The following is a 43319-nucleotide window of genomic DNA, read 5'->3' as shown; positions in this document are numbered from 1 at the left end:
CCTCACCCCCCGACCCGCCTGATCTGCTCCACTTCCAGAAAGACGCTCCACTTCCAGCACCCTGGAAGCGGAGCAGATCCCCAGAAGTGGAGCAGATTCGCGGAGGTCAGGCCAAAACGTTCGCCAAGGACCGACGCCGGCTCGCCGGGGGTGTCGCGTTGGTGCGGAACAGGCGCAGCACCGTGGTGACCACTTCGCCGTCGGCGAGGCCCAGCACCTGTTTCAATTGCTCTGCCAGCGCCTCGAATTCGTCCACCCGATCCGGCGCGATCTGCGCCAGCTCCTTACGGCCGTCGGCGTAGAGGAAAACAGGGTTCATCGGATGTACCGCGAGGCCCATCATCTCGGCACGAATCCACAGCTCCTGCATCGTCTGGCCACCGCGCACATAGTCCGCGGTGCTGCGACCCTCCTGGGTCACCACCGCCAGCGCCGACGACGTCATGATGCGACCCTGGGCATCGGCGCCCAGTACCGATCCGGCGCCCCACGCGTTAAGGTGAGCCATCACGTCGGGCCTGCGCAGCACCACCATCAGCGGCGCCTGTTGCGGCAGCAAAGCCAGGTCGTCGGCATCGATACCGGTGTCGGAGTGCACATCTGACGGATCGATGATCTCGGCCATCATCTCGGCGTGCAGCGCCGGGGTCAGGTACCGGAGCCGTTCGGCTGATCCGGCGACGGCCGCGAATCCGGCAAGGGCACCACGATCGGTGATCAATCGGACACCCGTACCGGCGGAACCGCCGGAGGACAACGCGGCGACCACACCCGCGTCGAGTTCGCTGCCGTCCCCGAAAGCCCGGTTGGTGCGACGGTCGAGGAGGGGACGAACGCTCGCGCCGGTTTCGGCGATGTCGCCGAAGTCGACCCGCACCTCGACGCCGTCGCCGACGCCGACGATGCCTGCCTTCCCGTACACCCCGACGGCGGCGGCTGCAGCAGTCAGGTTGTGCAGTACGGCACCAAGACTCACGGCCGAAGCCCGGCGTTCGACATCGGCGCTCGACGTCGGTGTCGCGTCGAGCCGCACGGTCACCCCGTCCTCGTCAGAGGAGAATCGCCATGGTTGCGTATTGCCTGCGGACGGTGCGCGCAGTCCGGCGAACAGCACCGCATCACGGGGGCCGAGACCATCGATGATGGCGTGCACATCTGCCGGAACACGTTCGGGCACAGTCTCGTCGACGACCGGCGACTCGAGGTCGTCGAGAATCGAATCGAGGTCCACGCGTACCCGACCTGAGGGCAGGTCTTCGCCTCGGACGATCCGGCGCACCGCGGCAGCGACCGTCGCACCGCCGAGAGCCACGTCTCCGCCCAGCTGCGGCCAGGCAGACAGGGTTCGGCCCATCTCGAGCGCTGACGCTGCCATGCGCGCAGTGAGCCGTGCCCCGTCGAGGATCCTCACCGCGAACGGCGCCTTCTCCTCTGTGGTGAGTCCGGCGAGGGCATCGGCGTCGAAATCTCCGAGCAGACCATGGAACAGCGGTCGGTCGGGTTCGAGATCGAAACGTTCGACGTCGAGCACGCCGCCGTCGCTGGTCTCCATGATCACCGGAATCCCCAGAGCCCTGGCCCGATCCCGTACCAGCACCTTGGCGTCGAAGGAGTCGCACTCTTCGATCACCACATCGAGCCCGTCGAGGAACGCGTCGATCGTCGCGGCTTCGGCGCCGCCCTGGTGCACCTGCACCTCGAGGTAGGGATCGAGTTCGGCGATCCGGCGGGCCGCGACCACGGCCTTGTTCACGCCGATGTCGAACACCGATCCCGGCACCCGGTTGAGGTTGGTGAGTTCGATCTCATCGAAATCGGTGAGTCGCAACTGCCCGCAGAGACCTTCCAGGGCGAGAGTGTGCGCGACCGCGTGTCCGACACTCAGACCCACCACACCGATGCGCAGGGTGGCCGCATGGTCTTGCTCGGCGGCGGACAGCTTGTTTCGGTTCCTATCGAGTCGCAGCCTTCGGTATGAGGCCGGGCCGAGTAGATGCACCGCTTTGCCGCGCCACGGATAGAACACCCAGCGGCTGCCGTCGGCTTCTGGCCAGCCGTCCGGCGGGGGCACCAGCTTCCCTGCCGCCTCGGTCAAATCGGCGGCGAGATCGATGAAGTCAACCGCGCCATCGGCACGGAGTTCCTCCAACTTGGTCATGTCGTTCGAGGATCGCGGATCGAGAATCTCGACAACCGCCCCTCCTGCCGGCGTGTGATCCTGCGCTGGCGCGGGCACGGCACCGCCTCCTCATCGTCTTCTGCGTCGTTTCCTGGCCAGATGGCCAGTTGTAGTGAGACGTTATACCGATGCTGTCATCTCTTCAGAAATGGGGAAACTGAAAATGCGGAGCGTGAGGAAGTTCGCCAATCAAGTGTTGCAGCAAGCGAATACGCAGAATCGAACAAAAGGCAACGAGCGCTTAACGATATCTCATAATTCGCCGGGATATGGCGCCGCCCACAGCGGCGATGACATGTCGATGGTCCGCAAGCGACAATTGACCAGATGAACCTCGCGGTGAACCCGTTTCCTACGCCGAACTAAGTAGCGCCGCAAGCCATCACCCATCAACAATTGTTTTTAGTGAATTGCTGATGTATCAGTGCAAACCCCTCAAAACCAGGAGTCTCAGTGACTACAGACTATGTGAACGCCCACCGTTTCTCGCGCACCGACATCCCCGCGCGTGATATCCAGACGCAGGTCCTGACAGTCAGGGGTACGACGTCGCTGGTCGTCGCGACACCCTCGTCCGCCCCGAGCCTGTGGCTCGATTACCTCGACGGCGCTCGGGCGTCGTATGCGTCGCACGGCGTCTCCATGGCCCTCGAATACGACACCGTCGTGCGCGGTGAGTGCACGTCGTTGTTCTACGCGGCAGTCGACGAAGACGGCGCCGTCATCGGTGGCGTCCGGGCGCAGGGTCCGTACGTCGACCCGCATCAATCACACGCACTACTGGAGTGGGCGGGACAGCCCGGTCTGGAAATGGTCACCGAGGCGATCCGGTCACGGCTGGACGAGGGCATCGTCGAGATGAAGACCGCCTGGGCCGCCGACGGCCCCGCCGCACCGACCGTCGCCGGGATGCTCGCACGCCTGGCCATTCCCACGTTCACACTGATGGGCACGCGGTACATCATGGCGACGGCCGCCGACCACGTTCTGCGCCGGTGGGAGTCCGCGGGCGGTCGCGTGGCCGAGGACATCCCCGCCTCGCCGTACCCCGACAACCGCTACCGCACCAGCCTGATGTGGTGGGACCGGGAAACCCTGGCCGCCGACGCCGACCCGGCGGTGTACGCACAGATGGTGGCCACCTCTGCCCCGCTGACCACCAACCGTCAGAGTCTGTTCTCGCCGTCGCGCGCCGGAGCAGCCTGATCTCTGTCGTTGTACCGACGCATCAGTGCCAACACGCCGACGTTGCGGGTCGTGTCGACGATCCTGACGGTCGGCTCAGATGGTGGCCCTGGGGTCCATTGGATCGCCGGGGCCACCATGGACACCACTCTGTTGCGGCCACCGTTTTTCGCGTAATAGACGCTCTGGTCGGCCATTCGGGTGAGCGTATCGATGACCTTGTCGATATTCGGTGTTCCGTCGGAGGCTTTTCCCAATGGCGCTTGCACGGCGCCGACGCTGATCGTGACAGGACATTGATCAGCAACGGCCACGCGGATTCTTTCGGCAATCTCGAAGAATTCTTCCCGATTGTCGGAGGCGTACATCACGACGAACTCTTCGCCACCGAATCGGCTCAGGAGAGCATAGGGCGGCGCCGCGCTCTCGATTTTCGCGACGGCATCGACCAACACCGCGTCGCCGGCTGCATGGCCGAGGGCATCATTGACGTTCTTGAAGTCATCTATGTCGATCATCATGAAACCGACGCACTTTCCGTGCGCGACGATCCATTCCAGCATTCGACTGCTGCTGTTCAGAAATCCTCGCCGGTTGAGAATTCCGGTGAGCGGATCGGTGTCGCCTAGTTTCGCCACCCGTGACAACGCGAAGTCGAGCGATCGGCGTAGTGCGCCGACCATGAAAACCGGCACCAGAACGGTGGTCACCGAGGCGCCACCGGCGACCATCACCGCGACCCACGACGTGGCGTTGAGTGTCGACAGGAACACGGCGAGCCCCATGGCGAACGCCGCGAACGAGATCGTCACCCGAAGCGACGAGGCCATGGCCGCGATCGCGGGGATAGCCGCCAGCAGAGCGACAATTGCTCGCGAGACGGCCGGATCTGTCACGAGATAGGCAGCCCAGGCGACTCCGACCATTCCGCCGAAACCCAGTACCGCGAATTGGCGATCGGTCAACCGCCCCACATAAAGTGTGATCGCAAATGTTATTGCCGAGAACAGCCAGATCACCGTGAGATATTTGAATCCCCCGGCGACGATGAGTGACGGCGCGATCAAAGCGAAGATCGGCAACCCGATCGCGCCGAACGTGCTGATGAGAACGGCAGTCGAACGCGCGTCGAAGCGTTCGAAATACCTTGAACTCACTGTCGCAGCCTGTCCATTCCCCGGGAAAGTAGCTCGAACCCACCGCACATCCATCGATGCCGGAGACGGGATTACACGATCGTATCCCGCGATGCCTTCACGAAACTCGATAGTGCACCCACAACGGGTCGCACGGCTCCATGCAGTGTAGACAGCCGGTGCGATCGGCGACCAGGTACAGCGAGCGCATTCGTACGTTGGAGGTATTCTCAATACGACCCAGCTCGTGTAAATGGGGGCCCGACCCGGTGTCGGCTCCGCAGGTGGGCAGGAAGGTAGGGCATGCCGCTCCCCCCATCGTCGCCCGGGTCTGCCCGCGACGGGATCACGGAGATCCGCGCGTGCACCGCTCACCTCGACTTCGACTTTCTGGGCGTCTCGGTGGTGTGCCTGGATCCGACCGGCCTCCTCGCCGGTGCGGTCGGTTGGGATCCGTCAGAGAAGATGAGGCCTGCGGCCCACAGCGCGCTGGTCGACATGCTCGGGCGCGCCTGCACCGTGTCGGTGGGACCCTACAACGACCTTCTCACCGTGGGTTTCGACGTCAGGGACATCGCACCGGAAACGGTGGAACGCCTGATCTCGGAGTGTCTGACGCGACAACTCAAGATCGACGGCGGCAGGTACTTCGTCCCGACTTGCCAGGGATTGGCCATCTCCTCGGTGGTCACCACCGCCACCGACGTGGCCGACCTCGTCCAGGCAGCGATCTCCGCGGTCCACTACGCGATCGTCGACGGCGACACGGTGGCGCACGCGACGCCTGACTCGATCGCCCGATTGCAGACCGAGGTCTCGAGGACCACCGAGTTGTCGAACGCGGTCGGAACCGACTTCGAGCTCTACTACCAACCGATCATCGACATCATCACGATGAAGACCGTCGGTTACGAGTCGTTGCTGCGGTGGCGGGTGGCCGACGAGGTCCGCAAACCCCACGACTTCCTCGACGCCGCCGAGGCCACGTCGCTCATCGTCCCGATCGGCCGCTGGGGAGTGCAGGCGGCGCTGGAACAACTCGCGATCTGGCGGAGCACGTCGACGACGCCCGGCCTGTTCGTCTCGGTCAACTTCTCGGCTCGGCAGTTGCAGGACCGGGCACTGACCGAACTCGTCGCCACCACCCTCGAGACCACCGGTGTGCCCGCCGACGCGCTGTGGGTCGAGGTCACCGAGCGGGACCTCATCGAGGTCGGTTCGCCCGCGTCGGCGACCCTCATCGAGCTCGACGCCCTGGGGTGCACCGTCTGCGTCGACGACCTCGGCACCGGGTTCGCGGCGCTGCGGTACATGGTCGAGCAGCCCGTACAGGTGGTCAAGGTCGACCGGTCCCTGGTCACGAAGGTGGGCACCGACGACAACACCATGCACAGCATCGTCAAGGCCGTCTGTGCCCTCTCGAGCTCACTCGGGATGGCGACCGTCGCCGAGGGTGTCGAGGACCCGGGTCAGATCGAGCACCTGCGTGACCTCGGTTTCACCCACGGTCAGGGTTACCTGTTCGGGAAACCGGCGCCGGCCGACGAGATCATGGTCGCAGTCGACTAGCCGCCGACAGCGTCTGAGGCCCCGTCCAGAGCGCCCATACCTTCTGGTGCGAGGCCGAGTGCGTCCAGGCACACCTCGACCACGGTCTCACGGATGAGCCAGTGCATGGCGGGATGGTCCCCGGACTCACACACCCTGACGTTCGGCCGTCGGCCACGACGTCCGAGTGTCTCCAGCGCACGAGGGCCACGATTGAGGGTGAACCTCTCGTAATCCCATGGCGAAAAGATCAGATCCGGTGTGACCCCACGCTTTGCCAGCGCAGACAGCAGAATTTTCGGGGCCTGTACCACGCCGGCGACCCCCAGCAGGTTCACGACCGCGTACGGCATGTGGGCGCGCAGGAGGGGCCCGAACTTCTCACGCAACTTCATCTGCAGCGCTGTCAGCCTGCTGTCGGGCCCCGTGGACTCGACCACCTCGGACACCGAGGGGCCGGCACCGATCGCAGACGCCTTGGTGGTGTCGAATGTTGTTGTTCGCAATCGCCACATCAACGGATTGATCATCACGACTCGGGACTGGGCTCCCCGGGTCCCGAGGTGCGCAGCCAGCCATGACCCTGAACACACGCCGGCGTGGACGACCCGCGACGGCACGCCTACCGTCGCAAACTCGGTGACCGCTCGCGCCTGACCGATAGATTCGGTTGTGTGCAGGGGCGAGAAGTCGTCGACCGGATCGACCGGTGACGTTTCCCCGACCCCGTAACGGTCATAGCGAACGGCCCGACCACCTCGGCGCGCGACCAGTTCGGCGAGGTCGGCCCACAGACGCGCCGGCCCGGTGCGGATGTCGTTGGCGGTCGAATGGGCCACCAGTACCGGGGCATCGGCAGACCGCTCGCTGTCGGGCTCGGTGATCCAGACGATCGTTCCGTCGTCGAGAGTGTGAATGGTCTTCCTGATGGCGGGACCCGCCGAATCGTCGGGTAGTACAACGTGGTTCGAAGGTGCGAAAACCGCACTGCGGGTTTCGGTCCCGACGGCGGCGCCGAGCCACTGCGCGATTCGCTTGATTACGGTGACGGGGAACTCGAAATAGACGGTGTGCGAGGCCACGAACGGCGTTGGATCACCGATAGGGAACACCTCGGCACCCGCAGCTTCCAGCTCGGTCGCGAATCGCCCACGCACGTCGGTGTCGCGCACTCCGCACAGCAACGCCTTGGGTCCCTCGACCAGGGTCTGCGCGGTCAGGTGCATGCGAGCCATTGCGTCGGCTGCACTCTGGGCCAGCGATGTGCCCACCAGATGCACCCGAGGGTCGTCGGCATCGACTGTCCCGATCGACATGTTGTGCAGCGCCGTCTGCCCACGGACGTACTGACGACCCTTGACCACTGGGTCCCACAGGACCAGGGCGTCGAAAGTTTGCAGGAGGCGTTGGTTCTGGCCGCCGAGCAGCGCTCCTGCTCGAAGCCCGATCAGGGATACGCTGTCGGTGTGCTCACGCACGTAACTCACCGCACTGTCGATGCTGTCGAGCCAGCGTTGCGCTGCATCTGGCGATCCTTGCGGGCCGGACGACTCGCCGGTGCAGGCATAGTCGAAGCGGAGAACGAGGAAACCCTTGCGGGCCAACTCTTCGCCGAGATACCTCACGCCCCTGGTCGTGTCGGCCTGCTCTTTGCCCAGCGGCGGGCATATCACCACGCCCCCGCGCACCTGTGCGTCCGCGGGTAGGTGCACGACCCCGAACAGGGGAGCTGATTCGGGACCGAAATAGGTTGGCAGTGAAGTTGTTTCCGACAGTTCGCTCACGCTTTATCCTTCGAGTGCAGCGACGACCCGCGCGGGCCATCGGGCAACGTTCAGACCGTGCGTACGGAGCATCGCCAGCGCGATGCGTTCCATTCCGAAACCCACGCAGGCACTGTGGGCCGGTTCGCCGTCTTCGGTCTGGATGTCAAAGGTGACCCCGAAATGGTCGCGGTGACAGTTGCACGAGACCACCGCGGTCCCCTCGTCGAGGTCGTCGTACAAGCGGACGACGAGTTCGGTTTTGAGGCTCTCCTCGAGTTGGTTGGCAGCCAACATTTTTCCGACCCGACCGAAGAAAGGATCGTTGGCCGCGACCGGTGCGGCAGAGAGCCCAAGGTCTTCGAGGACCTGCAGACCACGTGGCACCCACGAATCCCGGTGCTGCTGAGCCTGTTCGGGCGTTCCGACTCGGACGAACTCGTGCATGCGGAAGGCCTGCATCCGCGCCGGGTCGATCGCCGGCTCGTGCCGGAAGCAGTATCCGTAGATGTCCATGGTCGTGCCGTCCTGCGCCAGAGTGCCCGTCAGACCGGAGTAGCTCGGATGGCACGCGGCCGACACGAGCATTGTGCCTGCTGGAGTGAGGTGGTGGTCCCACCCCAGACCGGCGTCGCGATCGCCGAGCAGTGCACGGTGCTTCTTGTTGTCACCTTCGAATGTCGAGATGGCTCCGGTCAGATTCGGAAACGACGCGATGTAATCGGTCTTCTCGAATGAATCCCGCGGGAACACCGGCGGAAAACGCAGCCGCCGAATGCCGGTGCCGTGTGCCGATGACCCGGCGCGTTGCACCACCCGGTCTATGCCGTCGATGAGGTCCTCGAAGACCGCCCCGCGCCCATAAAGCCCCGCTATGCCCGATGGGACGAGCAGATCCGCCTCGATGAGTTGGTCACGGAATTCGCGACGCGCGTTCTCCAGCGCGATGTGCTGTTCGGATTGGTCGATCGCTGTCATCATCGTCCTTTGTAGGCAAGTACCAGTTGAGCATTGTTCGCGCGGATACGTTCGTTCGAAACCATGAGCTGTGGCCCGAAGGCGTCGCGGAGCAGTCTTCCCATCGACGCCACATGATCCTCTCGGTACGCGTTGATACCGGTCATGGCGAGCGCAGCCGAGACGACGTCGACGACTGCCTGCGAGGCAGTGAGTTTCAGGTTGTTCATCGCGATGGCGAATCCGACGGTGGTCTCCAGCTCCCCGGACGCGAGAAAGTCTTCGTAGCGGCGAATCTCTTGGGCAACAGACGACTCGAAGCGTTGATGGCTGACGAGCAGGTCCGCGAACGCGGCGGTACGGTCCGTGGGTCCCCCGCCGTTACGCCTTGCCGCTGCGCGTACCTGAACCCTTGCCTTCGAGACCGCTGCGTCCGCGATCCCCAGCCAGACAGATGCCCAGAGGGTGTGCGAGGACGGAAGCATGGTGTGTGACGAGATGGTCCCGTAATCGACAGGCAGCACGTTCGAGGGCAGCGTCCTGGCACGCAACATGAACCCGGGGCTACACGTGCCGCGGAACCCGAGCACGTCCCAGGTGCCGGTCTTCTCGAGCTCGATGTCAGACCGCGGACAGACGATGAGCACCTGGTCGCTGGGCGGGCTGTCCGGGCCGCGCCGCGCGGTCGCACAGATGTAGTCCGCGTACTCGCCATAAGAAATGACCGGTGCGTTCTTCTCGAGCACCACCTCGGCTCCGTCCGGTATCACGGCACAACCGGACGACCGGACATCCCCGCCGGTGGAGATCTCTGTGGTCGCGGACGCCAGCAACGCCTCCTCGGCCGCGATCGTCCGAGTCAGTTCGGCGATGTCGCCGTGCGCTCCATGCCACCGCAACGACAGCGCTTGCGTGTGGTGCATGGCAAACACCATTGCCGCCGAACTACAGCCAGTGCCGAGGGCGCGAGCCATGGCCGCCAGGTCGGAGATGCTCGTGGATCGTCCGCCGAGCGCGCTCGGCAGGGAGCAGGAGAGAAGGCCGTTGTCCCGCATGGCCGCAACGGCCTCATGCGGAAAACGAGCGTCACGATCAACTTCGTGCGCGGCTGCGGCCGCAACAGTGACGACTTGCTCGTAGTCGAGCTCGGCACCGGTTAAACCGGCACGAATGGATTCGGTCACGATGTGGTCCTGTCCCATTGTCGGCGCACGTAATCGCCTTGGTACCCGCCAAAACTGCGACAGGTCAAATCCCCCCAGAGATACTGTAATCTACGAGACTCGGGGGTAAGAAGCACGATCAACATCGTCAACTCAATCGTTTTGCGGGGTGCAGATCCTGTCTCACGTGGACGATTCACGAGAGGGACTGCAGTGGAAGAGCGTATTCGCGAAGTTCTTGCGAACCATGGACGGTTGTCGGTCGACCCACAATCGGTCACCGATGAGGCCGATCTGTACGAATTGGGATTGACATCGCACGCCAGCGTCAATGTGATGCTTGCTCTCGAAGACGAGTTCGATGTCGAGTTTCCCGACGAGGACCTCAAAAAGGCCACCTTTTCGTCCGTCCAGAATCTCGCAACGGTGGTGAACAAACTCCTGGACGGTGTTGCGTGAACACCGGTGCCGCGCCTCTGGTCATCTCGGCCGACGGACCCGGCTCACATCCGGTCCATGACGGAGACCGCATCTGGCCGGAGACCAACTGCTACATAGATCTCTGGGTCGAGCTGCTCCACGCCCTCGGCCGTGACCCGGTTCCTGCGTTCGCCTGCGCCCTCTCCACCGACCACGACGGCGGCCAGTGGACCTTTCTGAAGGTGACCCAGGAGGACCTCCGTCGCCTGTACGGCCTGGAGGTCACCGAGGAGAACGTCTGGATGCCTTTGGTGGACACCGTGGAAAGCGGTCTGGCCCGGCAGTTGCTGCACACCGTCGAGGTCGACAGCTGGTGGCTCCCCGACACCGCGGGCACCGATTATCACCGCAATCACGCCAAGACGACCATCGTGCCGGTCCGGTTCGACCGAGAGCAGCGACAGCTGACCTATATCCACAACTCCGGGACCCACTCTCTGGCGGGCGACGACTTCGCGGGCATCTTCGGCCTGGGCGACAGTCCGCGGCCCGGACTGTTGCCCTACGTCGAGCAGATCCGCTGGTTTCCCGATCGGCAGGAGCCCGATGTGTTGTTGCCAGTTGTCCGAGAACACCTCTCACGGCGCGCTCCGGGCAATCCGATCGACCGGCTTGCGGGTGACGTACGCTCCGCGATCGACTGGCTGCCGGGCGCCGGGATGGAGACTTTCCACCTGTGGGCGTTTGCGACGCTTCGACAATGCGGCGCGACCGCCGAGCTCGCCGCTGACCTCAGTTCCCATCTCGGCGTCGAGCTGGCACCGGGAGCGGCAGAGGCAGCACCGTATTTCCTCGACGTCGCCCGAGGAGCGAAAGCCGTTCAGTTCAAGATGGCTCGAGCCGCCCGCGGCCGGACAGTCGAGGTCGACGACCTGCTCACGGCGATGGGCCGGGCCTGGGAGCGTGGTCTCGACACCGTGGCCGAGTCCGTCGCGACATGACCACTGTCGTCGGCTGGCGGCTTGTCGACACCGAGCCTGGCGCTGCGGCGACGCCCGGCGAACTCGGCGCACGGTGGGACGACACGGTACAGATCGGCGAGCCCACCACTGTCGGGGCCATTCGGGGCTCAGCCGAAGCGATCGACGCGCGGGACTGGTGGTTTCAGACTTCTCTCTCGTCGTCGACCCCCAGGACCATCGCGTTCGAAGGCGTGACCGCACCCGCCACGGTGTTCATCGACGGCCAACCCGTAGCCACGGTGGAGTCGATGTTCCTACCAGTGCTGGTCGACGTGCCCGCCGGCCGGCATCAGCTCTCGGTCCTTTTCCCTTCGCTCGACCGAGCTCTCGCGACACGTCGGCCCCGCGGCCGCTGGCGCTCATCGCTCATCGCCGCGCAGGGCATGCGTTGGGTACGCACCTCCCTGATCGGGCGGGCACCCGTCTACCAGGGACCACCAGCCCCGGTCGGGTTCTGGCGCCCAGTGCGCTTCGTACCCGAGTCGGGGCCCCGGGAGGTGGTCGTACGCCCCGCCGCAGCGAGCGGGCGGGTCGACATCGCCGGCGTGGTATCTCCCGACACTCCAGTGACAGTGGCCATCTCGTATCGAGGTCGTGAGGTCACCCGGGCGTCGGTTCACGCCGATGAAACCGGGCGCTACCGCCTCGCGGCGACTGTGCCCGAACCGCACCTATGGTGGCCACGCGGCTACGGCGATCAATCGCTGTACACGGTGACCACCCTGGTAGGCGAGGCCGCCGCCGATCAACGCGTCTTCGGCTTTCGTACCGTCACGGCTACCACCTCCGACGGTGGCTTCGGCATCCGCGTCAACGACGTGGCGATCTTCGCCCGCGGTGCCGTCTGGATGGACCCGGCTCAGGACGCAGCCTCCCCCATGACCGATGCACTGCGCAGGCAACTAGCGCACCTCGCTGCCGCCGGCGCGAACATGATCCGCATCCCAGGAGGTACCACCTACGCCGGTCCTGAGCTGTGGTCGCTGTGCGCCGAACAAGGAATCCTGGTGTGGCAGGACGTGATGCTGGCAACCTTCGATCCGCCAGACGAGGTCGGCGACCTCCTTCGCCGGGAGCTGCAGAGCCTGCTCCGGACGGTGTCGGGGAACCCTGCACTCACTGTCATCAGCGGCGGAAACGAAACGATCCAACAACCAGAGATGCTCGGTCTGGACCCGGCGCAGCGGCGGATCGACCTTTTGCACACCGTCTTGCCGACGGTGGTGTCAGACGAGGCGGACGTACCCTACGTTGCTGCCAGCCCCTCGGCTCCTGCCGGATCCGACGATCTGGCGATCAGGCCGGATTCCGGTGTCAGTCACTGGTTCGGGGTGGGCGGATACCTTCGTCCGTTACCCGACGTGCGACATGCGGGCGTCCGGTTCGCCGCTGAGTGCCTGGCGTTTGCGATCCCGGCTTCGCCGGCTGCCGTCGACCGTCACTTCTCCGGCGCGCAGGTGGCCGGACATGCGCCCGACTGGAAGACCGGGGTACCCAGAGACCGCGGATCGTCCTGGGATTTCGAGGACGTTCGCGACCATTACGTGTCGGAAGTCTTCGCGGTCAATCCTTTTCTGGTTCGCAGGCTCGACCCCGACCGCTATCTCCAGCTCGGTCGTGCGGCGATCGCCGAGGCGATGATCGCCTGCTACTCCTGGTGGCGTCGGGAGGATTCACGCTGCGACGGGGCGTTGGTGCTCTCCGCCCGGGATCTACGCCCGGGACCCGGGTGGGGTCTACTCGACGTGGACGGCGATCCGAAGGCCCCACTCGATGCGCTGTCCAGGGTGTGGGCCCCCATCGCTGTGACCGCGACGTCCGAGGGCCTGTCGGGTGTCCGCATCGACGTCTACAACGACGGCCCGACTCCCTTGGCGGGCACGCTCGCGTTGATCGCGACCAACTCATCGGGACACCGCGTCGCCGACGCCGACACTGCCGTGGTCGTCGAGCCGCACTCGTCGGTCACGTTCCACGACGCTGATCTGACAGGTCGGTTCACCGATCTGTCCCACGCCTACGGCTTCGGGACCGCGGTCGCCGATGCCGTCGAGGTCTCCCTCCTTATGGACGGCGCCGTCGTGGCGCGCGACGTCCTGGTCGTGACTCCGAGGCCGGGGCAGGCCCGCACCGACCTCACCGCCACCGCGCAGCAGGAAGCGGGCGATTGGTATCTGACACTGCAGACATCGGTGTGCCTGCGGTATGTGGAGATCACTCTGGCGGGCTGGCGGCCATCCGACAACTTCTTCCATCTCGCCGGAGGTTCGGCGTACGTCGTCCGACTGATACCACATGATGGTGCCCGCGAGCAGCCCTCGGGCACAGTGACTTCGATCGACCACCACCTACCCATCCGGGTTGTGATGGACAACCGAGAACGTGAGTCGTGATGATCCCCACCGACGCGCACCTGTCGCTCACCCCACCGCCCGGCACCCGCATCGGTTGCGATGTGGTGGCCATTTCCGACATCCGTGACTCCGTCGCGCAGTTCGGTTCACGCTTTCTGCAACGTGTCTTCACCGAGAACGAACTCCAGGACTGCGCCGGCAGCATCGAACGCCTGTCCGCACGGTTCGCGGCGATGGAAGCAGTTGTCAAGACCTTCGCCGACCCCGAGATGGCCACACCCCCGCGCGAGATCGAGGTGATCCTGCGCCGTGGTGTGCCGTTCGTGAACCTGGCGGGTTCTGTAGCGGCGCGAGCCCGGTCGCTGGGCTGGCAGTTCGGGCAATTGTCGTTGTCACACACCGACTGTCACGCGATGGCGGTGATCATCGTCTCGGTGGAGGAGCCTGGTCGGCCCCGAGGTAGTGATCGAACAGCGCCACCAGCTCACCCAGCGTGACAGCCAACTCGAACTCACGCTGAACCAATTCTCTGCCCGCATCCGCCAAGCGGATCACCTCACCACCCCTGGCGATGGTGGCTTCGAGTGCCCGCCGCAAATCGTCGACATCGCCGGGTCGGGCAAGCGCCCCGGTCACCCCGTCCACGATGATCTCCGGGATGCCGGACAACGACGTCGATACCGTCGGCACTCCTGATGCCAACGCTTCCATCAGCGCGACCGGGAGCCCCTCCATCTGGCCGTCCGCGGCCACGACGCTCGGCAGCACGAACACATCGGTGGACGCGAGCTTCTCGGCGACAAAGACTTCGGTGCGGGCACCGAGGAATCGAACCCGTTCCCCGAGACCGAGGTCGCGCGCGAGTTCGGTGAGAGGCGCACGGAGCGGCCCGTCGCCGATCAGGTCGAGTTCGATGCGATCGACACCCGTTCCACCGGCCGCCAGCGCCCGCAGCAGAATCTCGTGCCCCTTGTATTCCTGCAGGGATGCCACGCAGAGAACCCGCACGGGCCCCTCCGCGGCCGGCTCCCGTGGGCGGAACGGGTAATTGGAGGTCTCGATTCCGCAATGCACCACGTGCACAGCGGTTTTTACGTCGTTTCGCAGATTCAGCAACCGGCGGTTGTACTCCGAGATGGTCACCACGAACGTTGCCTCGGCCATCTTGCGAGAGAGCATGGACTGATCGACATACAGATCATGCGCATGGGCGGTGAAGCTGTAAGTGATGCCGATCAATCGGTGGCAGACCCACGCTGCGAGAGCCGGATACGTGGCGTAGTGCGCGTGGATGTGGGCGTTCGGAGTCGTCCGCCCGATATCTCTCGCATGCGCGCATGCCAGGACGACCGTCACCAGAGCTCGCGGAAGCAGCCGCGGAGATCGGCGGTGACCGGCGACGACCAGTGCCAGGACGGTCATCAGCGCCAGCGGATGGCGGACGAGCGCCCAACCGAACGCGAGCAGGGCATCGACACCTGAGGGGCGCCGGACCCGATCTGTCCACCGCCGGGACGCCTCGTGCACTGCGGTGTCCGGAGAGGGAAAGAGCGACCGCAGGGAAATGTCGAAGCGACCCAGGCGCGACAGCCCATCGACCTCGCGAACGATGAAAGTCTCTGAGGTACGCGGAAATCGCGACACCAAGTAGACGATCTGCACCGGGGCCGCGCTCACCGTTTCTTGCCCGCGGCTTCGGCGTACAAGGCGTACAACCTCTCCGCCCACGACGACGCCGAAAACTCCGAGCGCGCCCGGATGACTGCTGCCTCTCCGAGCGTTCGGCAACGCCCCGGATCGGCGAGCAACTCGATGACGGTATCGGCCAATGCCCGTGGATTGTTTGGTTCAAACAGCATCCCGGTCTCACCGTGTACGACGATGTCGGAGATACCGCCGGTGCGAGACGCCGCCACGACCCGGCCCGACGCGGCCGCCTCGATCAGCACGGTCGGCAGGTTTTCGCCATGTATCGACGGCAGCAGCACGATGTCGGCCGCGCGGTAGACCTTCGGCATGTCCGACCGAACACCGGCGAACACCACGTTCTGACCGACCCCGGCGGCGGCGACCTCCGCCCGCAACTCGGCTTCTGCGGATCCACCGCCCACGAGCGAGAGGACTGCGTCCGGGAAGCGCTCGAGGACGAGTGGCCAGGCGCGGATTGCGTTGGGAATACCTTTGAAATCCCGAAATGCAGCGGGCAAGACAACCAGAGGCCCCTCTGTACCGCCCAATTCCGTTCGGACTTCCGCATCTGCCGGCCCCGGTACGAAGTTTCCGATGTCGATCCCGTTGTGCATCACGTCCCAATTGCCCGGCAGGCCTTTCGGACGATAGATCTCCTGGAATGAGTCGCGAGAAGCCTGCGAGACGAACAAAGCCCGGTAGGCGTGGCCTGCAGCGGCCACGGCGAGACGCTCACGCGCGCCCTCGCGGCCGGTCAGCGGACGGGCGACGTGATGGAAAGTGCAGACCGCGGAACGGCCGGCGATGGCGGCAGCGGGAACGGCGAGCGTCGTCGCCATCTCCAGATGGGCGTGCACGACGTCGAAGTCTGCGCGGCGGATCTCCCGCACCACCTTGGGAATCGCGGTGGGATCGAGTAACCGTTTGATGCCCAGCGCCCGTGTCACCACGCCGGCCTCGTTCAGGATCTCGTTCGTCTTCGCGGCGTCTGCCGAGGCGTCGAGCACGCTGACGAACTCCATCTCGACATTGCTGTCCCGGAAGGCCACGGCGAGCGGCGCCAATAATGTCTCGGCGCCGCCCATCCGAAAGGCATCGATCAGCAGCAGTACCCGGAGCGGTCGTGTCATCTGATGACTTGCAACCGTTTCCACGGAATCGCCGACATTCCGTCGTAGTCCCACCTGAATCCTGCCCTTTCGTAGACCTGGCCGATCGATCCTGCCGGGGCCCGGGTGTCGAGTTCGAAACTCATACTGAGCGGCGATCCACCTATGTCGATGACGTAGGCGCCGTACTGTTGCAACGCCCGGGCGACTGTTCGTTCGCCGGGAGTCAGTTGAAGGGTGTTGAGGTTGAGCGTCGGATCCAGGCGGAGGCGCGCACCTTCGGGCAGGCAATCAGCCCGCGTCGAATTGCCGTCCGTCTTGATAGCCGGGCTGCGAAAGATTCGAGCACAGATGTTGTCGCTCTGCACGACGAGGGCGTGCTGGATCGATCCTCGTTCGATCTCTGCGATCCGGACGACACCGCCGAGCCGCGACGCGCCCGAACCGGTGCTCGCGCCACCCCAGCCTGATCCGTTCAGCGGATTGACGGCCCCGAAGGATGCAGTCCACTTTCCGCCGGAGTTGCGGGCCTGCCAGAACTCGTAGATCTTGTTGTCGCCCTGATCGACGACGACCATGGCACCATCGCTGCCACTGTGCGGTCTGGCGCCGTTGGGGATTGGAACCTGCTTACCCGCGAAAGGACATGGACCCCAATACGTGATCGTGCAGTTCACCGTGTAACGCGGTGTCCGTCGGTCTGCGCCGTAGATCGGGATACCGAACTCGAGGGTCGACGCGTACACCCGGCCGTCTCTGGTGGCACGCGCGATCATCGCCTGACTCGCCGGATCGATCTGGGCGTTGCCGGCAATGGTTGTATTGAAAGGACTGTTGGTTGCAAACGGATTGGCGAGAGTTGCTCCGGCAGAAGTGGTTTGACTTCGGAAGATGAAGGCTCCCGTGGCGATGGCCACAGCCGCGACCAGTGTGAGTATCACCGCGATGTGCCATTTGGGATGGAGTCCGAACCACCAGGTCTTCTGCACCGTGTGTTTGCCCATGTCTGCCTCCGGGTTGGTCATGACACCCCCTCCAGTGACAATACGATCCGATCGGCCGCGAGAGACCACGATTCGGTCAAAAATGATCGTCCGGTGCAACCCAGCCGCTCCGCGAGGTCCGGATCGGTGAGCAGTGCGACCATCGCTGCGGCCAGCGCGGCGGCATCGCCCGCAGGTACCAACAGGCCTGTTTCCCCGTCTCGGACGACCTCGGGCAGGTCCCCCACCGCAGATGCGATGACCGGCCTCCCGAAGGTGAATGCGAGATGGGCGACTCCGCTCTGACTCGCCCGGATGTACGGCGTCACCACCACCCGCGCCGAGTGCACGATGCCGGCCACATCGGCTTGTGCGACGTAACCCGCTCGGGCATCGACATTCCCGATCTCCGCGGCCCGCCGCAACAGACTCGCATGATCGATATCGGCACCGACCGCCCCGGCGAGTACGAGTTCGGCGGTGGGCAACTGCGTGCGCACCAGGGCGAACGCGTCGAGCAGGACGTCTATGCCTTTGTATGTCGTCCACGTCCCGAAGAAGAGCGCCACCGGCCCCGTGTCGGACACGGCCACAGTCTCATCGCCGGTCACCAGCAGGCCTTCGTCTCCGTGCGGGATGACGACCACCTCGCCGCCGGGTTCGAAGTGCTCGAGCACCACGTCTCGGGTACGAGGTCCGAGCACGAATGCCACGTCCATGCGCCGCCACGCCGCGGCGAAGGCGGCGTCCACCAGTCGGCCCGACTTGGGTGTACTCGTATCGCGGGCGTCTGATCGCGGAAGCGGTTCGTGCGCAACGATTCCAAAAGTCGACTTACGGACCAGATGGGTGATGAGCACCACGAACATGGGTTCAAAGGTGAATCGCCAATGCGACCAGAGCACCGCGCGCGGGCGAATCCGTATCAACACCGCTGCGAGGACGATCCAGGCCACCATCAGCTGCCCGGCCCGAAGGGCGCGCCTGGCGACTCGCAGCGGTTTCGAAAGCACCTCGGTGTCGGCGGGATGCCACGTCGGCAACGACGACTGGATGGTGAAGCCGGGCTGATTGGAGGTGAACTCGGGCCTCGGACCGGTGAGAAGGATGACGCGCTCACCCCGGCGGGCCAGAGCCTCGCCCAGTTGCACCGCGAATTGGAAGAGACCGCCTGACGGTGAGAACTCGACCAGGACGATGGGTCGGGTCATGGCGCAGTCCCCGCTGTTGTGCGCCGAGGGACGCCCACTGGTCGGCCCGCGAATCTGCGAATCGCCAATCCGACACCGACCGCAGCCGCCGCACCGACCAGCAGTGCGACTGCTGTGGCCGGCCCGGAATGGGTTGGTTCGCTGGTCACCTGGAGACCGACGTCGACGATCGAGTAGTCGCTGTCGGCGTCGACCGCTCGGACCCGTTCGAGTGCGAGGTCCACGTCGGCTTTGAGTTCATCGCGGGCGGCAGCGGCGTCGGGGCCGGTTCGACTGATGGTCACCACCCCACGAACAGGGTCGGCGGTGACCGTCGCCGAACGCTCCGCCGACCTCATGATCGCCGCATAGGTCGGGAGGACAGGTGAGCGCGAACGGATGTCGAGCGCATAGCCATACCCGTCGTCCGTTGAGGTTCCCGGCGGTAGCAACATGAGCTCCTGGGTCGCCGTGGTCTCGGTAATTGTCGTGGACCACAGTACGGCTCCTGCGGCCAGCACACCGGCGACCGCCGTCGTGATCGTCACTGCGACACCGCGAGCAAATCCTCGCGTGGCCTCGGCCGTAAATGGACCCCCGGCCGCGCCCATCGCCCCGGCAAGCGCGAGGACCAGCGCGAACGATCGGAAATAGGCGAGGTGAAGAAAGATGCTCGCCACCGACCATGCGGCAACGGCCGCCACTGCAGCAGCCATCAGAACACGGTCGCGCACCGACGGATTCGAGTAGAGCCGCAGGGCGAGCAGGCCGACGATTCCGATGACCATCACCAGCCATCCGGTCAGCCCGACGATGCCTGATTCCGCAGCGAGCTGGGCATAAAGATTATGGGGGGCGTCGGTGGGGTGAACCACCGCGGTCTGGACGGTCCCCGCGTATTCCGGAACCTGGGTGTAATAGGTACCGGGCCCGAAGCCGTAGATCGGCCGATCGTCGAACATCGCCCACGCGATCTCTTGCGCTGCTTTGCGGCCGAGGATCGAAGGATCGATTCCGTAGTCGACGTTCGCCCCGAAGACATCGTCATAGAGCGCTGTGAGCCGGTTCCCGATGCCGGGGACAAAAAACATCAATCCCATCAGCGGAAATGCGAGCAGACTCCACTTCCGGACGGTCGGGCCGCTCAAGACGATCCAGACGACAAGCCCCGCCGCTGCCGCGACGAAGGTGCCCCGGGACTGGGTGAGATAAATGCCCGCGAGGAGCGCGAGCACAGACGCGCCCCACAGGATGGCCGCACGGGTGTCTCTCGAGCGGACCGACCGGTGGATCAGGGCACAAGCCAGGGGCAGACCCATGACAAGATTCCGGCCCCAGAAGTTCGAATCTGGAAGTGGGCCACCGTATCGGAGCGTGGTGGTCAGTTCGCCCGAGGCTTCAGTGACCGTCGAGAAGCCGAAAAACGATGAGCCCCCGGCGAAGACGAGCTCGTTCACCAGAGCCAGCAGTGATAACACCGCCAGTGGAACGACGATGGCGACCGCAACCGTCCATGGCCGCGCAGTGAACTGCGCCAGCACGAAGACGATCATCAAGAACGCGCAGTCGAGGACGATCCGCCTGATGGTCCAGGTGGACTCCTGCAGGTCCACGCTGCCTATGATTGCGACGGCCTGCGTCGCCAGGTACACGCAGATCAGACCGGCGAAGACGACCGTCCAGCGATTCAGTCGTGCTCGCAAACCGGGATCTCGCAGGGCGAGGGCGATCGTCAACAGCCCCAGCGCCAGCGAGGCGGGGAACACCGGCAACGAGACATGCAGGGCGACAACACCTGCCAGGTTCAACGTCTCCGCGACGACGAGCAGCAGGAGCGTGACAAGTGGGCGGCGCATTGCGTACACACCGAGCGCCACACCCGCGGGCACGATCATCAGCAGCGAGATCCGAGGCCCGAGCTGCGTGATCGCAGCGACAAGGGCCAGTCCGGTTCCGATCAGGAACACGGCGAGGTCGTTGGCCGTGAGAGCCGGCCCGGCTCTCACGCTGGGCTCCTCAGCCGTTCTGATCTTCGTTGTCATTGCCGGTTTCTACTCGGACGTCTTCTGCGACACGTCTTGCCCACCGTCCGGCTCCGGCTTCGACTCCAGATTCGAGTCGGGTTTCGGTTCCACACGCGGATCCGGCTTGGGTGCTGGTTCGACCGGGGGGCCAGCGGGTGCCTGTGACACTGCTGTCCCGACACCGCCGATGCGCGTCAAAAGCAATGCGATCCCGGCCCCCAGAACCAGTCCGGCGATCGCCGCCGCGGGAACCAGTTGCGCGCTCGAGATCCCCGATTTCTCGGCGCTACCCTCGGGAGACGAGATCACCTTCAGCACAAACGGGCCGGAGATCTTCGCAGCGTCGGGAGAAGCAACCTCGATCAGTTTCGTCAGCGACTTCTCCGCCGCGTCGGCTGAACCAGCGCTCATCGTCAGTTCGATCAGAGTGGTGTCGGCGACGGCACCGGTGGTCAGGGTGAGATCGCTCTCGGGAACCCCCGCCGCCTGCGCCGCATCGTCCATCCAATTGTGGTCGGCGAGCACGATGGCGGCCGTGCGCGTGACCTGGCCGCGGCTCAGGATTTCCCAGTAGTAAGACGTCTCCGCCACCGGGACGCCCGGGGCCGGCATCATCACCACGACAGCCTTCGCCTCGTAGTTCGGCGACTGCACGGCCGAGAAAACAAGGGCAGCAACGATCCCGAGCAGCAGGCCGACAAGGGCGCCGAGCGCCACGACCTTCCGGGCCGAGCCGCGAAGGGTTTTCATCATTTATTTCCTCTGGTTTGCGACACGTGGAGGTGCCGACCTCGAGAATCTGACTCGGCCGATGGCCGCAGTTCCCGTGAATTAGACATCAAAGATGGTTGCGGCTGCGAAACGGGCGCGGCCCGATGCCGGCCGCCGCCACCGGTCTTGCCTGCCGGGACCAGGGGGCGGTGATCGGGTCCGGCACGGTGCCGGCCACCTGAGCCATTAACGGTGGCCGTGGCCGGGGATCTCGGCTCCGGGGACGTATGCAGAAAGGTCATCGGTTCCGGATCCACCGGGTACAGGTTGGCGGGCTTCGGGCCTGCGGGGTTCAGGTCTGGGGCGGGCTCACGTCCGAGCTTACGAAGAACCGGCCCCGACACCATCGCGAAAAGCTCTGGGGCGGTGAACCGGACCACGACGATGTAGACAGCAAGTCCGGCAATCGCCAGCACCGCGAGAAGCGCAGGGGCCGGGAGGTTCCGGCAGAGGTGGTTCACACCGAGTAGCACCCCACCCATCACCACCGCGGCGGAGAGTGGACGGGCGATGGTGACCAGCAGCTCCGGCCAGGACAGCGTCAAGACGCGGTGGACGACCCGCATTCGCACCGCGAAGTGCACGAGCTCGACACCGAGCAACACCACCGCGACCATGACCGCGCTGTGGCCCGCCGCCCACCAGATCGGGACGATGAGTGCCGCGAACTTGCCGGCGTTGATCGCCGTCAGGACGCTCGGCCTGCCGATGGCCTTGTAGACATCGCCAGAATGGAAAGAGGCGGAGTAGATCACCGCATACAGAGCGAGCACCGCGAGCATCGGTCCCGCCGCCGAGTAACTGGGGCCGTACATCGTCGCGATCAAAGCGTCGGCCCCGACAGCGAGTCCGATACCGATCGGTGCGGTCAGTGCTACCACCACACCGAGCGTCTGCAGGTAGTGCTTGCCGAGGGAGGGTAGATCGTGTTGCAAACGGGAGAGCGAGCTGAACAGGACCTCACTGATGACGCCGCAGAGACTCAGGACCAGCAATTCCGGGACGCGGTAGGCCAGCGTGTACAGGCCCAGCTCGGCGTCACCGAGCCGCGTTCCGACGGCAAGGTAGTCGATGTTGTAGATCCCGAACGCCAACAGCGTCACGGCGGTGACCGGTAGGCCGAACTTGAGCAGAGCACGTGCCGTCTCGCCGTCATAACCGAACTGGAGCGACGACCCAGCGACCCTCCAGTAGAGCAACATGGTCACCGTCACGCCGAGGAGCTGTCCCCAGATCAGGCTCCACACTCCTAGCCCGCCCACCGCCAGCCCGATGGTGAGCACGGTCTTCAGCAGCGCGCCGACGAACTCAGGAAATATCCGGCCTTTGAAGTCGATCTTGCGTCGCAGCGACGCCATCGGCACCACACTGAGTGCCGAGATGGTCAGGCCGATGGCGAGCACCTGGATCAACGGTTCCAGATCCGGATGCCCGACGAGCCGCGAGGTCAACCCCGCGGAGGCCGCGAGCACACCACCGATCAAGACACCGAAAACAACCGACAGGGTCAGCCCGGTCGGCGCAATACGGGCCCAACTTCGCCGACTCTGGACGAGCGAGGCACCGATACCGAGATCTTTGACGAAATCGAAGAGATTGACCACGAGCAGCGCAAAAGCGAATAAGCCGAACTCCTCGGGATTCAATAGACGTGCCAAAATGATCGTCATGATCAGAGTGGAACTCTTGCTGAGCGCGAAAACGAGGTAATTCCAGGCGGCCTGTTTGCCCGTCGCCGGCGTGGGTTCATCGACACGATCAAAAACGTCGGTGGGTGAATCCCACCGGGGCGACGAGATGTCTATTCGCTCCAGAACGTCGGTCTGCGCCGCCCACAATGACCCTGTGAACCCAGTCAATTCAGGAATCGCGACGGGATCGGGGTCCGGCCTGCTCGGCTCAGAGACGGGCCGGCGACGAAGGGCGTGCATGTGAAGCTTCGCTTTCTTCATTCCCGACGCCGAATGCGCATTCCGGACATTTGCGTTCCATCCCCCGGAGATAGAACAACCCAACTCTAGTCGTAGGATCTCGCCAGAAACCAAAATAGTGACGGATTCAACGAGGCCTGCATTACCTGTTGCGTTCGCGATACAGTCTGAGCGCGTCGACGCTGCGACGATGGAGGGTAAATGACGGAAACAGTCGGGTTGATCAGTGCCGTCCGACCGTATCCGATCGATGCCGGCAAGAAGGTTGTCCTCGCAGGCCTGATCGAATACTTCTCAGAACGATTCGGCGCGGAAAACGTGCACTACCTCCTGATCGGTGGCCACGCTGGTGCTGACTTCCCCGTGCCGCTCCACGCAATTCCGAAACCACGTGCCATCGCGGCCCTGGGCAATGCAGTGCTTGGCGCGGGAACTGGGCGCGCAAGCCTGCAAGAGTCACTGTTGCGGTCGAAGGAGACCGGTAGAGAAATCGCCCGTGTTCTCCAGCAGCTGGATCTCGGCCTCGAGATCTTCGACACCGTCCGCACCGCGCAGTACGCCTCGGAGACCGGCCTCGACAAGCAGATCTGCTATCTCGACGACCTCTTCTCGGAGCGGTATGCCGCAATGCTGCGGGCAGCCGAAGAGTACTCCGACGTAAACATTCAACCCCTCGGCAACTTCGCTGAGCACGTCCCGGCCGCTCTGCGGCCCATCGCCGAGAACAAACAGGGTCAGCGAGCCCTGCTGCGCGCCGAACGCCGCCTCGTCGAGCGCAGTGAAGACCGGGTCGCCCGCCGCTTTCGCAGAAGTCTGCTCGTCAACTCGCACGAGGCGGACCTGTTGCGTCGACGAGCCCGAGTCGGCGAGAACCAAACGCAGTCGATCCCGCCGTTGATCAGCACCCCGACCCAAACGAACCGGGACTATCAGGGTGCACCCGAGTTCGTGTTCCTTGGCCTGCTCTCTCTGCCGCATAACGACGACGGTCTACGCACTTTCATCGATTCGACTTGGCCAAAACTGCTTGCCGAACGCCCCGACGCCACCCTCAAGATATTCGGCCGGGATCCGCTGCCCGGTTTGGTCGCGGCGGCCGCGCAACACCCCCAAACCGTATCCCTGGAGGGATTCGCGCCAGACCTGTCCGCGGCTCTGACCCGCGCCGCAGCGATGATCAATCCCTTACGGTTCGGATCTGGGATCAAACTCAAGGTGATCGAGGCGCTCGGCCGCGGAATCCCGGTGGTATCCACGCCTGTCGGTGCCGACGGTATTTCCTCCGGCCCGCAGCACGGTGTTCTGGTGGCCGACTCGACGAGCGAATTCATGACGCACCTGCTCGACCTCACGTCCCCCGCCTACAACGCCGCCATAGCGGACGCCGCGCGAAACCATTTCGATGCGGAGTATTCTCGCAAGGCGGTCTTTGCGCAGTACGACAAGGCATTCACGTTGCCTTGACTTTCCGTTGAGAAAGCAGCGCGACGGCAGTCATATCCGCAGCGTTCCGAATCACACAGTCCATGAGTCACCCGCCGCCCAGAGATCCTCCAGAGAACCGAGAATGCTGAACCGCCCTGAACATTCCCGCGTAGCCGTGAGAAGGCTGGGCGTCGTCGGCCGTGTCACCGCGAAATACAATCTGAGGCAGCGACGACGGGTCGACACCACGCTCCTGCTGACCGATCTGGTCGCCCTGACCGTCGCGCTCTCTTTCTTCGACCCTCCGTGGACGGCTCTCCTGGTTGCACTGACCGTGGTCCTCCTTGTGGAGTTGTCGGGCGGTTATCGTGCCCAGATCACTCTCTCGGCGCTCAACGATCTTCCACGGCTCGCCGTCACCTGCCTGGCTGCGGTGTCGCTGATATCCCTGGTGGCCGCGATGGACATCCGGCTCAGTCGCGTGCTGGTCGTCTCTTTGGGGGTGCTCGCGGTTCTCTTCGCCATCCGCGTCATCTACTACTTCGTGAAACGGCGCCGGCGAACCCGTTCGCCGGGACAGCGCAGTCGCACCGCCATCGTCGGCGGCGGGAAGGTTGCCGCGAAGCTCACCCAGAGCATTGCCGAACATCCCGAACTCGGGCTCGAGCCGATCGTGGTGATCGACCGGGATCCGTTGTTCGACACCGAGCGCTTTCAGATCCCCGTGGTCCCAGACGCACGCCTGCGAGATGTGGTGCTCGAACACTCCATCGAAACGGTCATCATCGCTTTCCGAAACGCTCCGGATTCGGAGCTGGTCTCCCCGCTCCGCGAATTCGAGCGCCTCGATTGCGAGATCTTCATCGTTCCCCGCTTGTTCGAGTTCATGCACCTGAGCGCCGACATGGACCGGATTCACACAATTCCACTGTTGCGCGTTCGGCGCGATATCTATCGCACCTGGTATTGGCATTGCAAGCGGCTGTTCGACTTTGTGGTGGCCTTGAGCGCCATGACGCTGTTGTCTCCGATTCTGGCCACTACGGCGCTCGCGGTCTTCCTGTCCGACCGTGACGCGCCGATAATCTTCCGCCAGATTCGAGTCGGAAGGAGCGGAACCGAGTTCACCCTCTTCAAGTTCCGCTCGATGCGGCCGGTGACCGAAGATGAATCTGACACCTCCTGGAACCCCGATCGTGCGGTGCGGGTGAACAGGGTCGGCAACTTCATCCGGCGAACATCGATCGACGAACTACCACAACTGTGGAATGTGGTCCGCGGAGAGATGTCCCTGGTCGGGCCACGGCCGGAACGACCACACTTCGTCAATCAGTTCGCCGAATCGATTCCGTCGTACCGCGATCGCCACCGCGTCAACGTCGGCCTGACCGGCTGGGCAGCAATCCACGGTCTTCGTGGCGACACCAGCATCGACGACCGAGCGATCTACGACAACTTCTACATCGAAAACTGGTCCGTCTGGCTGGACATCAAGATCATCATTCTGACGATACGAGCAGTCTTCCGGGGATCAGGTTCCTGAAAAGTCTGACCGCCGAAGGTTTCACGCCCCGATCGACCGAAGCCCGTCGCGTCCGATGGAGTCGAAGTCGACCGTGCGACCGCCTCCGGCCATCTTCGCCGCGTACATCGCTTCGTCGGCGTCACGGATGAGGTCGGCAGCCGACCGGTCATCGTCGCCCGGAACCCGCACCAACCCGACGCTCGCACTGATCACGAACCCTTGCCCGCGGATGTCCACCGGTTCGGCGAGACTCTGGTGGATCGTGCGCGAGATCCACTCCACCTCGTCGCGGTCATCGCTGTCGATCACGGCGATGAACTCATCGCCGCCGAGACGGCCGACGAAACCCGGTGGAGGAGTCAGCGAGTGCAGGCGCCGGGCCACTGCGATCAGCGCCCGGTCTCCGTCGGCGTGGCCCAACGTGTCGTTGACCCGTTTCATGTGGTCGAGGTCGATGAACATGACGGCCAGAGATCGCGGTGGTCCGTCGTCGTGCGGGCGCTCGGTCAGTGCCGCATGCAGCCGGGTGAGCGCCGCGGTGCGATTGAGCAGTCCGGTCATGAGATCGTGGTGGGCGGCGTAGGCCAACCGACGCCATGACGCCTGCTTTTCGGTGATGTCCCTGATCGACACCGCGATGGTCGGATCGTCGTCATCGCTCCCGTCGACGAGCACCGCATTGCACTTCAGGTGCAGACGGCGCCGGCTGGGCAGAATGTAGCCGACGATCATTCCGCTCACGGGCCGTCCGGTCCGGACAACCATCCGATCCGGATACGAGCCCGGGGTGAGGGGTGACCCCTCCGCGTCGGTGAAACTCAGGACGCCGGCAAGACCGCCGCCGAGGTCGAGGTGGCGTGCGTCCAACTCGAGAAGCTCGAGTGCCGCGGGATTGGCGACGCGGATGCCCCGGCGAGCCGAAACCACGACAACCGCTTCGAGCAGAGAACTGATGACGGACGCGTGATCGAGGCCTGCGTCCGGGCCGCCGGGTGCGGGCGTCGAGGCTTTACGGTCCGGTGTGTTCTGTCGCGCAAAAGTTTTCATCTCTTGCGAGTCCCTCTGGTAGTCATGGCCGACTGCATGTGTATCGTCTGCCACCAATCCTGTACGCCTGCTCAACACCCCGCAACATCGGCTTTTCGGGCGGCTAGCCAGAGTTAAACGGGACACCATGATCGCAACGATCATTTGCGAGTCTCAGTTGACGCCCTGCCCGTCACGAGCACGTGACTGGCCCCCAAGACTGGTGTGGTGCGGCCGGTCGACGATGCGCGCCGTCGATACTGCTATGACGCATTTCACTGGCTTGACAAGCGCGCAAATTAACTATCGCAAGCCATTAGCGGTACGTGGCTAACAGCCGGCTCAGACGCCGGTGAGCCGCAGCCGATCGAAGTCGACGGTGTGCCCGCCGCCCTTCATCTTCGCGTGGTACATCGCGGTATCGGCATCGCTGATGATGTCTTCGGCGCTGCGGGTGTCATTGGGCCGCAGCCGGACGAATCCCACACTGGCCCGCATGCGCAGATCGTTGCCGTCGATGTCGGTGGGATCGGTGAGCAGCAGATGGATGAGATCCGAGATGTCCTCGATCCCGTCCTCGTCGAGACCCGTCAGCACGGCCACGAACTCGGCCCCGACCACCCGGCCCACCAGATGCCGCGACGGCAGTGCCGAACGCAGCCGCTCGGCGGTCATCGCCAGCGCCCGGTCACCACGCAGGTGCCCGAGGGAGACGTTCAGTTCCTTGAGCTTGTCGAAATTGATGACCATCACGACCGTCGAGACGTCGGCGTCGGCGCTGCGGGTGGCAGTGAGCAGGTCACCGATTTGACGGAGGACGAACGGCAGATTCGGAAGACCGGTGACGGCGTCGTAGTTGTCGCTCTTGTGTACGCGCTCACGCAGGCAGTGCAGCTCGGTGATGTCGGAGAGCGTCACCACCACCGAAGACTGCGGATCGGACTCGTCCAGCAGAGATACGCTGCAACACAACCACATTCGTTGACCGTCAGGGCGATCGATCTGGATCTCCAGATCCCTGACCGCTTGTCGGTCTCTGACGATGGTGTTGTGGGGTAGCTCCTCGAAAGTGATTTCCTTGCCATCGGCCAGCCACATCGTCTGCGGGCGGGCGATGTCGACACGCGCACCACCGCGACCTTCGAGCACCTCCAACAGCTCGCGCGCGGTGTCGTTGGCGATCTCGATGTCACCCTGTGGCGACAGGATCAGCACCCCGGGCGACAACGTGTCGACCAGCGCCGTGAGCTCCGAGCGCTCCGACGCACGACCAATCAACCGCCTCTGCTTGGCGGCGATCTCGGATTCAGTAAGCATTCCCGACCCCTGGTATCCCTAGACCATCGAAAGTGAGTTTCACGATCACCTTTCGACACAGTATGCAGCATGGTGCAGCAAAAATGCAGGGTCAACCCTGACTTCAGGCCCTCACGAAGCCTTGGATCTCATGTCGTCGCCGTCGGGCGACTCCGGCCGGGCGTCCCTGATGTCGCGCAGGCGTATCGCCCGGCCCACCAGGACGGCGACAACCACGGAGATGGCGACCCACACCACCACCGCGACGGTTATCACAACGGCAAGCACCAGACCATAGTGCCAACAGATCGTCGTTTTGGACACGATTGACCAAGATTCACAGGGAGCTTTCAACCTCGCGCCGTGTCGATCGTTCGTCGTCGACGTCGTTTTTCGCGTCTTCTGGGCGTTACCATTCACGATCGGAACCTGAAACGAAGGAAGTCATGCGGAACGACGTCATCCTGGGAATCTCCATTGATGCCGGAGAAATCCTGTCGGTGCTGATCAATGGCGCCAGTGGCGAGCTGCTGGCCCAGAACCGCATCCCCATCTCGCCGCAGTCCGATCTGGTCGCCACCATCGACCGACTGATCCGATCAGCCCCGGAGACGATCACCTCGGTGGGGATCGCGTGTGCCGACCCCGCCACCCAGATCCTGCTGAATCAGGCCCGCCGGAACTCCGCCGCCCCGCAGACCGACGACGATGACGACGACGCCATCCCCGCGTGGCTGCTGGCCGCGAGTATCACCTCGATCGCCACCGCCCTGGCTGTGGTGGCCGCCCGCCAGTTCGCCGGAATGGGCAAGATCTTGGTGGTCAACGTCGACGGCGCCGGCCACACCGCGGCAGTGCAGCCGATGGTGCTCGTCGACCCCTTGACCGAATCCGTCGTCGACACCGCGACGCTGCCGGCCGGGACACCCCCGGTGCAGGAGATGGCGGGTGCCCGGGCGGTGTCGGATGCGATGACGAAGCTTCCGGGCCGTGGTCGCGACGTCGAGATGATCACCCCGGCAGGCGCCGGCGCGGGAATCCCCGATCTCGCGAGCACGCTGGGTGCCGCCACCGGCCTGGGAGTCCAGACCATCGACCACGGTGAGTTCGCTGTCGCCCACGGTGCGGCCGCACTCACCAAGTCGAAGAAACCGGCGCCCGCCGCAGCAGCCGGCCCGGGCAAGAAGAAGGCCATGCTGCTCGCCGGCGCCGCCGGTCTGGCCGTCTCCGCCGCGTTGATCGGGGGTTCGGCGTATCTGATCAAGAACGGCGGCTCCGAGAGCCCCCGCAAGGCCGATGTGGTCGCGCCCTTCTCGGTCAGCTCGACCACGGCGACCTCCACGAAGACACCCAGCGCGACGACGAAATCCACCACACCGAGCCGAGTGCCGTCGTCGGTCACCTCGGCGACCCTCGAGGTACCCGAGACGACGGTCCCGGTGGAGACCGTCGTTGTAGAAACCACCACCACCCGTCGGCCCGCCCCCAACCCGCGGGTCCCGACCACAACCGCAGACCGGCCGGCCTACACGCCGCCGACGCGGCCGTCGGTGACTAGCTCAACGACGACGGTGCCAACGACGACCACTCCCCAGACTTCGTCCACAGGGCCGGCCATCCCCAACTAGCTCCACCACATTCAGTCCCCTGAGCGACCACCGAGGGCTATCTACCCTCGGCCACGCCTATGCGGACCGAATTCGGTGGCGATCGGAGTCGGTGATGGCTCGGATGTCGGCCATCACCTCATCCCAGCCGTAGACGACGTCGTCGTAGGTGAGCCGCATGGTCAACCACCTGCCCACCAGGGCGTTGCGATCTCTGCGGCGGTCGTTGCGGTAGTTCTCCAGACTCGTGTGGTGACTGATGCTGTCGCACTCGATCACCAGACGGCCGATGCGCAGATCCACGTAACCGACCCTGTGGATCGATGGTTGAACATGAACCGTGAAACCTGCTGCCCGCAACCGCAGTCGCGCAAGCGATTCGGTCCCCGGCTGGGAGTTGGGGTCGCACTTGCCCATCAGGTCCGACATCTTCTGCGAGACCCTGCCCATCTCGGCCTGCAACGCCGGGACCGACAGCCCGAGAGTGTTCAAGACCGAGTCGCACACCGCGATCCAGTCCTCCTCGGACATGCACCGAAAGGCGCAACCGAGGGCGACCGAGATCGGGTCCAGGGCGGTCTCGACCGGAAGGGAACGACCAGGACCCTGGCACGAGCGGACCCGCTGTTGCTTGCCGTGTCTGGTGACCCGCACGTGCACGCGCTCGTAGCCGACCGGGACCCAGAGCCCGTGTGTGCGCAACGCGGATACGCAGCTCAACGCTCCCCCGAGCTGAACTGCCTCCACGACAAGAGAATCCGCAGCCGGATGTGCGTACCACCCGTTCCGCACGTGCAGCAATGAGCCGTTTGCGAGCTGTTTACGTAGCTCCCACCCGTCCAGACCCCGCTGCCTGAGCTCGGCCCGGCTGTACACCCCGACATCCATGGGTATCTGACGCAGCAGCGCCCGTCATGGCCCCTGCCCCACCACATTCGGTCCCAGATTGGCAACGCCGAGGGGAATACGCCCCCGGCTCACTCACACGGGGCAGAAAATGGTGGTCACAGGCGACGCAAAGCCCGCGACGCCAGCGGAATGGTCACCGCCAGCAGCGCACAGATGCTGATCAGCGAGTAAAGCTGCGGATTCTCCGACGCCCAGGTCACCGGGTTCGGCAGCAGCGGGTTCACGGTCACCGGGTTCCCGAAGCACTCCCGCAGACTCTGCGCGACGGCGGTCACCGGATTCCAGTTCGCGACGGCGCGCAGCGGACCAGGCAGCGTCGCGGCCGGGATGAAGGCCGACGAGATGAACGTCAGCGGAAAGAGCACGGTGAGCAGCAGACTCTGCGCGGCCTCTGCCGACCCTGCCAGCAATCCCACCACCGCTCCGACCCACGAGAGCGCGAATCCGAACAGCAGGGCGATCGCATAGCCGGTGAGTGCTTCGCCGAAGTTGGTGTCGATGCGCCATCCGATGGCGAGGCCGGCGAGCGACATCACGATCAGCCCCACCACGTTCACCGTGATGTCGGAGACTGACCGGCCGACCACGAAGGCCAGCCGGGACATGGGTAGCGCCCGGAACCGGTCGACCATCCCGCTCTTGATGTCGGTGGCCAGCCCGAGTGCAGTGAAGCCTGCGTTGAAGGCGACGGTCTGCGTCATGATGCCGCCGATCAAGAACTCCCGATAGCGGTCACCCCCGAGAGCCTCGCCGAACACGTACGAGAAGAGCAGTACGAACATGAGCGGCTGCAACACGACCCCGAGGATCATCTGCCAGTTACGCAGGATGGTCCGGATGTTCCGGAGCGCCACCACTTCGCAATCGACCAGGAACGTTCCGGCGTTCCGTGGCCGTGGGCCCACGATCGGCTCCGCCACCGCGAGAGTGTCAGCCACGGGGTGCGCTCCCTGCCAGGGACACGAAGACGTCGTCGAGGGTCGGCTCGGAGACACTGGAGTCGGCGACCTCGATACCGGTTCGGGCGAGTACGCCGATCGCGTGGGTCAGGCTCCGACTGGCGTCGTGCGTCGAAAAGGTGACCACCGCGTCGTCGACGCCGACGGACTGCACGCCGTCCAGCCGGCCGACCACTTCGGAGGCGGATCTCGCGTCGACCGCGTGGGCCAGCTGCAAGCGCACCTGCGCTGTGCGGAGTGTCGACTTCAGTTCGGCAGGAGTGCCGCGCGCGACCACTTCACCACCGACGATGACGGTCACGGCGTCAGCGAGTTGATCGGCCTCTTCGAGATACTGGGTGGTCAGCAGAACACTCGTCCCCTCGTACACCAGAGCTTTGATCTCCGACCACAATTCGGTTCTGCTGATGGGATCGAGACTCGCCGTCGGCTCGTCGAGCAGCAGCACCGGCGGCCGGATGATGATGGCGCCCGCCAGATCGATCCGGCGCCGCATCCCGCCCGAGTAGGTGGCGACCCGACGTTTACCCGCCGTGGCGAGATTGAACTGCTCCAACAGTTCTCGTGACCTCAGGGTGGCCTGTTTGCGCCCCAGACCCGACAGTCTCGCGATCATCACCAGGTTCTCGTGCCCGGTCAGGTTGTCGTCGACCACGGCATGTTGTCCGGACAATCCGATGAGACTGCGCACCTGGTGCGAATGCGTCCGGGCGTCGATGCCGTTGATGTGCACCGCACCCGACGTCGGGGCCAACAGCGTCGCGATGATCTTGACGGTGGTGGTCTTGCCTGCCCCGTTGGGCCCCAGGAGTCCCATCACCGTGCCGGCCGGTACCACCAGGTCGATCCCCTTCAGTGCATCGACACCGCGGTAGCTCATCCGGAGGTCTGCGACCTCGATCGCGGTGGTGTCATTCACAGACAGGGACATCGACCGTCACTTCCGGATCGTCGACCAGCGGCTGCACCGGCACGACCGGTTCGCCGGCCGAGGTCGGTTCCGTGAGTTGGTAGGTCACCGTCACCGTCTCGCCGGGCGGGATCTGGATCTGCCCGGTGGCGAAGGGGTGTCCGCGTTCGGTGCCGACGGCGATCAGCATGGATTCGCCGTCGATGGTCGCCGAATCGATGGTGGCGCCTTCGGTTCCGTACAGGGTCACGGCGGAGAAGTTCGTGCCGTTCGGCAGCTGCAGCTGTGGATTGCCCAGGCTGCCGATCACGTACGGCGGCAAACTCAGGTCGGTCACGTTGTTGGTGAACTTCACCTCGACGGTCGACGTGCGGGTGTCGGAGTCGCAGCTGCCGGCCTTGTAGGTGATCTCCCGCTGGAGGTAGTAGTCGATCTTGTTGCCCGCCAGGTTTCCCACCACGACGTTCGCGTACGGAGCAGTGGTCTCGGCGACCTCGTGCGCGAGGCCGGCGTCGACGAGCAGTTGCTGCTCCTTCTCGTCGGCGCTGTAGACCATGAGTCGCTGTTCGTGTACCGAACGCCCCAGCGCTTCGAGCACCTTGGACGTGTTCCCGCGCATCGACGTCAGCGCCGACACCGACTTCTGGGCGATCTCTTGCAAGTACGCCTTGCGCGCGGTGTTGTTGTTCGCGAACTGCTGGTAGGAGGTCGACAGGGTCAGCTCGGTGACGTCATCGCCGCTCACCTTCTGGCCGCTGTCGAGGGTCACGGGCCCGGTGGCGTCGAGCAGGTAACTCAGTGCGACGGGATCGAGCGCCACCGCGCCGTCGAGTTGGGTGCCGGATTGCTGCTGCCACATGTTCATCCAGATCTGCGCCGCGTACGGGAAGTGGGCGCTGATATTGCTGTTCCGGATGTCGGTGTAGGGGCGGCTGTACTTGTAGTTGTAGTCGTACTCTTCCCCGAGATCGACGGGGTTTGCCGGCGCATCGATCTCGGCGTTGGTCCCGAGATCGTCGACGTTCACCCGTCCGTTCTCTGCGCTCACCACCCCGTAGGCCCCGAGAAGTCCTCCTGTGGGACGGGATTCGGCCGGTGTCTGGAATCCGAAGAAGTAATTGCGCTCGCCGTTCGCGCCGAGCATCGGTGGGAGCAACTGAGCGGCCGTGTCGGTACCGCGGATGAACCGTGCAGATTCGGTGAGTTGGTCCAGCAGCTGGGTCCGGGCATCCGACACCGTGCCGAACCAGCTTCCGTCCGTGGACGTCACGTCGGCCTGGATGGCTTCGGCGCGGTCGGCGATGACCGCCAGCTGCGGTTGCGCCTGCGCGAGCGCCGCCGTGTTGATCGTGTTGTCTGCCGACCGCAGGTTGTCAGGGTTGATGACCCCAGCCAGTTCCGCTGTCGGCGCGAGTACATCCGTCGCCAGCGCATCCACCGAATCGGTCATCTCCTGCACCGACTGCAGCGGATCGCCGAGCCACGGGATCGCGGCTGCCGCCGACCACACGGGGTTGTGCGTATCGCCTTTCGCGGCATCCGCAGCAACCACAGCAGCATCGGCCTCTCGTACTGCCTTGTCGGTGTCACCCGCGAGGAAGGCTCGCTGTGCGGAGGCGGCATGACCGCGTGCCGAGTCGATCGAGCTCTTGGCCGTGGCAGCCAGGAATCCCAGGTAGAGGGCCGCCGCGACGAGCAGCACCAACACCACGAAGGTCCCGAGCAGCCACCATCGCAGACGTGACCTTCTTCTCGGGGCGGGTTCTGGCGTTGTAGCGCTCGTCAATTCTCTCTCCTGGTGCCATCGTTGATGTCGAGATCTGTGTTGCTGCTCAGCCGGTCCGAGACGGGAGCATCGATGTGACCTGCCACCACTGCGGCGATCGCGGTCATCGCCTCTTCGCCACCCATCGCATGATGCGCGACGGGCACTCGTTCGAGGTTCATCGGCCCGGCGAGCAGCGCTTGCCATTGAGTGGGGTCCGGATTGTCCTGTGCTGCTACAAGAATCGTTCTCTCCGCCCGGGAAGGCCCTGGCTGATAGGCTGCGGCGGCGGTGATCGCCTCGACGCAGCGTACCCGGTACTGCTCGAATCTCTCGGGATCGATGGCTCGTAGCGCCACCTCCAGCGACGCGTCGATGGTCGCACCGCGGGCCGCCTCGTGATCAAGGCGGGGATCGAGCAGTACGAGTGTCTCCACGACGGCGCCGGACGCCGTGAGCTGGCGGGTCACCTCGTGTGCGAGGACCGCACCGAGCGACCACCCGAGAAGTCGGTAAGGGCCACTCGGCTGGGTGCTGCGGATCGTCGCCACGTGGTGTGCCGCCATCTCTTCGATGGTCAACAGGTGGGGTGCGGCCGGGTCGTCGAGCCCGGGCATCTGCAGCCCGAGCACCGGCATCGGCAGCCCGGCGGCGAGGGGACGGTAGTCGTTCACCAGCCCACTGATCGGGTGGATGCACCACAACGGGGTGCCTGTCCGATCGGTGGAGAGGTCCACGACCGCGCCCAGACCCGCTGTCAGGTCTGCGTATTGATCGAGGACGGCGGCCAGCGCCACGGGTGTCGTCTGCGCGAACAGGACAGCTGCCGGCACCGGTCGGCCGAGGCGGCCGGTGAGTGCCGCGGCCGCGGAGGCCAGCAGCAGCGAATTACCGCCGACCGCGAAGAAGTCGTCGTAGATGCCGAGTTCGTGGTTGCCGACGACGTCGCGGAAGACCTCGACCACGGAAGCTTCGGTCGGGGTACGGGGTTCGCCGCCGGCCACGGTCCACACCGGTTCGGAAAGCGCAGCGGTGTCGAGTTTGCCCACCGGTGTGCGCGGCAGCTCCGGGACCAGGACGACGGCGGCCGGCACGAGGTGATGAGGGAGTTGCGAGACCAGGACGTCCATGAAGCGCTCCGGAGTCGAATCGGTGGAATCGGCAGTGATTACGTACGACACCAGGACGGGCCCGGTGGGGCCGGTGCGCAACACGGTGGCCGCGCTGCGCGCACCGGCGGCGACCAGTGCGGCATCGACTTCGCCGGGCTCGATCCGCTGGCCGCGGATCTTGACTTGACGGTCGGCCCGGCCGAGATATTCGAGATCACCACTTTCCAACCGGCGCACCAGGTCTCCGGTGCGGTACATCCGCTCACCCCCGGGCGCCGCCACGAACCGAGCGGCGGTGAGTGCCGGGTCCCGGCGGTATCCGATCGCCAATGCCGAGCCGGTGAAATACAGCTCGCCGACGGCTCCGTCCGGAGTCGGACGCAGATGTGAGTCGAGTACATGGCTGCGCAATCCGGGCACTCCGCGACCGATCACGGCCGCGCTCTCGGCCTGCATCGAGCCACGCGCGGTACCGAGAACGGTGGTCTCTGTTGGTCCGTACAGGTTCGTCAGAGTCCGACCGTGGCTCCACCGCCGGACGAGCTCCGGAGGGCATGCCTCGCCACCGACGAACAGCGCACGCAGGGCGGGCAGCGCGGTCTCGTCGAGGGTCGCCAGCACCGATGGGGTGGCAAAAGCCTGCGTGACGCCCAGGAGCCGTAATTGGTCGGTGAGAGTCCGGCCGCTGGTGTCGTCGGCGGGGACGACGGCGAGGGTCACCCCGGACGCGAACGCCCACACCATCTCCAGAATCGACGCATCGAAACTCGGGCTGGCGAGGTGGGCGACGCGGTCGTCGTCGGTGGCGGAGAACACCGCCGGCTCCACCAGATTGCGCAATCCCCGGTGCGAGACCACGACACCGTTCGGGGTGCCCGTGGTACCGGAGGTGAACAGGAGGTAGGCGGCGCCGTCGACGCGCATCGGCGTCCACCCGGCAACGCGCGCGTTGTCGTCGGGTGCGGCCACCGGTACCTGAAAACGGCAGTGGTGGGCCGCGTTCGACGCCGCCACCGCGACCTGCGCGCCGCTGACCGCGATCATCCGTTCGATGCGTTCGGACGGGTATCGCGGGTCGACCGGGACGTACACCGCGCCGAGTCGTGCGATGGCCCAGAATGCCACCACCGATTCCACGCTGCGCGGCAACATCATCGCCACCGGGTCACCCCACTCGACCCCGGCAGCCTGCAGGTCTGCGGCAACAGCTGCCGACCAGTGGTCGAGTTGCGCGTAGGTGGCGGCGATGACGCCGTCGTCGACGGCCACCGCGTCGGGACGCCTGCGCAGCGAATCCTGCAGCATCTCTCCCAGTGTCACCTCGGGTCGGCTGGGGATGCGGTGCAATCGGTCGGCCCGCTCCTCTTCGGTGCGCAGATCGGCCGCCTCGAGCGACGTGACCTCGTCGGCGACGATCAACCGCAGCGCCACCTTCCAGCGCAGCGCGAGGGTCTCGATGGCGCGCTTGTCATAGAGCGCGGTCGCGCGGGTGAACATCGCGGCGTCGCGGCCGACGGTCACCTGCAGATCGAACTCCGAGTTCGGGCTCAGCTCATCGGGTACGTGGCCGCCGGGTTCGTCATTGACCGACAAAGTCACCTGGACGACGGGATGTCTGCCCAGCTCTCGGATCGGATCCTGCTGTGCCACCACCTCATCGAACGGCAGCAGCGCATGATCGAGCGCAGCCAGATCGGTGTCGCGGACGAGTTCGAGAAGATCGTCTGTCGTCATTCCGGTGTGGAGCGTGGTCCGCAGCGCCACCGTCGAGACGAACATGCCGACCATGTCCGCGGTCTCCGGATGCCGGCGAAGCGACACCGGCGTGCCGACGGCGACATCGTCAGTACCGCACGCAATCGAGAGCGTGAGTGCCAGAGCTGCGTGGTAGACGTGGAATTCGCTGACACCGCGACGGCGGGCGGTGAGCGCGACCGCCTCGGTGGTCGCCTCGTCGACGGGTACCACCACGGTCGCGGTGCTCAGTGACCGCTGCGGATCCCGAGGAGCGCAGTCGGGCAGTTCGAGCACTCCCGGATATCCGGCCAGCGACTGCGCCCAGTAGCTCAGCATCGCCTCGCGTGTTCTGGCGTTGACGACGTTCTGCCAGCGCGACACCTGGCCGTAGTCGACGGGTAGCGGTGGTAGCGCACGGCCTGCCAAGGCGGCGTCGAGGTCCCGGCGGAGCACCGCGGCCGATTCACCGTCCATCGCGATGTGGTGGGCGACGATCACCAGGAACCTGTGTCCGGACTGATCGACCAGCGCAGGCCGGACCGGTACGGATGCGGTCAGATCGAAAGGCGTTGCCAGCAAGGTCGCGACGGCATCGGTCAAGTCGTGGTCGCCGAGGTCGGTGATCGGCGGGATGTCGTCGAGCGTGAGCTGCACGGGTGCGCCACTGCGCTCCGGGTAGATGGTGCGCAGGGGCGCGTGCCGGGCAGCGACCGCGCTCCATGCGGACTGGGGGTCGGCGCCGGTGGGCACACCGACCACGACCGGCACCGCGTACAGCGGACGCTCGGGCAACATCTGCTGGATGAGCCACAGCCGGTGTTGGGCGGGCGAGAGTGGCACCGGTCCGAGGTCGGGAGGCGCACCGACACCGGTCAGCGGTGGAAGTGCCTCGACGCCCGGCGTTTCCGACTGCACCAGCAGCGACGTCAGAGCGATTGGCGAGGGCGCCGCGAACACGTGCCTCACCGGAACTGCCGTCGCCGTGGCCTCCCCGATGATCGCGACCACCTGGGTGGCGGACAGCGAGGTACCACCGATGTCGAAAAAGTTTGCCTCGCGGTCGATCTCGGCGACGGACAGGCCCAGGACCGTGGCCATCGCGGCGGTGACGATGCCCTCCAGCTCGGAGTCTTCGGCTGCCGGCGACCAGTTCGGCGGCTCGGCGACGGCCATCTCGGCAGGCTCGGGGTGCGGGGTGATCTCGTGCGTGTGGACCACGGGGAACGGCTGATCCGGTCCGGTGGCCGCCGCGATCAGCAAGCGTGTGAACTCGGCGAGCAACTCGCTCGCCAGAACGGCGGGAATCGCCGGACCGTGCACCACCGTGATGTCGAGGGCGCCGCCGGCCCCGGCAGCCAGCACGAACTCCAGGTCATACTTCGGCGCCACGAGCTCTGCTGTGCCGGAAAGGATCTCGACCTCGAGCCCGGGCAGGGCCAGGTGGTCGGAGGTCATCGCACCGAGTGCTTCCTGATGGACCAGGAGCACCGAGATCAGGGGGTCGGCGCCGGCGGTGGCCGCGGTCCCGGCCCGACCGGCCGGGCTCACGGCGCGCGCCACCGCGTCGTAGGGCACGTCTGCGTGCGCGTGAGCGGTCAGATCGGTGTCGCGGGTGCGGCGCAGGGCCGCGCGGACGGTCGATTCGGGATCGACGACGGTGCGCAGCGCCAGGGTGTTGACGAACATGCCCACAACCGGTTCCCATACCGGGTCGTCACGCCCGAGCACCGGTGCGCCGACAACGAGGTTGTGCGATCCTGTCCGCTGCGCCAGCAGCGCGGCCAACGCCGTGTGCGTGACGTGGAAAAGGGTGGACGATTCTGCCTGCCCGACTGCAGTGAGCGACGCCAGCGTGTCGGCATCGACGGTCCCGTGAACCGCTCCGCCAGCACCGATGTCGGCGAGGTCGGTCGCTCGACCCGGAAGATGCACGGGGCCGGGCACATCGACCATCTCCCGACGCCAGAATGCGATCTGTTGCGCGTATCGGCTCGACGGGTCGGCCGGATCGCCGAGGCGGGCACCCTGCCATTGGGTGAAGTCTGCGTACGTCAAGGCCTGTTCGGGCGCGAGTTCTCCGGAGTAGGCACCGACGAGATCGCTGAGCAGGATCGGCATCGACCAACCGTCGGCAGCCACGTGGTGCAGCGCGATCACCAGCCAGGCCTGCCCCTCGCCCGCGACCAGCACCTCGGCCCGGAAACCCGCTTCTTCGGTGAGATCGAACGGCGTGGTGATCAGTTCGGCGATCCGCCCCGCGACACCGTCGCCGGGGACGTCGGTCACCGGCGCGGGCCGGACCGCGGCGCGATCGCCGACGAGTTGCCTCGGCCCGCGCGAGGTCTGTGGGAATGTGGTCCGCAGGGTTCCGTGCCTACGCTGCAGTTCCGCCACCGCGTGGGCGAGCCGCTCGGTGTCGAGTACACCGGTGAGGCGCAGGACCATCGGGATCACATAGGCCGTCGAGGTCTGGTCGATCCGGTTCAGAACCCACAGCCGTTGCTGCGGATAGGCCAACCCGAGGTCGGCAGGAACAGGCCGGTGATGGGGTGCATCGCTCGAAGGCAGCGACGGTGCGAGCAGGTCGACGGATGCCGCGAGATCGGCGAGACTGCGCGCGTCGAGCACCTGTCGCACCGTCACGTCGCGGGCCAGCTGCTGACGAAGCCGGCCGGCAACTCGGCTCGCCGACAAAGACGTACCGCCGGTGGCGAAGAACTCGCTCTGGCGCCCCAGCGATTCGGCGGGCACGCCGAGCACCTCGGCCCAGACCCCGGCAAGCGTGATCTCGGTGGGCGTCTGGAGTGGCACCACGTCGTTGCTCACCGGCGACGGCGCGGGCAGCGCTCGGCGATCGAGCTTGCCACTCGGCGTCATCGGGAAGTGGTCCACGACGGTGATGTGCGTCGGTATGTGCGTGCCGGGAAGGATCGTGCGCAGCTGGTCCCGGATCGATCCGGCGTCGAAGGGGTGGTCCGGGTCGGGGATGAGCCAGGACGCGAGAACCGGTTCGACGCCACTGGTCGAGAGCGCGGTGGTCGCCCGTTCGACACCGGGAAGGGACGTCAGGGCCGCGTCGATCTCGGCCGGTTCGAGGCGGACACCCCTGATCTTGAGCTGTTCGTCGCTGCGGCCGTGCACCACGATGTCACCGGCGGCGTTGCGATGTACGAGGTCGCCGGTTCGGTACATACGGGAACCGTTGTGGTCGAACGGGTTCGCGACGAATCTCGTCGAGGTGACACCGGTGGCGCCGGTGTAACCACGCGCCAGCGCGGGGCCGGCCAGATACAGTTCGCCGACGATTCCGTGAGGCACCGGCCGCAACCGGTGGTCGAGGATGTATGCCGCGGCGGCCGCCATCGACCGTCCGATCGGGATGACCGGCGCCGGAAGGACCGCGGGGTTGGCCGTCGCTGCGATGGTCGCTTCGGTGGGGCCGTAGAAATTGACGATGCGGCGTCCGGGTGACCAGCGTGCGGCCACCGATTCCCGGAGCGCCTCGCCACCGGTCGCGACGATCCGCACCGTGCTGAGCGGTTCCGGATCGATCGTCGCCATCACTGCGGGCGTCGAGAAGAATGTGGTGATCGCCCTGCGCGTCAGCAGTTCTGCCAGCTCGGTGCCACCGATCACCGCAGGTGGGCACACCACGACGGTGGCCCCCGCAGCGAAGGCGGGGATCAGTTCGATGAGGTGGGCGTCGAAGGTCGTGGCGTAGTTGTGCAGGACCCGACTGTCCGGTGTGAGTTCCACATGCGCGATGACGGCGTCTACGAGGGCCGGCAGGCCAGCGTGGGTCACGCTGACGCCCTTGGGTTCCCCGGTCGATCCCGAGGTGAAGATGACGTACGCGACGTCATCCGGCCGGATCGGCCGCCGGCGTTCGTCGTCACTGAACTCGCCCGCCTCACCCGCGTCCCTGCCGATCTCCGCGAGATCGAGCCAGTCCACCGCCGAGAGTGCGGGCTGCTCCCCCGGCCCGTGCAGGCCGATCGTCGCCCCGGCTGCGCGCGCCATGCTGCGTTGCCGGGTCTGCGAATCGTTCACGCCCAGGGTGACGAAGGCGGCGCCGGTCTTGGCGATGGCCCAGGTGGCCAGGACCGACCACGCCGAGCGCTGCACGCAGATCGCGACGACATCACCTGCGCCGACACCGCGGGCGATCAGGGCCCGGGCAACGGTGGTGCTGATCGAGTCCAGGTCGCGGTAGCTCAGGAGCCACGCGTCGTCCTCCACCGCTGTCGCCATGGGTTGCGCCATCACGCTGCGCCGCAACAGATCAGGCAACGGCTCGAAGTCCGTGAGCCGCGGAATCGAGTCGAGGTCCCCGGTTGCTCCGACGAGGTGGCGTGCCGGCGGGGCGGCCGGGTCGTCCAAGACCGCGTAGAGCAGGTTCGCCAGCCGGTCGACGAACAGCTCCGCGTCGGCGGTGTCCATCCGGGACTGCGAATACGCCAGCCTGATCTGCAGGGCATCTCCGACCTCGGCGACCGTCAGGTCGAGGCCGAACCGGGCGTAGGGACGCTCGACGTTCGTGTGGTTGCCCTCGAGCGCAGTTCCCAGGTCGGCAAGGAAGACGTCGACTACGGGACGGACCCCGCGGCGATGTTCTGGATCCGCCAGGTCGGCGATGGCCTCCGCCGGATATGCGCCGTGCGCGAGACTGTCGAGATCGGTTCGCGTGACCTGGCGGACGACCGCAGAGAAGGGTCGCTCGATGTCGATAGTCGTGCGCAGCAGCACGGTTCGCGCGAGCATGCCGACCGTTCCCGCGAACTCCGGGGTGTCGCGGCCCGCCGCCACCGTCCCGACGACGACGTCGGGCTCATCCCCGAGCCGGGCGAGGAGAACGGCCAGCACCGCGTGGACGACCATGAACGGTGAACTGTGATGCGCCTGTGCCTGCTCCCGCAGCTGCCGCATGCGCGCCGGTGCGATGACCACCTCGGCGATCGTGGCCGGCCCGATCTCGGCCACCGGTGGACGCAAGCCTGGCAACTGCGGACGTGAGACCGGTTCGGCGAACACACCTTCCCAGTACTGACGCAGGACCTGACCGTTGTGCGCCAGGCTCTCTCCGGCCCACGCCGTGTAGTCCCCGTAGTCCAGGGACGCCGGGGGCAGCTCGATTCCTGCGGCGAGCGCAGCGGCCTCCGCGTGCAGTACCCGAACGGATTCACCGTCGACGACGATGTGATGCACCACCACGGCAAGCTCTACCCCGCCCATCGGTGATTCGAACACCGCTATCCGCCAGGGCAGTTCGTTCTCGAGATCGAACGGTCGGTCCAGCTCTGCCAGCGCCGCCATGGGATCTGCCACGACCTGCGCGGAGGTATCGACCTCGACCGTGTCCACCAGCTGCTGCCGGGGGCCTGCTGAATCGGCCGGGAAACGTGTGCGCAGACTCTCGTGCCGCGCCACCAAGGTGCGAACCAGAGCCTCGATACGTTCGGTGGACATGTCCGCCATCGGGACCAGACCGCCGAGGTTGTAGTCGGTGCGTTCCGGGTCGAGCTGCCAGTTCAGCCACAGCGCCTGCTGCTGAGCCGTCAACGGCAGACGGCTCGGACGTTCGCGCCGCACAGGTGTCGCGACCGGCAGCGCACGCGGCCGGACTG

Annotated in this window: 29 protein-coding genes (1 of these 29 only partly in view); 9 read left to right on the top strand and 20 right to left on the bottom strand. The window is 65.4% G+C overall.

The features are described 5' to 3' along the window. Window positions 1-106: 106 nt before the first annotated feature. Entirely contained in the window at window positions 107-2236 is a 2130-nt protein-coding gene (locus tag BH683_RS11030; RefSeq protein ID WP_094647401.1) for an Rv1355c family protein, read from the bottom strand. Between the two features lie 396 nt (window positions 2237-2632). Between BH683_RS11030 and BH683_RS11025 the strand changes: the two genes are divergently transcribed. Next, window positions 2633-3385 (top strand): hypothetical protein, encoded by a 753-nt coding sequence (locus BH683_RS11025; RefSeq protein WP_084836305.1) that lies wholly within the window; start codon window positions 2633-2635, stop codon window positions 3383-3385. Here BH683_RS11025 and BH683_RS11020 read toward each other — a convergent pair. Next, a complete protein-coding gene (locus tag BH683_RS11020) occupies window positions 3346-4521 on the bottom strand; it encodes a GGDEF domain-containing protein (RefSeq protein ID WP_084836304.1) in 1176 nt (391 codons plus the stop codon). The two genes, BH683_RS11025 and BH683_RS11020, sit on opposite strands and share 40 nt — an antisense overlap. Window positions 4522-4803: 282 nt before the next feature. On the opposite strand from BH683_RS11020, the gene BH683_RS11015 reads away from it, so the two are divergent. Next, window positions 4804-6069 (top strand): EAL domain-containing protein, encoded by a 1266-nt coding sequence (locus BH683_RS11015; protein WP_084836303.1) that lies wholly within the window; start codon window positions 4804-4806, stop codon window positions 6067-6069. Here BH683_RS11015 and BH683_RS11010 read toward each other — a convergent pair. Genes BH683_RS11010 through BH683_RS11000 form a run of 3 tightly spaced genes read right to left on the bottom strand, consistent with a single transcriptional unit; the run spans window position 6066 to window position 9952 of the window. Next, the gene (locus tag BH683_RS11010; protein ID WP_084836302.1) at window positions 6066-7832 is read right to left on the bottom strand and encodes a hypothetical protein; all 1767 of its coding nucleotides are present in this window, start codon (window positions 7830-7832) and stop codon (window positions 6066-6068) included. The genes BH683_RS11015 and BH683_RS11010 overlap by 4 nt on opposite strands. 3 nt (window positions 7833-7835) lie before the next feature. Next, complete coding sequence (locus BH683_RS11005) at window positions 7836-8792, bottom strand: amino acid--[acyl-carrier-protein] ligase (RefSeq protein WP_084836301.1); 957 nt, start codon at window positions 8790-8792, stop codon at window positions 7836-7838. After that, window positions 8789-9952: an acyl-CoA dehydrogenase family protein gene (locus tag BH683_RS11000; protein WP_246833314.1), complete on the bottom strand. Its 1164-nt coding sequence runs from the start codon at window positions 9950-9952 to the stop codon at window positions 8789-8791. Before BH683_RS11000 ends, BH683_RS11005 begins: the two co-directional genes overlap by 4 nt. Window positions 9953-10144: 192 nt before the next feature. Here BH683_RS11000 and BH683_RS10995 point away from each other — a divergent pair, with 192 nt between their 5' ends. The 4 genes from BH683_RS10995 to BH683_RS10980 are packed head-to-tail and all read left to right on the top strand — an operon-like array spanning window position 10145 to window position 14224. Then, window positions 10145-10390 (top strand): acyl carrier protein, encoded by a 246-nt coding sequence (locus BH683_RS10995; protein ID WP_084836299.1) that lies wholly within the window; start codon window positions 10145-10147, stop codon window positions 10388-10390. Next, window positions 10387-11352, top strand: a complete 966-nt coding sequence (locus tag BH683_RS10990) for a DUF1839 family protein (RefSeq protein ID WP_084836298.1) — start codon at window positions 10387-10389, stop codon at window positions 11350-11352. Before BH683_RS10995 ends, BH683_RS10990 begins: the two co-directional genes overlap by 4 nt. Beyond that, window positions 11349-13766: a hypothetical protein gene (locus BH683_RS10985; RefSeq protein ID WP_084836297.1), complete on the top strand. Its 2418-nt coding sequence runs from the start codon at window positions 11349-11351 to the stop codon at window positions 13764-13766. Before BH683_RS10990 ends, BH683_RS10985 begins: the two co-directional genes overlap by 4 nt. Further along, on the top strand, window positions 13766-14224 hold the full coding sequence (locus BH683_RS10980) for a holo-ACP synthase (protein WP_084836296.1): 459 nt from the start codon (window positions 13766-13768) through the stop codon (window positions 14222-14224). Before BH683_RS10985 ends, BH683_RS10980 begins: the two co-directional genes overlap by 1 nt. Here BH683_RS10980 and BH683_RS10975 read toward each other — a convergent pair. From BH683_RS10975 to BH683_RS10945, 7 genes are read right to left on the bottom strand one after another with little or no spacing between them, the layout of a single operon-like run. Beyond that, a complete protein-coding gene (locus tag BH683_RS10975; RefSeq protein ID WP_084836295.1) occupies window positions 14151-15404 on the bottom strand; it encodes a glycosyltransferase in 1254 nt (417 codons plus the stop codon). The genes BH683_RS10980 and BH683_RS10975 overlap by 74 nt on opposite strands. Next, the gene (locus BH683_RS10970; RefSeq protein WP_084836294.1) at window positions 15401-16546 is read right to left on the bottom strand and encodes a glycosyltransferase family 4 protein; all 1146 of its coding nucleotides are present in this window, start codon (window positions 16544-16546) and stop codon (window positions 15401-15403) included. Before BH683_RS10970 ends, BH683_RS10975 begins: the two co-directional genes overlap by 4 nt. Further along, window positions 16543-17550, bottom strand: a complete 1008-nt coding sequence (locus tag BH683_RS10965) for a hypothetical protein (RefSeq protein WP_246833313.1) — start codon at window positions 17548-17550, stop codon at window positions 16543-16545. Before BH683_RS10965 ends, BH683_RS10970 begins: the two co-directional genes overlap by 4 nt. Beyond that, window positions 17547-18719: a glycosyltransferase family 4 protein gene (locus BH683_RS10960; RefSeq protein ID WP_084836293.1), complete on the bottom strand. Its 1173-nt coding sequence runs from the start codon at window positions 18717-18719 to the stop codon at window positions 17547-17549. Before BH683_RS10960 ends, BH683_RS10965 begins: the two co-directional genes overlap by 4 nt. Continuing rightward, window positions 18716-20704, bottom strand: coding sequence for an O-antigen ligase family protein (locus BH683_RS10955; RefSeq protein WP_168187020.1), 1989 nt, complete (start codon window positions 20702-20704; stop codon window positions 18716-18718). Before BH683_RS10955 ends, BH683_RS10960 begins: the two co-directional genes overlap by 4 nt. A 45-nt stretch (window positions 20705-20749) precedes the next feature. Beyond that, window positions 20750-21472, bottom strand: a complete 723-nt coding sequence (locus tag BH683_RS10950) for a hypothetical protein (RefSeq protein WP_084836291.1) — start codon at window positions 21470-21472, stop codon at window positions 20750-20752. After that, complete coding sequence (locus tag BH683_RS10945; RefSeq protein WP_084836317.1) at window positions 21472-23424, bottom strand: lipopolysaccharide biosynthesis protein; 1953 nt, start codon at window positions 23422-23424, stop codon at window positions 21472-21474. The genes BH683_RS10950 and BH683_RS10945 overlap by 1 nt, the downstream gene beginning before the upstream one ends. Window positions 23425-23625: 201 nt before the next feature. Here BH683_RS10945 and BH683_RS10940 point away from each other — a divergent pair, with 201 nt between their 5' ends. Together BH683_RS10940 and BH683_RS10935 are read left to right on the top strand one after the other, a co-directional pair. Then, window positions 23626-24888 (top strand): glycosyltransferase family 4 protein, encoded by a 1263-nt coding sequence (locus BH683_RS10940; protein WP_084836290.1) that lies wholly within the window; start codon window positions 23626-23628, stop codon window positions 24886-24888. A gap of 103 nt (window positions 24889-24991) precedes the next feature. After that, window positions 24992-26392, top strand: coding sequence for a sugar transferase (locus BH683_RS10935; RefSeq protein ID WP_084836289.1), 1401 nt, complete (start codon window positions 24992-24994; stop codon window positions 26390-26392). Between the two features lie 21 nt (window positions 26393-26413). Here BH683_RS10935 and BH683_RS10930 read toward each other — a convergent pair whose 3' ends face one another. The 3 genes from BH683_RS10930 to BH683_RS28655 form a co-directional block, all read right to left on the bottom strand. Then, complete coding sequence (locus BH683_RS10930; protein ID WP_168187019.1) at window positions 26414-27421, bottom strand: GGDEF domain-containing protein; 1008 nt, start codon at window positions 27419-27421, stop codon at window positions 26414-26416. A gap of 321 nt (window positions 27422-27742) precedes the next feature. Continuing rightward, a complete protein-coding gene (locus tag BH683_RS10925) occupies window positions 27743-28717 on the bottom strand; it encodes a sensor domain-containing diguanylate cyclase (RefSeq protein ID WP_084836287.1) in 975 nt (324 codons plus the stop codon). Between the two features lie 111 nt (window positions 28718-28828). Continuing rightward, on the bottom strand, window positions 28829-28984 hold the full coding sequence (locus BH683_RS28655; RefSeq protein ID WP_168187018.1) for a hypothetical protein: 156 nt from the start codon (window positions 28982-28984) through the stop codon (window positions 28829-28831). 158 nt (window positions 28985-29142) lie between these two features. Between BH683_RS28655 and BH683_RS10920 the strand changes: the two genes are divergently transcribed. Beyond that, window positions 29143-30324, top strand: coding sequence for a hypothetical protein (locus BH683_RS10920; protein ID WP_084836285.1), 1182 nt, complete (start codon window positions 29143-29145; stop codon window positions 30322-30324). A 57-nt stretch (window positions 30325-30381) separates the two neighbouring features. Here BH683_RS10920 and BH683_RS10915 read toward each other — a convergent pair whose 3' ends face one another. From BH683_RS10915 to BH683_RS10895, 5 genes are all read right to left on the bottom strand, one after another. Beyond that, window positions 30382-31179 (bottom strand): hypothetical protein, encoded by a 798-nt coding sequence (locus BH683_RS10915; protein WP_348639220.1) that lies wholly within the window; start codon window positions 31177-31179, stop codon window positions 30382-30384. A 128-nt stretch (window positions 31180-31307) separates the two neighbouring features. After that, window positions 31308-32150 carry an ABC transporter permease gene (locus BH683_RS10910; RefSeq protein WP_246833311.1) on the bottom strand — a complete coding sequence of 281 codons (843 nt, stop codon included), beginning with the start codon at window positions 32148-32150 and terminating at the stop codon, window positions 31308-31310. Further along, entirely contained in the window at window positions 32143-33102 is a 960-nt protein-coding gene (locus BH683_RS10905; RefSeq protein ID WP_084836283.1) for an ATP-binding cassette domain-containing protein, read from the bottom strand. The genes BH683_RS10910 and BH683_RS10905 overlap by 8 nt, the downstream gene beginning before the upstream one ends. After that, the gene (locus BH683_RS10900; protein WP_168187012.1) at window positions 33083-34867 is read right to left on the bottom strand and encodes a DUF4012 domain-containing protein; all 1785 of its coding nucleotides are present in this window, start codon (window positions 34865-34867) and stop codon (window positions 33083-33085) included. Before BH683_RS10900 ends, BH683_RS10905 begins: the two co-directional genes overlap by 20 nt. Then, window positions 34864-43319, bottom strand: the end of a protein-coding gene (locus tag BH683_RS10895; protein WP_084836281.1) for a non-ribosomal peptide synthetase. It continues 9439 nt past the right edge of the window; the window shows 8456 of its 17895 coding nt (coding positions 9440-17895); the start codon falls outside the window, past its right edge — the gene reads right to left on this strand; it ends in the stop codon at window positions 34864-34866. The genes BH683_RS10900 and BH683_RS10895 overlap by 4 nt, the downstream gene beginning before the upstream one ends.

This window comes from Williamsia sp. 1138, assembly GCF_002095435.2.
GTDB lineage: Bacteria > Actinomycetota > Actinomycetes > Mycobacteriales > Mycobacteriaceae > Williamsia.
Note: the sequence above shows the minus strand (reverse complement) of the source record. Positions and strands in the feature narration are given on the sequence as shown.

Bases quoted from the DNA above. Each gene is read 5' to 3' on its own strand.
- BH683_RS11015 (WP_084836303.1), top strand. From the start codon at position 4,804: ATGCCGCTCCCCCCATCGTCGCCCGGGTCTGCCCGCGACGGGATCACG.
- BH683_RS11005 (WP_084836301.1), bottom strand. From the start codon at position 8,792: ATGATGACAGCGATCGACCAATCCGAACAGCACATCGCGCTGGAGAAC.
- BH683_RS10985 (WP_084836297.1), top strand. From the start codon at position 11,349: ATGACCACTGTCGTCGGCTGGCGGCTTGTCGACACCGAGCCTGGCGCT.
- BH683_RS10980 (WP_084836296.1), top strand. From the start codon at position 13,766: ATGATCCCCACCGACGCGCACCTGTCGCTCACCCCACCGCCCGGCACC.
- BH683_RS10970 (WP_084836294.1), bottom strand. From the start codon at position 16,546: ATGACACGACCGCTCCGGGTACTGCTGCTGATCGATGCCTTTCGGATG.
- BH683_RS10965 (WP_246833313.1), bottom strand. From the start codon at position 17,550: ATGACCAACCCGGAGGCAGACATGGGCAAACACACGGTGCAGAAGACC.
- BH683_RS10960 (WP_084836293.1), bottom strand. From the start codon at position 18,719: ATGACCCGACCCATCGTCCTGGTCGAGTTCTCACCGTCAGGCGGTCTC.
- BH683_RS10950 (WP_084836291.1), bottom strand. From the start codon at position 21,472: ATGAAAACCCTTCGCGGCTCGGCCCGGAAGGTCGTGGCGCTCGGCGCC.
- BH683_RS10945 (WP_084836317.1), bottom strand. From the start codon at position 23,424: ATGCACGCCCTTCGTCGCCGGCCCGTCTCTGAGCCGAGCAGGCCGGAC.
- BH683_RS10940 (WP_084836290.1), top strand. From the start codon at position 23,626: ATGACGGAAACAGTCGGGTTGATCAGTGCCGTCCGACCGTATCCGATC.
- BH683_RS10935 (WP_084836289.1), top strand. From the start codon at position 24,992: ATGCTGAACCGCCCTGAACATTCCCGCGTAGCCGTGAGAAGGCTGGGC.
- BH683_RS10930 (WP_168187019.1), bottom strand. From the start codon at position 27,421: ATGAAAACTTTTGCGCGACAGAACACACCGGACCGTAAAGCCTCGACG.
- BH683_RS10925 (WP_084836287.1), bottom strand. From the start codon at position 28,717: ATGCTTACTGAATCCGAGATCGCCGCCAAGCAGAGGCGGTTGATTGGT.
- BH683_RS10920 (WP_084836285.1), top strand. From the start codon at position 29,143: ATGCGGAACGACGTCATCCTGGGAATCTCCATTGATGCCGGAGAAATC.
- BH683_RS10905 (WP_084836283.1), bottom strand. From the start codon at position 33,102: ATGTCCCTGTCTGTGAATGACACCACCGCGATCGAGGTCGCAGACCTC.